The following is a 55,465-nucleotide window of genomic DNA, read 5'->3' on the forward strand; positions in this document are numbered from 1 at the left end:
CCAGGCGGATTGCTCCCTCGACCGTCCTGGTCCGGATGCACTTCTCCGTCGCCGCCGCCGCGGCGACGGAGCCTTTTTCGAAGCGAGAGGATGATGACCCAAGCGCAAGAACAACTCGGCGAACAAATCCGCGAGACGCCGCTCGCAACCATCGACATCCGGCATGAATTCGCCGACCTCGGCATCGGCGACGTGCTCGACCAGCTTGATTCCGAACTGATCGGCCTCAAGCCGGTGAAGACCCGCATCCGCGAGATCGCCTCGCTGCTGCTGGTCGAACGTATCCGGCAGAAGATGGCGTTGGCGACGACGTTTCCGACCCTGCACATGTCGTTCACCGGCAATCCCGGCACCGGCAAGACCACGGTCGCGCTCAGGATGGCCGGCATCCTGCACAAGCTCGGCTTCGTGCGCCGCGGCCACGTCATCAGCGTCACGCGCGACGACCTCGTCGGGCAATATATCGGCCACACCGCGCCGAAGACCAAGGAGATACTGAAGAAGGCGATGGGCGGCGTGCTGTTCATCGACGAGGCCTATTATCTCTACCGCCCCGAAAACGAGCGCGACTACGGCCAGGAGGCGATCGAGATCCTGCTGCAGATCATGGAACAGCAGCGCGAGGATCTGGTGGTGATCCTGGCCGGCTATGGCGACCGCATGGAGAAGTTCTTCCAGAGCAATCCGGGCTTCCGCTCACGTATCGCCCATCACATCGACTTTCCGGATTATTCGGACGGCGAGCTGCTCTGGATCGCCGAATTGATGTTGCAGCAGCAGAATTATCGCTTGTCTCCGGAAGCACGCGAGGCCTTCATCCGCTACATCGCCGTGCGCAAGGAACAGCCGCTGTTCTCCAATGCGCGCTCGATCCGCAACGCGCTCGACCGCATCCGGCTGCGCCAGGCCAACCGGATCGTGGCAAAGCTCGACCGCACGCTGACGGCCGACGACGTGATGTCGATCGAGGCCGGCGACGTGCTTGCCAGCCGCGTGTTCAGCAAAGAAGCCGGTGCAGCGGGCGAGGGACGATGAATCAGGCGCTCGCAGTGATCCGAAGGACCGGGATGCGCGACATCATTGCGGGCGCCCGTGCATTGATCTTCGACGTCGATGGCACGCTGGCCGAAACCGAGGAGGTGCACCGCCGCGCCTTCAACGAGGCGTTTGCCGAGGCAGGCCTCGACTGGTTCTGGGATCAGGTCACCTACGCGCGGCTGCTCCGCGTCGCCGGAGGCAAGGAGCGCATCCGCGCGTTCGACCAACGCAACGCGATGCCGGCGCTGACATTTGCCGATATCGCCGACCTGCACCGGATCAAGACCGCGCGCTACGCCGCGCTGATAGCGGCGGGCGGCTGCCCGCTGCGGCCGGGCGTGAGAGCATTCCTCGGCGGTGCGCGCCGCCGCGGCCAGCGGCTGGCGATTGCGACCACGACCTCGCATGGCAACATCGATGCGCTGCTCTCGGTCGCGCTGGGGCTCGGCTGGACCGGTCTGTTCGAGACGATCGTTGCCGGCGACGACGTTCCGCGCAAGAAGCCGGCGCCCGACGTTTATGTCGAGGCCCTGACCCGGCTTGGACTGGCGCCGGCGGACTGCATCGCCATCGAGGATTCCGGCAACGGCCTCGTTGCCGCGTCGCACGCGGGCATCCCCGTGGTCATCACCCGAAGCGCGTATTTCGCTGATGACGATTTCGCGGAGGCGCTGCTCGTCGTCGACGACCTCTCGGTGATCGACAAGTAGGGTCGGCGCCGTGTCGTTCGGGTCGGTCTGCCCGGTACAGGTCACAAACAATGTGACTAGTCGGCGCATTTCTTCCGTGGAATAGTACCGAAGTACCCCGCAAGAGGGTCGCCCTGCGCTGCCACACCACCTTGAACGCTGGTGGAGGGCGCACACGAATGAGCTTGGGAGACCGCGCCTCATGATGCCTGAATCCACCGTTGCGCCCCCTTCAATTCCTTCTCTCGCAGGCGAGTGAAGCCGGCCGGTGCCGCGTGGACGGGCGATCGGCGCGACGCGAGGGATGGTGGTGCCAGTCATGGGCTGCATCGACTTTTTCCGCAATAAATCACCCTGACGGCGGCGCGGATGCTGCTGCCGAGAGGTGGTATGACATATAACACGCTCGTCATGGTTGATACGCCATTGGCTGCAGCGCGGCACCAATCAAAGAAGGGGAGTGACGCATGTTCAGATTGAAGGTCTCGTTGATCGCGCTGGCGCTGGCAGGTCTCACCGCGGCCGCGCCGGACGCCCGCGCCCAGAGCAAGCCGACCATCGGCATCGCAATGCCGACCAAATCCTCGGCACGCTGGATCGACGACGGCAACAACATGGTCAAGGTGCTGAAGGAACGCGGCTACGGGACCGACCTGCAATATGCCGACGACGACATCCCGAACCAGCTCTCCCAGGTCGAGAACATGGTGACCAAGGGCGCCAAGGTGCTGGTCATCGCGGCGATCGACGGCACCACGCTGTCCGACGTGCTGAAGCAGGCCAAGGCCCAGGGCATCACGGTGATCGCCTATGACCGCCTGATCCGGGACACGCCAAATGTGGACTATTACGCGACCTTCGACAATTTCCAGGTCGGCGTGCTGCAGGCGCAGTCGATCGAGACCGCGCTCGGGCTGAAGGACGGCAAGGGGCCGTTCAACATCGAGCTGTTCGGCGGCTCGCCCGACGACAACAACGCCTACTTCTTCTACGACGGCGCGATGTCGGTGCTGAAGCCCTATATCGACAGCGGCAAGCTTGTGGTTGCGAGCGGCCAGACGGGCATGGGCAAGGTCGCAACCCTGCGCTGGGACGGCGCGACCGCGCAGGCCCGCATGGACAATCTGCTCAGCGCCTTCTACGGCAAGAGGCGCGTCGATGCGGTGCTGTCGCCGTATGACGGCCTGTCGATCGGCATCATCTCCTCGCTGAAGGGCGTCGGCTACGGCAGCAAGGACCAGCCGATGCCGTTCGTCAGCGGCCAGGATGCCGAGGTGCCCTCGATCAAGGCGATGCTGCGCGGCGAGCAATACTCGACCATCTTCAAGGACACCCGCGATCTCGCCAAGGTCACGGCCGACATGGTCGATGCCGTGCTGAGCAAGAAGGAGGTCAGCGTCAACGACACCAAGACCTACAACAACGGGGTCAAGGTGGTTCCGTCCTATCTGCTCAAGCCGGTCGTGGTGGATAAGACCAATTGGGAGAAAGTCCTGATTGACAGCGGCTACTACAAGCGCTCGCAATTCGACTAAGCTTGAGAGGCGGGTGAGCGGCGGCTGATAGCGCCGAGACCGATCGACGCTGCGGGACACGATTTGATGACGGCGATGCTTGAGATGCGAGACGTCAGCAAGAGCTTTGCCGGCGTGCAGGCATTGCGCGACGTCAATTTCACCGTGGAGGCCGGACAGATCCATGCCCTGGTCGGCGAGAATGGGGCCGGCAAGTCGACCCTGATGAAGGTGCTGAGCGGGGTCTATCCCGCCGGCGGCTATGAAGGGTCGATCCTGTTCGACGGCGAGGAGCGCCGGTTCCGCGACATCAACGACTCCGAGGCGCTGGGGATCATCATCATCCACCAGGAGCTAGCGCTGATCCCGCTGATGTCGATCGCCGAGAACATCTTCCTGTCGCGCGCGCCGTCGCGGTTCGGGGTGATCGACCGCGATGCGGTGTACCGGCGGACCGCCGAGCTGCTGACCCAGGTCGGCCTGCGGGAATCGCCTGATACCCTGGTCACCGATCTCGGCGTCGGCAAGCAGCAGCTCGTCGAGATCGCCAAGGCGCTGTCGAAGCAGGTGCGCCTCCTGATCCTGGACGAGCCGACCGCGAGCCTCAACGAGGCCGACAGTGCCGCGCTGCTGGACCGGTTGCTGGCGTTCCGCGAGCAGGGCATCGCCTCGATCCTGATTTCGCACAAGCTGAACGAGGTCGCACACGTCGCCGACCGGATCACGGTGCTGCGCGACGGCCGCACCGTCGACAGCCTCGATTGCCGGATAGAGCAGGTCGACGAGGACCGGATCATCCGCAGCATGGTCAACCGCGATCTCGCGCATCGCTTCCCCGAGCGGAAGGTCGCGATCGGCGATCCCGTGATGACGGTGGAGAACTGGTCGGTGTATCACCCGCTGCACACCGCCAGGCAGGTGATCAAGAACGTCGATTTCAAGGTGCGCCGCGGCGAGGTGGTCGGCATCGCCGGCCTGATGGGCGCTGGCCGCACCGAGTTCGCCATGAGCCTGTTCGGCCGGGCCTGGGGCTACAATATCTCCGGCAGGATCGGCCTCAATGGACGCGATGCCAACCTTGCCAGCGTGCCGGCGGCGATCGATGCCGGGCTCGCCTATGTCACCGAGGACCGCAAGCAGCTCGGGTTGCTTCTCGCCGACGACGTCCGCAAGAACGTGACGTTGGCGAGCCTTCGCCAGGTGTCGGATCGTGGCGTGATCGACGATGTGGTCGAGCTGAAGGCCGCCAGCGACTACCGCAACCGGATGCGGATCCGCTGCTCCGACGTCTATCAGGAGGCCGGGCAGCTCTCCGGCGGCAACCAGCAGAAGGTGGTGCTGTCGAAATGGCTGATGACCGATCCGCAGGTGCTGTTGCTGGACGAGCCGACCCGCGGCATCGACGTCGGGGCAAAATACGAGATTTATTGTATCATCAACGAGCTCGCGGAGGCCGGCAAGGGGGTCGTGGTGATCTCGTCGGAGATGCCGGAATTGCTCGGCATCTGCGACCGGATTTGCGTGATGAACGACGGCGCCTTCGTCGGCGAGTTTGCGAAGGACGACGCGACGCAGGAGAAGATCATGCGCGCCATCATGCGCAATGTCAGGATGTCCGGAACCGGCGCCCATAGAGGCGAGGTCCGGGCGGGAGACGGAGCACAATGACCGACAAGACGGTATCACTTCCCGAGACCCCCAAGCATTCCGGCTTCATCAAGAACAATCTGCGCAACTACGGCATGCTGCTGTCGCTGCTCGCGATCATGCTGTTCTTCGAGATCGTGACCGACGGCACGCTGTTGCAGCCGGTCAACCTCACCAATCTCGTGCTGCAGAACAGCTACATCGTGATCATGGCGCTCGGCATGCTGCTCGTGATCGTCACCGGGCATATCGACCTGTCGGTCGGCTCGGTCGCGGGATTCGTCGGCGCGGTCGCGGCGGTGCTGATGGTGAGCTACCATGTCGATTACCCGACCGCCTTCATCGTCTGTCTGCTGGTCGGGGCCGCGATCGGCGCGGCGCAGGGTTACTGGGTCGCCTATTTCAAGATTCCGTCCTTCATCGTGACGCTGGCGGGCATGCTGGTGTTCAAGGGCCTTGCGCTCGCGGTCCTGCAGGGCCGGTCGGTCGGGCCGTTTCCGCCGACCTTCCAGAAGCTGTCGTCGGGCTTCATCCCCGAGCTGTTTCCGAGCGCCGGCACGCTCTATCCGACCTCGCTTCTGATCGGTGTCGTGCTGGCATTCGCGCTGGTATGGGCGAGCGCCAAGAGCCGGGCGCGCGAGCAGTCGCACGGCATCGAGGTCGAGCCCTACGCGTTCTTCGTGGCCAAGAGCATCGCGCTGGCTGGCGCGGTGCTCTATTTCACCTATCTGATCGCCTCGTATCGCGGCCTGCCGAACGTGCTCGTCATCATCACGGTCCTGATCGCGCTCTACGGTTTTGTGGCGCGGCGGACGGTGATCGGCCGGCAGATCTATGCCGTCGGCGGCAACGCAAAGGCCGCGAAACTCTCGGGCGTCAAGACCGAACGGCTGACCTTCTTCACCTTCGTCAATATGGGCGTGCTGGCGGCGCTGGCAGGGCTGGTGTTCGCAGCCCGGCTCAACACCGCGACGCCCAAGGCCGGGCTCGGCTTCGAGCTGGACGTGATCGCCGCTTGCTTCATCGGCGGCGCCTCGGCCTATGGCGGCGTCGGCCGGGTCGGCGGCGCGGTGGTCGGTGCCATGATCATGGGGGTGATGAACAACGGCATGTCGATCCTCGGTATAGGCATCGATTATCAGCAAGTGATCAAGGGCCTCGTCCTGCTCGGCGCCGTCTGCATCGATGTCTACAACCAGCGCCGGTGACTGCCACGCAGTCATATTTCCACGATAGGATGCTGGCGCAGTGCAGGAGGAAGCCGCGTGAAACTGTCTCATGCCGATGCGCTGAACATCGGAGACATCCTCGCCGAGGTCGGCCGCAGCGAGATCATGCCGCGGTTCCGCCGCGTGCGGGAGATCGAGGTCCGTACCAAGACATCGGCATTCGACGTGGTCACCGAGGCCGATGAACTCGCCGAGCAGGCGATATCGGCGGCGCTGCTCCGGGCCTTCCCGAACGCGGTTGTGATCGGCGAGGAAGCGACGTCGCGCGACCCGGCCGCGCTCGATCAGGTCGGAACCGCGGAGCTCGCCTTCTTCATCGATCCGATCGACGGCACGCGGAACTTCACCTCGAGCCTGCCGCTGTTCTGCACCATGGTGGCTGCGACCATGCGGGGCGAGATCGTGTTCGGTGCGATCCATGATCCCGTCAGCAACGACACGGCATTCGCGCTGCGCGGCGAGGGCGCGTGGCTCGCGATGCCGGATGGCAAGCGGCATGATCTGAAAGTGGCGCCGGCCGTGCCGGTCAAGCAGATGGACGCGGTGGTCGGCGTCAACTTCCTGCCTGAGCCGCTGCGCACGACCGTCGCCGGCAATCTGTCCAGGCTTGGCGCCAGCGCCTGGCTCCGATGCGCCGCGCACGAGTATCGCATGGCGGCGTCCGGCCATTGTCATTTGCTGTTCTACAACAAGCTGATGCCGTGGGATCATGCCGCCGGCTGGCTGTTGCATCGCGAGGCCGGCGGCTACAGCGCGCATTTCGACGGATCGCCGTACAAGCCGGTCAACCTGACGGGCGGCCTGCTCTGCGCGCCCGACGAGGAGAGCTGGCATGCGGCACAGCAGGCGATCCTGACGCCGGCGGGATAGAGGCGGGACGTGCGTTCGGGTGTGCCCATACTCACTGTCGTCCCTGCGGAAGCAGGGACCCATAACCACAGGACTGCATTGTTGAAGAAGGCTGTAGCCCCAGCGCTGCAAGGCAATTGACATTCGTGGTTATGGGTCCCGGGTCGCGCTTCGCTTGCCCGGGACGACGCGGAACGTGTGGCACGGCCAGTGAGTCATACATCCGCATTCTCGCGACATGATTTGTCCGAGCTTCGCGTCTCATTTTGCCGCTCTGAGAACAGAGGGCGCAGGGAAAGCCGGGTGCCGATCGCACCCATGGGCCCTGTGCAACAAAAAAGCACAGGGGTAGGACCACAGGTGTAACCGGAACCATCCCGGCTTTCCCTGCGCGATGGTTTTACGACTTATGCGCGCTCTCCCCGGCGAGACTTGGCTTGTTTGTCACCGCCTTCGCAAGACGCAATTGCGTCTTACAAGGGGACACCGGCCACATCTAGGGCGTCAGGACCACACGACTTCACCGTCCGCTTCGCGTGCTCTCGTCAGCTCCACGCTCGGCGTCCACCGCATCTCACCGCAACACCCGTGACGATGCGCAAGCGCCCCTCGATCGGGTGAGACGGGGAATTCTTACACTGAGTTGGGTCTTCAGATAAACCGAAATACTTTTGCTGCGGGGGCTTGCGCCGTCGGGCAACTCAGTGATTGGCGATTTCGGCCGGGACGTCAAGCAGTGGCCGATGCCTGATGCGTCGCGCGACAAGCGCCATGAGCGCGGCGGCGGCGATCGGCGCCAGTTGCAGGCCGTTGGCGCCCGCAGGCACCATGGCGAAAGGCGTCATGTAAAGCGCGGCGAGCGCGATGCGTTCATACGGCAGCCAGCCGTGCGCGAGCGCCTGCGCAATCAGCCACGCGCCCGGGATCGCCAGGATCACGACCTCGTAGCTGCCCAGAGATGGCACGCACAGGGCGGTCGCCGCGACCATCAGCGCGATCTCGGCGGCGCCGCCGGGCCGCTTCCGCAGCACCAGGATCAGAACTGATATCGCGACCGCGGCCGCGGCCACCTGAACGAGCCAGGCGGTGTTGCTCGATCCGCCGGCCAGCCTGATCGCGGCGTAGGGGCTCGCGAACTTCTCGAAACCGGGCTCGCCGCCGAGGCTCCAGGCGCTTGCCTCCGGCAGCACGGCAATGAATTTGATCCACGGCTCGATCCCGAAGCAGGCGGTGGCCGCCACAACAAGCACGAGCGTTGTTGCGGCCGCCGCTGCGAGCGCGCGCCAGCGCCGCGTCAGGATCAGCACGAGCGGCGCGAGCAGGGCGACCTGCGGCTTGTAGCTGAAGCAGCCGAGCAGCATGCCCGCGATCACCGGATTCCGGTCCAACGTCACCGCCGATCCGCCGAGCAGGGCTGCCGAGAACAGCGAGTTCTGTCCGAACAATGCGCATACCCACACGCCGGGAAAGGCGAGCGCGGGAACGACCGACCCGCCCTTGCGCAAGGCTCTCACCGCGGCTGCATAGGCGGCGCCGGTCGCGACGATCCAGATGACGGCGGCGGTCGCAAAGGAAACCAGCGCGAAGGGCAGCCAGAAGAGCAGTGACGTCGGCGGATAGAAGAACGGTGCGTAGGTCTTCTGACCGAACAGGGCCGCGACCGCGGCGCGGCCTGCGTCGCCATAGGCGTCGCCGGCGCGGCCCTCGAGCGCGAGCTTTGCCGCGGTCCAGAATGCCGCGAAGTCAGGGCCGACATCCATCGTCGGCGCAGCCCACGGGATGATCGCGACGCAGCCGATGAACAGCAGGAGAAAGACGCGGGTGAACGCCATGACGCGATCGGCCGTGAGCCACTCGGCCTCGCGCAGCGCGGAGACCAGCGCGCCCGTGCCGGACATCTGGCTGTCAGTTGCGCGCCGCGTCACAGCGCCCGGACCTGCGGCATCCGAAGGCGTCGCGAGGTGACGCGTCGCATCGTCAGCGAAGGCGAGCCTGTGTCCCTCGAGGTCCGACTTTTGCGACATCGGCCGCTTCATCCCAATCGCGTCATGCACGCCCAACGTTTGGATCAAATCGTCTAAGGTTGCGTAAACCCGGTCGCTGCAATTGGCCGCGGCAGGATCGGAACCCGTCGCGCGACATTGCCCTTGTCCGCGGCCTGTCACGCCGGGCATGGTAAAGGAACCCGCAACGTCGGCGGGTTCCGGGCTGGCGGGCGGACATCTTTGCCTGGCAACGGTAGGATCGCGCCGCCCCACCAGGATTTGGGCGGTTGCCGCCATCGTATGCCCGCGCCGGCTATCGCCGCGATGCGCTCAGGAACAGCGGCCGGAAGATATCGAGAAATCCGGTCGCGGCCGGTGTCAGCGGGCGGTTCTTCAGCCGCAGGATTCCGATCTTGCGGACCAGCGGTGGCGAGACCAGCCGTTTGACCACGACACCGCGCGGGGCGCGCGGCGGCAACGCCGATGCCGGCACGATCGAGATGCCGACATTGGCGCCGACAAAATCATAGAGCGTGCCGAACTGCTCGACGATGGTGCTGTGATTGAGCACGATACCGTTCGTGGTTGCGACGCTGTCGATCTGCTTGCGCAGGCCCGAGCCGGTCGGCAGCGAGACGAAAGCTTCGTTGCGCAGCTCGCGCAGGCTCAGCGTGCTCTTGTGTCGCAGCGGATGGCGTGAAGGCAGGATCGCGAAGCAGGACTCTTCCACCGCGTCATCGCTGACCACCTCCTGGCCCAGCGCGGTGACGTTGCCGACGCCAAAGTCGGCGAGGCCGCTGCGCACATCCTCATAGACCTCGCTGCCGAGGCCTTCGCGCAGGTGGATTTCGACGCCTGGATGCGCCTTCCGGTATTTCAGCACGGCCTCCGGCACCACGTGATGGGTCAGTGACAACAGGCACGAGATGATCAGGCGCCCCTTGATCTGATCGCCGAGCGCGCGGGCGTTGTCGACCTGGGCGCCGAGATCGGCGAGCAAGCGCTGCATCGATGCGGTGAATTCGCGGCCTGGTGCGGTCAGGATGACGTTACGCGTCGAGCGCAGGAACAGCGAGACCCCGAGTTGGCGTTCGAGTTGAAGCACCAGCCGGCTGACCGCCGATTGCGTCATGCCGAGGTCGGCGGCCGCGGCCGTGAAGCTGCCATACACCGCAACCGAGTTGGCGGCGCGCAGATGTTTGAGGCTGACCTCGAACTGGCGTGGGCGACGGTCGCGCATCATTCATTCCATTTTCGCATCAATAATCCAGATCGGAAAATATTTGACCTATATCGCCGCGACGTCAACGATGAACACAACGACAGCGCGGTGAGCGGGAAGGGAATTCCGGATGACGGCGAGCCTGAAAATGACGGCACAAGGCGCGCTCAGGGGTGTCCGCGTTCTCGATCTGACGCGCTTCTATTCGGGTCCGTTCGCCACCTTGATGCTGGCGGGCTTCGGTGCGGAGGTCATTCGCATCGACACCCCGGAGCAGGGCGATCCCGCCATGACGGGGCCGCCGTTCCTCGGCAAGGATGGCGTCGCGCTCGACCGGAAGCACGACAGCGATCTCGGTCTTGCTTATCTAAAGCGCTGCCGCGACAAGAAGTCGATCACGCTGAACATGCGCTCGGCGGAGGGCATGGAGCTGTTCCATGCGCTGCTGCGCAAGGCGGACATCCTGGTTGAGAATTTGCGCCCCGGCGCCGCCGAGCGGCTCGGGATCGACTATGAGGCAAACCGGCAGGTCAACCCCGCGATCGTACATTGCGCGCTGACCGGCTACGGATCGACCGGCGCCGACCGGCGTCTCAAGGCCTATGATTTGATGATCCAGGCGGCGTCCGGCCTGATGTCGATCACGGGTGCGCCGGACAGCGGCCCCAGCAAGGCAGGCACTGCGCTCGCGGATGGCATCACCGGCGCCTTCGCGGTCTCCGGCATCCTCGCCGCGCTGACCGAGCAGCGCATTTCGGGGCAAGGCCAGTTCGTCGACGTCGCGATGGCGGATTGCCTGCTGTCGCTGGTGCTCGACGAGCCCTTGGATTGCTATCCCCGGATGGGCATGGCGCCGCGGCAGGGCAATCGCATCATGCGGTTCTCGCCGTTCAACACCTATGCCACGCGCGATGGTGCGATCGCGCTCGGTGCCGCCACCAACGAGGATTGGCTGGCGCTGCTGGGTGTGATGGACCGGCTCGACCTCGCGCAAGACGACAAGTTCATGAACACCGGCTGGCGCGTTGCCAACAATGCGCTCGTCGACGCGATCGTCAGCGAATGGACGCTGGGCCGCACCACGGCCGAGGCGATCGAGGCGCTCAATCGCGGCGATGTCGCGGCAAGCCCGATCCGCGATATCGACGATATCCTCGCCTGGGAACATCTCGACGCGCGCGACATGCTGCAGGCCGTCGCGCATCCGACCGAGATGCTGGAGCAGCGCGTCATCGGCGCCGGTTTCCCGATCAAGATGGGCCGGACCCATAAGGGATACACCGCGCCGGCTCCGACGCTGGGGCAGAACAATCAGGAGATCTATGGCGGTCTGCTGGGTCTTTCCGGCGAGAGGATCGACGATCTGAAGTCGAGGCGGGTCATCTGAAGCAAAGAGGCCGGCACATGCATGCCGTCCCAAGCGGGGAGCGTCGAGGACAGTGATGGCGAAGACACGATGGATCACAGGTGCGGCAATCGCGTTGCTGGCCGGCAGCGCGGTGCTGACGCCGGTTCGGGCGGAGGATGTGCAGCCGGTCAGGATCGGCGTGCTCACCGACATGTCGGGCATGTATCGCGACATCATGGGGCCGGGATCGGTGCTCGCCGCCAAGATGGCGGTCGAGGAGTTCGGCGGCAGAGTGCTGGGTCGTCCGATCGAAGTGATCTCAGGCGATCACCAGGCGAAGGCCGATGTGGGCGCGGCGATCGCCCGCAACTGGTTCGACAATGGCGGCGCCGACGTCATCGTCGACGTGGCGCAGTCGGCGGTGGCGCTCGCCGTGCAGGAATTGGCGCGGGCGCGCAACAAGATCGTCATCCACGGCGTGACCGGAAGCCCGGTAATCACCCAGCAGGCCTGCGCGGCGACCGCGTTCTCGTGGTCGCTCAATGCCTATGCGATTTCGGCGCCGCTGCCGAAGCCGCTGATCGAGCGCGGGCTCGACAGCTTCTTCTTCCTCTCCGCTGACTATTCCTTCGGCAAGGCGATGGAGGACGCTGCCACCAATGCGATCAAGGCGGCGGGGGGCAAGGTGCTGGGCTCGGTGCGCTTCCCGCAAAACAATCCCGACTTCAGCTCGTTCCTGCTGCAGGCGGTGTCGTCAAAGGCCAAGGTGATCTGGCTGATCTCCGCCGCCGAGGACACCACCAACGCCCTGAAGCAGGCCAAGGAGTTCGGCATCGCCGAGGGCGGTCAGCACATCGTGGTGCCGTTGACCTACATCACCAATGTGCACGCGCTCGGAATTGCCAACGTCCAGGGTCTGACGTTTGCGACGCCATTCTACTGGGACCGCACCGACAAGACCCGCGCCTGGTCGGAGCGCTTCTTCAGACAGCATCATGCGATGCCGACGATGGATCAGGCCGCGGTCTATTCGGGAACGCTGCACTATCTGCAGGCCGTCGCCGCCGCCAGGACGCTCGATGGCCCGAAGGTTGCCGATGAAATCAGGAGGCTGCCGGTCAACGACATGTATGTCGAGAACGGGATTGTGCGCGCCGATGGCTGGCTGATGCATCCGTTCTACATGGCGAGCATCAAGGCCCCCGGCGAGGTCAAGAAGCCCTGGGATTACTACAACATCGAGAAGGTCATTCCGGCATCCGAGGCGGCGCAGCCGCTGTCGGAGAGCCAGTGCCCGCTCGTCGCCCAATCGCAATGACATCGACACAAAGGAGAGACCATGTCGCGCGAAATCCTCAAGATGTATTCGGACTACAAGAGCCCCTATGCCTGGCTGGCGTTTGATCCGGTGTTCGAGCTGGAGAAGAGATACGACATCAAGGTGCAGTGGCGGCCGTTCCAGCTGCGGATCAAGGGCTCCGGCCAGCGCAGCGTCTATTCGGAATACAAGGTCAAGTATTCCTACATGGATGCACGGCGGTCCGCCAACGAGCGTGGCGACAAGAAGATCATCCGCGGCCCGTTGAAGATTTTTGACACCGCGCCGGCGCTGATCGGCGGGCTGTTCGCGGAGAAGCAGGGACGCCTGATCGAATACAGCCGGCTTGTTTATGAGCTGTTCTTCCGCCGCGAGCTCGCTGTCGACGAGGTCGATGCGGTGGAGCGCTTCATCGTCTCGCTCGGCATGTCCGGTGCCGACTATCGCGCCTATCTCGAGGGCGACGGCCGCCGCGAATATGAGGAGGCGCAGCAGGAGAGCCAGGGCGACCATATCTTCGGCGTGCCGATCTGCGTCTTTCGCGGCGAGCAGTTCTGGGGCAATGACCGCGTGCCGATGCTGGAGCGCCGGCTGCAGGAGGTTGGCCTTTCGCTGGCCCGCGAAAAGCAGCCGGCCTGAGCGGCAGGATGGAGGCTCCGATGATCGACCTTCATTTCGCGCCGACACCGAACGGCTGGAAGATATCGATCATGCTCGAGGAATGCGAGCTGCCGTACACTGTCGTGCCCGTCAACATCACGCGCGGCGATCAGTTCCGGAGCGAGTTCCGAGCCCTCAATCCGAATGAGCGGATTCCCGTCATCGTCGACAGGGATCCGCCCAGCGGAGGCGAGCCGCTGACCATCTTCGAGTCGGGTGCGATCCTGCTCTATCTCGCGGAGAAGACCGGCCGCTTCGTTCCGCGCGATCTCCGTGGCCGTTACCGCGTGCAGCAATGGCTGATGTGGCAGATGAGCGCGCTCGGACCGATGCTGGGCCAGAACGGGCACTTCTCGCTCTATGCGCCGAGCAAGATACAATATGCGGTCGAGCGCTACAGCAATGAGGCGCGCCGCCTCTACGGCGTGCTCAACGATCGGCTCGGCGAGAGCATCTATGTCGCAGGCGACGACTATTCGGTCGCCGACATCGCCTGCTTTCCCTGGGTCATGACCCACAAGGCGCAGGGTGTCAGCCTCGACGATTTCCCGCATGTCAGGCGCTGGTTCGCCGCGTTGCGCGCGCGGCCGAAGCTCCAGAAGGGGCTCGCGGTCGGCCGGCGTGGCATTCGCAAGACGCTCGACGCGCAGGCGCGCAGCAATCTGTTTGGCGCGAGACCTGCGGGCGGAGACGCGCCTACCGGAGCGCTTCAATCACAACAAGTGGATAATTGAGATGACCCTGCCTCCGAAAATGCTGACCGGCTATCGCGTGCTCGATATCACCCAGTTCGTCGCGGGCCCGACCTGCACGCGTCTGCTGGCCGAAGCCGGCGCCGACGTGATCAAGATCGAACTCGCGCCGTTTGGCGACCGGTCGCGCTTCCAGGGCCTCAAGCCGCGCGATCCCGCCTACAAGAACACGTCGCAGAGCACCTACTTCTTCCAGCAGAACCATTCGAAGCGCAGCCTCGCGCTCGACTTCAAGCACGAGAAGAGCCGCGAGATCCTGACCCGGCTCGCGGCCAAGGCCGACGTTCTCGTGGAGAATTTCACGCCCGGCGTGATGGAGCGCGCCGGACTTGGCTACGAGACGCTCAAAAAGATCAATCCGCGGCTGATCATGTGCTCGATCTCTTTTGCGGGGCAGAGCGGTCCGCTCAGCGACAAGCCGGGCTTCGACTACATCGCGCAGGCCTTCGCCGGCATTACCGGCGTGATCGGCGACCCCGACGGGAAGCCGGCGCAGGTGCCGGTCGCGATCGGCGACGCGTCGACCGGCGTTGCCGCGGCGATGGCGGTGGGTTTTGCGCTGCTGCATCGCGAGCGTACCGGCGAAGGGCAGTTCATCGAGTCGACGCTGCTCGACACCTATTTCCATATGCACGAGGCCAATGTGCCGAAGGTCTCGCTGCGCGGCGACAGTTTTGTGCCGCAGCGGGAAGGCTCGCTGCATCCGAACGGCGGCCCGGTCGGCGTGTTCGATTGCGGCCGGGACGAGTTTCTCGTGATCTGCGCGCTGGCGCATCAATGGCCGCAAATGGTTCGTGCGCTGGGGAGGCCGGAGCTCGAGAAGGATCCGCGGTTCGAGTCCGCGCGCGCCCGCGCCGACAACAGGGTGCTGGTGGGGGAGATCGTCGAAGCCTGGCTCAAGACGTTTCCGTCGCGCGATGCAGCGATCGCGGCATTGGAAAAAGAGAGAATTCCCTGCGCGCCGGTGCTAACCCTGAATGATGCCATGGCGCAGCCGCATCTGATCGAGCGCGGCACGGTCCGCCATGTCAGCGATCCCCGGATCGGCAAGTTTGCGATTCCCGGCGCGCCGATGCGCTTCTCGGAATGGCCGCAGCGCACCGAGCTGAGGGCCGACCTGCTCGGCGAGCACAATGAAGCGATCCTGGGCGAGCTCGGGCTGTCCGAGCAGGAAATCGACCAGCTCTATGCCGAGAAGGTGCTGGTGCAGGACCGGGAGTTGCGGGCCGGGAAGCGGCTCAGGCAGGCGAGCTGAGTCGCGTCATCATCACGCCGTCAGGCCGAAGTGGGGCGATCGAAATACGCGAACGCCGCACTGGTCAGGCTGCCGAGCAGGGACCAGAACACCAGGCTGGTCAGCGTGACCGCGACCACGAACTGATGCGATAATGACGACGGCACGCTGGTCTCGACATGCTCCAGCTCGGGCGCGCCGATCAAATGCGGCAGCATGATCAGGACCACGCCGGCAATCGCGGCCGGTGCCGAACGCCGGAAAACGATCAGCCCGAGGCCGGCCGAAGTCGCCAGCACCGTCGTCACCCACCAGATCTGACGCGACATCAGTGGTGCGGCGGGGACACCCGGCAGTTCAGGCGGCAGCCCAAGGCCCGGCGCGATCGTGAAGACGGCAAAACCTGCGAGGCCCCACATCAGGCCTTCGTGCCAGGAGATTGGCTCGCCGGTCGCGCCGCTGCGAACCGAGAAGAAGCCGCAGAGCAGAAGCGCAAAGCCGATCCCGGTCAGGATATTGGCGCCCGCGGTATAGAGGTTGCGCTCCAGCCCGTCCCGCGGCTCCCACGCCTCCGCGCCATGATCATGATCCGCATGATCGTGCACGAGGGTCACCTGCGGTGGCGCGGCGGCCTCGTGCTTGTGCTCGGCCGCCTTCTCGTAGACCTCGGCCTTGAGGATCAGGGGGACGGTGCCGAACTGCTGGACCGCCGTGACGATCAGGCCAACGATGAAACCGGCAATGACCGACGAGAAGACGATCGAGCGAAACGTGCTCATGCCAAGGCGGTCAGTGGCAGGGGAACGCGTTGGAGTGGCGCACATCGTGCGCCGCGTTGTGGATCACGTCGATGTGCGAGAAGCCGACCACGCCGACGATGAACAGACCGAGCGTCATCGCCATCAGGGACTGGGCAAGCCGTCCGACCTGTCCGGCGGCGGCCGGCAGATGCGTGACTTGAGCTTGCGTGACCTGGGATTGGCTCATGGTCGTTCTCCACGTTCGATTTGCTCGGCTTCTAGCAGCTTTCGCGCGATGTCGCGACTGGTAAGATGCAAATTTGTTGCAACAGGGATGCGCTTGCGCACAATCTTGGCGCGCGCCGCGGCCCTGAACGCGTCTTCAAACCGTCCGAAATAGCCAAGACAGGCGTCCGGCGTCGGGTCCGTGCCGAGCAACGTCCGAAATGCGCCCTGGTGCACCGCGCAGATCGCGCTGTGCTCCGGGAGGCCAAAGACCAGGGAGGCGATGTCGGCGCGCCAGTGAGCGTCGCAGCTCGGAGCGCCGCTGCCGGCCGGAGCTCCATCAGCGTCGGATGGTGAATGCACCCGGACCTCGCCGCGATTCCCATTTGGCCTGCTCAAGCTCCGGACGGTCACATTCTGCCTGGGGGGTGCCGATGCAGAGGTAGCCGATGAATTTCCAGGCGTCCGGTATTTCCAGAATCTCCTGAATGCGGGTCGGGTTGAGGATCGAGACCCAGCCGAGCCCGATGCCTTCGGCGCGGGCGGCAAGCCACATCGAGCAGATCGCAGCCACCACGGAATACTCAACCGTTTCCGGCATCGTCGCGCGGCCAAGGCCGGAGCCGATGTGCTCGGTCTTGTCGGCGAATACGGCGAGATGGCCGGGCGCCTCTTCCAGGCCCGATAGCTTCAAGGCGGCATATTTCGCGGCACGCTCGCCCGAGTAAGACCGCAGCGCATCGGCGTTGCAGGTCTTGAAGTCTTCGATCACTGCGCGGCGGCGCACCGCATCGTCGACAATGACGAACCGCCAGGGCTGGCTCAGGCCGACCGAGGGCGATAGGCAGGCGACCTCGATCAGCCGCTCGATCGTGCCATCCGGCAGCGGATCGGTTCGGAAGCGCCGCACGTCGCGCCGCCACACGAACAGCTCCTGCAGTTGGCGGCGAAACGCATCATCGAAGGAGACCATCGCGGGGCCTTTGGCTGAATCCATCGCGGACTTCACTTGAGCTTCACCGGCAGGCCCGCAACGACGAACTCGACCTCGTCAGCCACGCCGGCGATGGTCTGGTTCATGATGCCGGCGGCATCGCGGAAGCTGCGCGCCAGTGCATTGTCGGGCACGATGCCGAGGCCAACCTCGTTGGTGACCAGGACGACCGGGCTGTGCTGACGCGGCAGCGCATCCGCCAGGCGCGTCACTTCCTCGGTCCAGTCGCGCTCCGCATGCAGCAGGTTCGAGAGCCAGAGCGTCAGGCAATCGACCAGCCTTGCGCCGCCGCCATCGGTCTCGGACAGCGCGGCGACGAGGTCGAGCGGCACCTCGCGTTCGATCCAGTCGCTGCCGCGCCGCGCGCGATGCTTGGCGATCCGCTCGTCCATTTCCGCATCGAGCGCCTCGGCGGTCGCGATATAGACCGGACGCTCCGGAAAGCTGCGCGCGCGCAGTTCAGCGCGCCGGCTTTTACCGGAGCGAGCTCCACCCGTGATCAGAATGACGGCCATGGGATCTCCTGTCTACGTCCGCTCTAACCACCAATCGCGGTGAAACACAAAGCCGAAATCCGCCACGGAGGGCTTGCACTCGGCCAATGTCTTGCGCATCAGGGGGATCGCGGCGAGGAGAGGGTTAAGTGGGTTTTGCGGGAGCGATGGCGGTGGCGATGGCGGTGGATGCCCTGATCGGCTGGCCATCGCCGCTGTTTGCACGCATCGGCCATCCCGTGACCTGGCTCGGCCGGCTGATCCATCTTGTCGACAGAGCCTGGAACCGGGACACCGATCCGCCGGCGTTGCGTCGCGTCGCGGGTGTCGCGGCTGCTATCCTGGTGATCGCGCTGGTGACGGCTCTCGGTTGGGCGGTTCAGTCCGTGCTCGGATCCGGATGGGTGCGCGTCGTCCTTGTTGGTGTGCTGGCGTGGCCGCTGGTAGCCTTGCGCTCGCTGCATGACCATGTCGCGGCGGTGGCCAATCCGCTGGCGTCCGGCGACATCGCGGCCGCGCGTTCGGCGGTTGCGCAGATTGTCGGACGCGATCCCTTGACGCTCGACGATGCCGGCATCGCGCGCGCGACCATCGAGAGCCTCGCCGAGAATGCATCCGACGGCATCGTCGCGCCAGTGTTCTGGGGCGCGCTGTTCGGCCTGCCGGGAATCCTCGGCTACAAGGCGATCAACACACTGGACTCGATGATCGGCCATCGCACCGAGCGGCACGACGCCTTTGGCTGGGCCGCCGCCCGGATCGACGATCTCGCCAATCTCATTCCGGCGCGGCTGACCGGACTTTTGCTCGTGGTGCTCGCGCCGCGGCCATCGCAGGCGTGGTCATGCATGTTGCGTGACGCGCGCCGCCATCGCTCGCCGAATGCCGGCTGGCCGGAAGCGGCGATGGCCGGTGCGCTCGGCGTGCGGCTCAGCGGTCCCCGCATCTATCACGGCAGCATCGCCGATGAGCCCTGGCTGAACGAGGGCGCGCGCGATCCGGCTGCCGCCGACATCTTCGCCGGGCTGAAACTCTATCGTTACGCCACGATGCTGCTGGCTGCGGCGTTCACAGCCCTGGCGCTGGCGTGAAGGAGCGGGGCATGCGCGAGCACGGCGGAAATCTCGATGTCGCCCAGCAACGCTTCGGCGGCGCTGCGGAGGACTGGATCGACCTGTCGACGGGGATCAATCGGGTGCCTTATCCTGACGTCGATGTGGAGCCGCGGCAATGGAGCGCGTTGCCGTCGCGATCCGAGATCGAATCCCTGCACACCGCCGCGCGGCAGGCTTATGCGACCGACGCGCCGATCTTGGCGATGGGCGGTGCGCAGGCCGCTATTCAGCTGCTGCCCCAGCTGGCGTCCCGGGGGCGGGCGCGTGTCCTGGCGCCGACCTACAATGAGTATGCCGCAGTGTTGTCGGCCGCCGGATGGGACGTCGACGAGGTGTCCGATCTCGCAGCGCTTGCGGGCGCCGGTCTTGCCGTGGTCGTCAACCCGAACAATCCCGATGGGCGGCACCATGAGCGGCGCGAGTTGCTCGCGCTATTGCCGCGCGTCGGCCGGCTCGTGATTGACGAGAGTTTTGCGGACGCCGTGCCGGACCTGTCGCTCACACCGGAAGCCGGACGAGCGGGGCTCGTGATCCTGCGCTCGTTCGGCAAATTCTACGGGCTTGCCGGGCTGCGGCTCGGCTTCGCGATCGGCAGCGAGACGGATATCGCCGCGCTTGCGGCGATGGCGGGCCCATGGCCGGTGTCGGGGGCCGCAATCGCGATCGGGCGGCGGGCGCTGCGCGATCACGACTGGGCAAAGGCGACGGCCGCGCGGCTGGCGGCCGACTGCGTCAGGCTCGATGCAGCGGTGCGATCGCAGGGGTGGACCCTGGTCGGTGGCACGCCGCTGTTCCGTCTCTACGAGACCCGCGATGCGCTGGCCGCACAGGACAAGCTTGCGCGCGGGCTGATCTGGTCGCGCGTCTTCCGGCAGCGGCCGGGATGGCTGCGCCTCGGTTTGCCCGGCAGCGAGGCCGAATGGGCTCGCCTCTCCACGGCATTGTCGCGCTGACCTAGCGCGCCAGCGCGAGCAGGCCTTCGACGTCGAGATGGGTCTCGATGTGTTCGGCGAGCGCATCGAGCGCGCTCTCGACCCGGGCGCCGTATGGCTGGTCGGCCGCGGGAATATCGAGCCTCGCAAGGAACGCCTTGCGAAATTGGTCTGACGTGAACAGGCCGTGCAGATAGCTGCCGTGAACGCGACCATCCGCGGAAACGGCACCTTCTGCTGCGCCGTCAAGCGTCGCAAAAGGCCGCGCGCGATCCGGACCGTCGGTGCGCCCGATGTGGATTTCATAGGCGCTGATCGGCTGAGATGTGGCAGCATGCACCGCGCTGACGCGCGTCAGCGTCTTCTGCTCGGTCATGACAGTTGTGATATCAAGAAGTCCGAGGCCGCGCGTTTCGCCGGCCGGGCCTTCGATCCCGTCGGGATCGGCGACGCTCTCGCCGAGCATCTGATACCCGCCGCAGAGGCCAAGGACATGGCCGCCGCGGCGATGATGCGCCAGGAGATCGATGTCCCAGCCTTGCGCGCGCAGGAAGGCGAGGTCGCCGCGGGTCGATTTCGAGCCGGGCAGGATGACGAGCCGCGCATCACCCGGGATGGCTTCGCCTGGTCGCACCATCACGAGATCGACGCCGGGCTCGAGCTTCAGCGGATCGAGATCGTCGAAATTCGCGATGCGCGACAGCGCAAGGAAGGCGATCTTGCACTGGCCGGGCTTGCGCGCGTCGGCGAGCCCGAGCGCGTCTTCGGCCGGAAGCTCACCGGCGCGGGTAAACCAGGGCAGTACGCCAAAGCCGCGCCACGCCGTGCGGGATTCGATCAAGCGGTAGCCGTCGTCGAACAGCGTCGGATCGCCGCGGAACTTGTTGATGAGAAAACCCTGGATCATCGCGGCATCCTCGGGATCGATCACCGCCTGGATACCGACGAGCTGCGCGATCACGCCGCCGCGGTCGATGTCGCCGACCAGCACCACGGGCACGTCAGCCCGGCGCGCAAAGCCCATATTGGCGATATCGGACTTACGCAGATTGACCTCGGCGGGGCTGCCGGCACCTTCGACCAGCACCAAATCGGCGCGATCCTTCAGCCGCGCAAAGCTCTCCAGCACCGCGCCCATCAGCGACGGTTTCATAGCGGAATATTCGCGCGCGCGTGCGGTCGCGATCCGTTTGCCGTGCACGATGATCTGGGCACCGACATCGCTCTCCGGCTTCAGCAGCACCGGGTTCATGTCGGTGTGCGGCTCGACACCGGCGGCGAGCGCCTGCAGGGCCTGCGCACGTCCGATCTCGCCGCCGTCGATGGTCACGGCCGCGTTGTTGGACATGTTCTGCGGCTTGAAAGGCAAGACGCGCAGGCCGCGTCGTCTGGCAGCGCGCGCCAGGCCCGCGACGATGAGCGACTTGCCCACGTCCGAACCCGCTCCCTGGATCATCAATGCGCGCGCCATGGCGATAACAGTCAGAACTCGACGCCCGGTTGGGCCTTGATGCCGGAGCGGAACGGATGCTTCACCAGCGTCATCTCGGTGACGAGATCGGCGATCTCGATCAATTCATCCTTGGCATTGCGTCCGGTGAGCACGACATGCGTCATCGGCGGCTTCGACGTGGTCAGGAAGTCGACGACATCGGCAATGGCGAGATAATCGTAGCGCAGCGCGATGTTGATCTCGTCGAGCACGACCATGCGCAAGCTCGGGTCTGCGATCAGCTGCTTGGCCTTCTCCCAGCCGGCCTGCGCCGCCGCGATGTCGCGCGCGCGATCCTGGGTCTCCCAGGTAAAACCTTCGCCCATCGCGTGGAATTGACAGAGCTCTCCGAAATGCCCGGTGAGCAGGCGGCGCTCGCCGGTATCCCAGGCGCCCTTGATGAACTGCACCACGGCGCATGGGAAGCCATGCGCCACGCAGCGCACGATCATGCCGAAGGCGGAGGAGGACTTTCCCTTGCCGGCGCCGGTATGAACGATGATCAGACCCTTTTCGCCGCTCTTGGTCGCCATGATCTTGTCGCGGGCGACCTTTTTTTTCGCCATCTTGGTCGCGTGGCGCGCATCCAGCGAAACCTCGCTGCTGACGACCTCGTCTTCGGCGCCGTTTTCTTCAGAAATCATGACGTTCCTTCGGCTTGACAAGTTCGAGCCACGGACGAATGGTGGGCCCGCGTTGGTTCCTGTCCTACGACAGGCGAAGAGGGAATGCGATAGGGCTCAAGGTGGGCCTGAAAAGCAGCCGCCCCCGCGACCGTGACCGGAGAGATGCCCAAAGCCACTGATTCCTTGTCGAGAATCGGGAAGGTGGGCATCGAGGGAGAAATCCTGCTCCGCAAGCCGGGAGACCTGCCAACGCAACGTGTTGTGAGACCGGCGGACGGGGTGTTCCGCGACGGGGAAACGAACCCATTCACAACGGTTCGTGTGCCTCTTCGCCTCCCGCTGTTAATCCAGGATGGGCGATGAGCGTTACACTTCATGTCTGCATCACCTGCCGCGCCGGCCAGACGCTGGCGGAAGGTGAGCTCGCGCCCGGTGCGCGCCTGTATGCCGCGCTTGTTGAGGCCGGCGTGCCCGATGACGTCAATCTTGTTCCCGTCGAATGCCTGTCGGCGTGCAGCCAGGGTTGCTCGGTCGCGCTCAGTGCGCCGGGGCGGTGGTCCTACGTCTACGGCCGCCTGTCCGCTGACAATGCCAGGGATGTGATCGCGGGCGCCACCGCCTATGCCGCGGCGCCTGACGGCATCGTGCCGTGGCGCAGCCGTCCGGAAATCTTTCGCAAGCAATCGCTCGCTCGAATCCCACCCCTTGCCGTCGTGCCGGAGGCCGCAGAATGACTACGCTCGCCAAGGTTCCGGTCACCGTCGTGACCGGTTTTCTCGGGTCCGGCAAGACAACGCTGATCCAGCATCTGATCCGCAACGCCAACGGCAAGAAGCTCGCGGTGCTGGTCAACGAATTCGGCAGCGAAGGCGTCGACGGCGAGATCCTGAAGTCGTGCGCCGACGCCAATTGTCCGGCCGAGAACATCGTCGAGCTCGCCAATGGCTGCATCTGCTGCACCGTCGCCGACGATTTCATCCCGGCCATGGAGCAGTTGCTCGCGCGCCGGGTGAGACCTGATCACATCGTGATCGAGACGTCCGGCCTCGCTTTGCCGAAGCCGCTGCTGAAGGCGTTCGACTGGCCGGAAATCCGCTCGCGGATCACGGTCGACGGCGTGATCGCGCTGGCCGATGCGGAGGCCGTTGCTGCCGGCCGCTTTGCGCCGGATCCGGCCGCAGTCGATGCACAGCGTGCGGCCGACGACAATCTCGACCACGAGACGCCGCTGTCCGAAGTGTTCGAGGACCAGATCGCCTGTGCCGATATCGTGCTGCTGACCAAGGCCGATCTCGCCGGAGCCGAGGGGATCAAGGCGGCCAAAGCGGTGATTGCGGCCGAAATGCCGCGCGAGGTGCCGATGTTGCCGATCGTCGACGGCGTCGTCGACGCGCGGGTCATCCTGGGACTCGAGGCCGCCGCAGAGGATGATCTCGCATCGCGGCCGTCTCACCATGATGGCGAAGCCGAACACGAGCACAATGATTTCAACTCCGTAGTGATCGATCTTCCCGAGGTTTCGGATGTCGAGGCACTGGTGGCTTCGATCAAGGGGCTGGCGCGCGAGCAGAACGTGCTGCGCGCCAAGGGCTACATCGCGGTCGAAGGCAAGCCGATGCGGTTGCTAGTGCAGTCCGTCGGCGAACGGGTACGGCATCAGTTCGACATGCCTTGGGGCACGCGGCCGCGGCAGTCGAAGCTGGTCGTGATCGGCGAACACGGCGATATCGATGAAGCTGCGATCAGGGCGCGACTAGGTGTCTGATGCACGTCGTCTTCCGCGAGAGCCGCGGCCTTGAGGAGACCGCGACGCCAAGGGACCTCGGCCAGGATCCGGCCGATCTCGTGGTGTTGTCGTTTTCCGACAGCGATCTCGCCGCCTTCGCGGCCGGCTGGCGGCGGGGCCGCGCCGCGCTGCCGTCGCTGCGGCTCGCCAATCTCGCGGAGCTGCGCCATCCGCTCTCGGTCGATACCTATATCGAGCGCACACTGTCGCGCGCGCGCGGCATCCTGGTGCGGCTGATCGGCGGCGAACCCTATTGGTCATACGGGCTGGCCGCGGTGCATCGTCTGGCGAAGGAGCGCGACATCGCTTTGGTGGTGTTGCCAGCCGATGGCCGCGACGATCTGCGGCTGGATGAATTTTCGACCTTGCCGGTCTCGACGCTGCGTCGTCTGAAGGTGCTGTGCGACAAGGGCGGGCCTGTCGCCGCGCAGGCCGTGATCGCACAATTGGCGCTGGCGTCAGGGCTGTATGCCGGGCCTGTGGTCGGCGAGATCGATCTTCCCGAGATCGGTCTCTACGACCCGCGGCGCGGTGTTGTCGCGGCGCTGCCGGCATCGGATCGCCGGCCGCGGGCACTGGTGACTTTCTATCGCTCCTATCTCGCGGCGGGCGACACGGCACCGGTCGATGCGTTGATTGAGGCGCTACGCGAGAAGGGCTTTGACGCCTGCGGCGTCTTCGTCGCCTCGTTGAAGGCGGCGGGCGTGGCCGATTGGCTGCGTACTCAATTCGCGCAATGCGCACCCGCCGCCATCGTCAATGCGACCGCCTTTTCCGCGGCCGGCGATGACGGCACCACGCCGTTCGATGCCGCATCGTGTCCGGTGTTCCAGGTCGCTCTGTCCACGGCGCGGCGCGAGGATTGGGCCGAGTCGCTGCGCGGTCTGTCGCCCGGCGATCTCGCGATGCATGTGGTGTTGCCGGAGGTTGACGGCCGCCTGTTTGCTGGCGTGGTCAGCTTCAAGTCGGCGAGCGAGCGCGATCCCGATCTGCAGTTCGCACATCTCGCGCATCGGCCGGATGCCGGACGCGTCGCAGCAATTGCCGTGCGCGTGGCAGCCTGGCGCCATCTTGCGGAAAAGCCCGCGCGGAAGAAGCAACTTGCACTCGTGCTGTCGAACTATCCGGGCCGTCCGCACCAGATCGCGCATGCTGTCGGCCTCGATGCGCTTGCCTCGGTCGAGGTATTGCGGGCCGATCTCGCGGCCGCGGGCTTTGATCTCGAGCCGGTGGCGTCGCTGGGCGATGCGCTCTTGCACCGGAAACTGACATGGGAGGTGGCCGAGTATCGCGCGGCCATCTCCGGCCTTCCGCCACAGCTTCAGGACGACCTCGCGCGTGCATGGGGCGCGCCGGAGGACGATCCCGATTGTCGTGATGGCGAATTTCAATTCGCGGCAATCCAGTGCGGCAAGTCCGTCATCGCCGTTCAGCCGGAGCGCGGCGATGTCGGTCATCGCGATGCCGACTATCACGATCTGTCGCGCACGCCGCGCCATGCCTATGTCGCGTTCCATCTGTGGCTCAGGCAGCAACGCATCGATGCCGTCGTGCACATGGGCGCGCATGGCACGCTGGAATGGCTGCCCGGCAAGTCGGTTGCGCTGTCGTCCGCGTGCTGGCCGGAAGCGCTGATCGGCGATCTGCCCGTCATCTACCCCTTCATCGTCAACGATCCCGGCGAGGCGGCGCAGGCCAAGCGCCGGATCGGCGCCGTGACGATCGGCCACCTGCCGCCGCCGCTGGCGCAGGCGGCGGTGCCGGAAGGCTTGCGCAGGCTCGAGCGCCTGCTCGATGAATATTCGACCGCTGACGGTCTCGATCCGGCACGGCGGCAGCGCCTGATTGCCGATATCCGCGAGGAAGCGCGGCTGGCCGGGCTGGAGGACGATCTCGGTCTCGCTGCGTCGGTCTCCGCTGCCGAGGCGATTCCGCAGATCGACCGCTTTGTCTGCGATCTCAAGGAAAGTCAGTTCGGCGATGGCCTGCACGTGTTCGGGCAGGGCGCCTGCGGTGCGGAGGAGAGAGCGGCGTTACGCGATGCGCTCTCCGGCCGGCGCGTCGCGCCGGGACCGTCGGGGTCGCCCTATCGCGGGCGCCGCGACGTGCTGCCGACCGGACGCAATCTGTTTGCCGTCGATCCCCGCGCGGTGCCGACGCCGTCGGCGCATGCGCAGGGCGTGAAACTCGCCGAAGAGCTGCTGCGCCGCCACCTGCAGGACCACGGTGACTGGCCGAAGGGGCTCGTCGTCGACCTCTGGGGCTCGTCGACGATGCGCACCGCCGGTGAGGATTTTGCGATGGCGCTGCATCTTGCCGGCATCGCGCCGCGTTGGGATCACGGATCGGGCCGTGTGGCCGGCTACGACATCATCGCGCCGGCGGAGCTCGGTCGTCCCCGCATCGACGTCACGCTGCGCGTGTCGGGGCTGTTCCGCGACGTCTTCTCGGCCCTTGCCCAGTTGTTCGAGGCGGCGACGGAGGCGTTGTCTGAACGCAGCGATGAGGGGGATGAAAATCCCTATCGGCAGCGCGCGTCGCGCGTGTTCGGGCCCCGCCCAGGGCACTATGGGGCGGGCATCGCCGCGATACCGGATGTCTTCACCGAGGCGGCGCGCGATGCGGCTGGCGAAGCTTGGCTGTCGGCGTCGTCCTGGGCGTTTGCATCCGATGGCGAGATGCGGCCCGATCGCGCCGGCATCGAGGCTCGGCTCGCGGCCGCCGACAGTTTTGTCCATACCCAGGACTTGCCCGAGACCGACCTGCTGCTGGCGGCGGACTATGCCGCGCATGAGGCCGGCATCGCGGCGGCGGCCCGGCGCATTGGCGCAGAAGTCCCGGCGCTCTATCATCTCGACGCGACGCGGCCGGATCAACCGCATGCGCGCTCGTTGACCGAGGAGATCTCACGGGTGGTGCGTGCGCGCGCCGCCAATCCCGCCTGGATCGCCGGCATGATGCGCCATGGCTTCCGAGGTGCCGCCGAGATATCAGCGACGCTGGAGCATATGGCGGCGTTTGCCCATCTTGCGGGCGCGGTGCCGCCGCATTTGTTCGACCTCTATTACGACGCGACGCTCGGCAATGACGACGTTCGCGGCTTCATGGCGCGCGAGAATCCGGCTGCCTTGGCTGCGATCGAAACCTGCTTCACCCGGTTGCACGAGGCGTCGCTGTGGCAGACGCGGCGCAATTCGATTGCGGCTGCATTGCAGGAGGCCTCATGAGCGCTGTTGCGATCAAGGGCTGGTGTCCCGGCGCACTGCGACCGATGCTATCAGGCGACGGCCTCGTGGTGCGCATTCGTCCGCGCGGCGGACGGCTCGACGCGGCGCAGGCGGCAGGAATCGCTGATCTGGCTGCGCGGCACGGCAATGGCCTGATCGATCTGACCAGCCGCGCCAATCTTCAGATCCGCGGTGTCAGCGATGAAGGTTTCCCGTCTTTGATCGATGGGCTTGCCGAGCTCGAACTGCTGGACACGGATGCGGACACCGAGGCGCAGCGCAACATTCTGGTGACGCCATTCTGGACCGCCGGCGACGATACGCGCGTGCTCGTGGCCGAGTTGGAGCGGGCGCTTGCCGGCGTGTCGCTCGATCTTCCAACCAAGTTCGGTTTCGCAATCGATGACGGTAGCGAGCGGGTGCTGGCTGGCGCGTCTGCGGATATCAGGATCGAGCGCGATCGCAACGGCGGACTGCTGCTGCGCGCCGATGGCGCCGAGCTCGGGCTTTCCGTCACGCGGAGCGAGGCCGTACCGGTCGCGCTGGCGCTGGCCGAATGGTTCATCGCCTCCGGCGGAGCCAAGGGAGGGAGGCGACGGATGGCGGCTCATCTCGCCGGCGGCGCGCGCCTGCCTGGATCCCTTCGCGGTGATGTGGAGCCGGTGGCTCGATCGGCAGACCCCGTTCCCGGACTCTATCCGTCCGGCGCGATGGTCGGCGTCGCGTTCGGGCTCATGCCGCACCAGACGCTCCGGCATCTTGCCGGGAATGCACAGGCTCTCCGCGTGACGCCGTGGCGGATGCTGCTGGTGGAGGGGATGCGCGAGATGCTTGGTGGAGCCGACCTCGTCACCGAGGCCGACGATCCGGCGCTCCGCGCGATCGCCTGCAGCGGTGCACCGCGCTGTGGTGAGGCGCATGCCGATACCCGCGTGTTGGCATCGGCGCTTGTGCGGCATATCCCGGCGGATGCCCGCCTTCACGTCTCCGGTTGCGCCAAGGGATGTGCGCATTCCGGCTCTGCGGATGTCACCCTCGTGGCTACGAACCAAGGCTTCGATCTCATCCGTCGTGGGACGACACGGGATGCGCCGGTCATGCGTGGGTTGACCAGCGCCGGCATCATCGCAAATCCCTCCGTGCTGCTGGGAGGCCGCTGATGCCGCACATCTATGAGACCGACGGCGCGGCGATCTATCGCCAGTCCTTTGCCACCATCCGCTCCGAGGCCGACCTTGGCCGCTTCACGTCGGATGAAGAGCCGGTGGTGGTGCGCATGATCCATGCCGCGGGCATGGTGGGGCTGGAAGCGCATGTCCGCTTCACGCCCGGTATGGCCGCGAGCGCGCGTGCCGCCCTGCAGAACGGCGCGCCGATCCTGTGCGACGCGCGCATGGTGTCGGAGGGGATTACGCGCGCGCGACTGCCGGCCGGCAACGCCGTCATCTGCACGCTCGGTGATGTCAAGGTTCCCGAACTCGCCCAGTCGATGCACAACACGCGCTCCGCCGCCGCGCTCGAACTGTGGCGGCCGCATCTGGCCGGCGCAATCGTCGCGATCGGCAATGCGCCGACCGCGCTGTTCCATCTCCTCAACATGCTGGAGGACCCCGATTGCCCGCGGCCGGCGGCGATCATCGGCTGTCCGGTGGGCTTTGTCGGCGCTGCGGAGTCCAAGGCGGCATTGATGGCCGCGCCGCCCGCGCCGGCGCTGACGGTCGAGGGACGGCTCGGTGGTTCGGCGATCACCGTCGCCGCGGTCAATGCGCTGGCGAGCCGGAGCGAATAGATGGGACGCATCATCTGCTGCGGGCTCGGCCCAGGCGATCCGGACCTGATGAGCGTACGCGCTGATCGCACCGTACGGGCCGCGAAGCACGTCGCCTATTTCCGCAAGAGGGGCCAGCTGGGCCAGGCCCGCCGCATCGTCGAGGGGCTGCTCGCCGCCGACGTCAGCGAATATCCGATGGAATATCCCGTCACCACGGAGATCGCCTTCGACAGTCCGGACTATGCGCAGCTGCTCGGGAGCTTCTATGACGAATGGGCCGAGCGCCTGGCGCGGCTTGCGCGCGCAATCGACGTCGTCGTGCTCTGCGAGGGCGATCCCTATTTCTACGGCTCGTTCATGCATCTGCATTCGCGCCTGCAGGGGCGCGTCGAGATCGAGGTGATCGCCGGCATTCCCGGCATGGCGGGCTGCTGGAATTCGGTCGGCCAGCCGATCGCGCTGGGTGATGATGTGACCACCGTGCTGATGGGCACGTTGCCGGAGGCGGAGCTCGAGCAGAGGATGCGGAGTTCCGACGCGCTCGTCGTCATGAAGACCGGTCGCAATCTGAAGAAGATCCGCCGCGCGCTCGCCTCGGCCGGGCGTCTCGACGATGCGTGGCTGGTCGAACGCGGCACCATGCCGGATCAGCGTGTCGTCCGGCTTGCGGAGATCGGCGAGGCCGACTGTCCGTATTTTGCGATCGTGCTGGTGCACGGGCAGGGGCGGCGCAGGGAGGCGGCCGAATGAAGGGCACGCTGACCATCGCGGGACTGGGACCGGGCGACGAAGCGCTGATAACCCCAGAAGTCACAGCTGCACTTGCGGCTGCGACCGACATCGTCGGCTATGCGCCCTATGTGACGCGCGTGCCGCCGCGCGCCGGGCTCACGCTGCATCCCTCGGACAATCGCGTCGAGTTGCAGCGCGCCGCCGACGCGTTGCGGCTTGCATCCGAGGGGCGCCATGTCGTTGTGGTGTCCTCAGGCGATCCCGGCGTCTTCGCGATGGCATCCGCCGTGTTCGAGGCGCTGGAGGATGCGCCGCAATGGCGCGACCTCTCCATTCGCGTGCTGCCTGGCGTCACCGCTATGCTGGCGGCGGCAGCGAGTGCCGGCGCGCCGCTCGGTCATGATTTTTGCGCGATCAACCTCTCCCACAATCTCAAGCCATGGCCGCTGATCGAGAAGCGCCTGCGGCTCGCGGCCGAAGCCGATTTTGCCATCGCGATGTACAATCCCCGCTCGGCCAGCCGGCCGGAAGGTTTTGGTCGCGCGCTTGAGGTCTTGCGCGAAGCAGGTTGCGGCGACCGCATCGTGATCTTTGCCCGGGCCGTCAGCACGCCCGAGCAGCGGATCGAGATGGTCGAGCTGCGCGACGCGAAGCCGGAAATGGCCGACATGCGGACGCTCGTGATCGTCGGCAATTCGGCGACGCGGCGGGTCGGGCGCTGGGTCTACGCGCCGAGGCAGGTCCGATGACCGAGCCATTGCATCACATCTTCGGCGCTTTCCACAAGCGGCCTGTCGGGCAGCGGTGGCCGGATGATCATGATGACGGGAAGGCCAAGAGCACGGGCGGCGTCGATCTTGGCGCGCGCGCCGGTGCCGCCCGAGTTGCGGGCGACGATCCAGTTAATGCGACGCCCGCGCATCATCTCAAGCTCGCCGTCGAGCGTAAACGGTCCGCGCGAGACGATGACGTCGGCATCGGGCAATGGCAGCGTTCCCTCGGGCGGGTCGACAAATCGCAACGTATAGGCGTGTTGCGGTCGGTTGCCGAAGGGCGCGATGTGCTGGCGGCCGATCGCGAGGAATACGCGCGCGCGCCTGTCCGGCAGTGTCGCGACTGCGGAGACGACGTCCGCGACCTCGATCCAGCGGTCGCCGGCTTCCTTGTCCCATGGCGCGCGTTCAAGCGCGATCAACGGCGTTGCGGTTTGTGCGCAGGCGGCGATCGCGTTGCGGCTCATCTCGGCTGCGAAGGGATGCGTCGCGTCGATGACATGCGTGATGCCTTCACGACGAAGATAGTCGGCAAGACCACTGGCGCCGCCGAAGCCGCCGATCCGGGTCGGCAGCGGCTGGTCGGCCGGCGCACGGGTGCGGCCGCCATAGGAATAGACCGCGTCGATCCCCGCGCGCGCGATTGCAGCGGCGAGCAGATTGGCGTCGGCGGTTCCGCCCAGGATCAGGGCGCGCATCATGAATAATCCCTGGTTGACCATCATCGGCATCGGCGAAGATGGCCTTGCCGGCCTCTCCGACGCAAGCCGAAAGGCGCTTCGCGAAGTCGAGACGGTGTTCGGCGGCGAACGGCACCTCGCGCTGGCCGGCATCACCGACCGCGGCCGTGCCTGGCCGGTGCCGTTCGATGCGGACATTGTGCTTGAATGCCGTGGTCGTCCGACGGCGGTGCTCGCCTCGGGCGATCCGTTCTGGCATGGCGTCGGCGGAGGCCTCGCAGAGAAGCTGCAGCCGGGTGAGTGGGTCGCATACTCCGGACCATCGACATTCTTGCTTGCGGCGGCACGCTTGGGCTGGCGCTTAGAGACCGTCATCTGTCTTGGCCTTCATGCGGCACCGTTCGAGCGCCTGTTGCCGTATCTCGCGCGTGATGCACGGATCATCTGCCTGGTGCGCGACGGCAAGGCGGCTTCCGATCTCGCGCAATGGCTCACGGGCCGCGGCTGGGGGCCGTCATCGATGTGGACGCTTTCCGCGCTTGGCGGACCGCGTGAATCCATCACGCAGCATCGCGCGGATGGTTATGCGGGCGATGCAGGCGACAGCCTGGTCGCGGTTGCGCTGGAGGCGAGGGGAACGCAAGGGATCGCACGCAGTTCGGGTCTTCCCGACGCACTCTTTGTGCATGATGGGCAATTGACAAAACAGCCGATCCGCGCGCTTGCGCTGTCGGCGCTTTCGCCGCGGCCTGGCGAGAGGTTGTGGGACATCGGTGCCGGCTCAGGCTCGATCTCGATCGAATGGGCGCTGTGCGGCGGGACGGCGGTCGCCGTCGAGGCCCGCGGCGAGCGCGCCACGAACATCCGCAGCAACGCGGCGAGCTTCGGCCTGACGCACCGGATCACCGTCATCGAGGGCGAGGCGCCGGGCATCCTGTCGGACCTCGAGGCGCCCGATGCCGTGTTCATCGGTGGCGGCCTCGATGCTGATATGTTCGACGCGATCTGGTCGCGCATCGCGCCGGGAACGCGACTGGTTGCGCATGCTGTGACCCTGGAAACCGACGCGCTGCTTGCCGATCTGCATCAGCGCCATGGCGGTGACCTCATGCGCGTCGAGATCGCCCATGCCGAGCCGTTGGGGCGGTATCGCTCCTGGAAGGCTACGCGGCCGATCGTGCAATGGAGCGCTATCCGATGAAGGTCGCAGGTCTCGGATTCAGGCGCGATGCCAGTGTCGCATCCTTGCGCGACGCGCTTGACGCGGCCGGCGGTTCCGATGGCCTTGCGGCGGTTGCAACGGTGAGTAACAAGGCCGATGCGGTGGCGTTGAAAGTGCTGGCGCGGGAGTTGGATTTGCCGATCCGGGGCATTCCCGCCGAGTTATTGGCTGGGACAAGGACCGTAACGCAATCCGAGTTCATCAAGGCGAGGTTCGAAACGGGCTCGGTTGCCGAAGCCGTGGCAATCGCTGCGGCAGGACGCGGTGCGCGGCTGATTTCGGTCAGGGCGACGTCACAGGATCGGATGGCCACTGCGGCGATCGCGGAAGGAGACGGCGAATGACGGTGCATTTCATCGGCGCAGGGCCAGGCGCTGCCGATCTCCTGACCTTGCGCGGGCGCGATCTCATCGCCTCCTGCCCGGTCTGTCTTTATGCCGGATCGCTCGTGCCGGAAGGTGTCCTGGCGCATTGCCCAAAAGATGCGCGTATCGTCAACACGGCGCCGCTGTCGCTCGACGAAATCGTCGCCGAGATCGCCTGCGCGCATGCGGAGGGCAAGGACGTCGCGCGGCTGCATTCGGGCGATCTCTCGATCTGGTCGGCGATGGGCGAACAGTTGCGCCGGCTGCGCGCGTTGCAGATTCCCTATTCGGTGACACCCGGCGTGCCGGCTTTTTCGGCAGCCGCGGCGGCACTGGAGTCCGAGCTGACGCTGCCGGGCCTTGCGCAATCGGTGGTGCTGACGCGCACGCCGGGCAGGGCGAGCGTGATGCCAGATGGTGAAACGCTCGTGGCCTTTGCCGCGACCGGCGCGGTGCTCGCGATCCATCTCTCGATCCATCTGCTCGACAAGGTCGTTGCTGAGCTCACGCCGCATTACGGAGCCGACTGCCCGGTGGCGATCGTCTGGCGTGCGAGCTGGCCGGACCAGCGCATCGTGCGCGCCACGCTTTCGACCCTCGACGCCGCCGTTGGCCCCGAGCTCGAACGCTCCGCGCTGATCCTGGTCGGCAAGACGCTGGGCGCGGATGAATTCGCCGAAAGCCGCCTCTATGCGGCCGACTACGACCGCCGCTACCGGCCGGTGGGAGCCGAGCCACGCTTTCCGGAACCATCGCGATGAGCGCGGGGCTTGTGATCTCTGCGCCGGCATCCGGCGTCGGCAAGACGACGCTGACCTTGGCGCTGGCCCGCGCCTATCGCAATCGTGGGCTGAAGGTGCAATGCCTGAAGAGCGGGCCTGACTACATCGACCCCGCCTTTCATGCGGTCGCTACCGGACGCGCGTCGGTCAATCTCGATAGCTGGGCGATGGAGCGCGACGCGATTGCGCATCTGGCTGGCCGCGGCGCGGACGCCGACCTCGTGCTGGCCGAGGGCTCGATGGGGCTGTTTGACGGCGTCGCCGCACGCGGCGTGTCCGGCACCGGCGCCACCGCTGATATCGCCGAGATGATGGGGTGGCCGGTGTTGCTGGTGATCGATCCTTCCGGCCAGGCACAAACCGCGGCGGCGATCGCGGCAGGATTGCGCGATTTCCGCGCCGGCGTGCGGTTGGCCGGCGTCGTTCTCAACCGCGTTGCAAGCAAGCGGCATGAGGATCTGGTGCGCGGCGCCATGGCAGGCGCGGGCATTGCTGTGTTGGGTGCGCTGCCTCGCCATGCCGAGATCGCCTTGCCGAAGCGGCATCTTGGCCTGGTGCAGGCCGAAGAGCAGGCCGAGATCGACGGCCTGATCGAGGAAGCCGCGCGCTTCGTCGCCGAGCATGTCGACCTCGACGCCGCGCTGCGATCGGCCCGCGTCTCGCCGGTGCAATCGTCGACGCGCCGCTTCGCCGTCACGCCGCCCGGCCAGCGCATCGCGCTCGCCCGCGACGCCGCATTCTCCTTCGTCTATCCGCACATGCTCGAAGCGTGGCGCGCGGCGGGCGCAGAAATCGCGACGTTCTCGCCGCTCGCCGACGAAGGCCCCGACGCCGACGCCGACGTGTGCTGGCTGCCCGGTGGCTATCCTGAACTGCATGCCGGCCGGCTCGCCGCCAACCGGCGATTTCTCGGGCAGTTGCGTAGCTTCGCCGAGACGAGGCCGGTGCATGGCGAATGCGGGGGCTACATGGTGCTGGGCAGCGCGCTGACCGACGCCGACGATGTGCGCCACGAGATGGCGGGCTTGCTCGGCCTCGAGACGAGCTATGCCAAACGCCGCATGCATCTGGGCTACCGGCTTGCCGAGCTCGTTGCACCGATGCCCGGGCACGAGCCGGGCGCACGCCTGCGCGGCCACGAGTTTCACTACTCGACGATCATCGCGCAGCCGGATACGCCGCTCGCGGTGGTGCGCGATGCGACCGGCGCGATCGTGGCCGAAACCGGATCGCGGCGCGGCCGTGCAACGGGGACCTTCTTCCATCTGATTGCGGAGGACCGGTGAGCGGATTCGTCTCCTTCGTCTCGGCCGGCCCCGGTGATCCCGAGCTCCTGACAGTGAAAGGGGCGGCGCGGCTGCGCGAGGCCGACGTGGTGCTCTACGATGACCTTGCCTCGGGCGCGATCCTTGATCTCGCGCGCACCGGTGCCAATCTTGTCGCCGTCGGCAAGCGCGCCGGCCGGCTGTCGGCCAGGCAGCATCATGTCAGCCGGCTGCTGGTCGATTATGCCGCGACCGGCGTGCGCGTGGTTCGCCTGAAATCGGGCGACGCCGGCATCTTCGGACGGCTCGAGGAGGAGATCGAGGCGCTGCGCGCGGCCGGCATCGGCTACGAGATCGTTCCCGGCGTGACCTCGGCCTCGGTCGCCGCCGCACAGGCCGGCATTCCGCTGACCCGACGGCTGACATCGCGCCGGGTGCAGTTCGTGACCGGCGCCGACGTCACCGGTGAATTGCCGGCGGACCTGAATTGGGCGGCGCTGGCCGATCCGGAAGCGACCACCGTCGTCTACATGGGGCGGCGGACTTTCCCCGCGCTGGCGGCAAGGCTGATCGCGCAGGGACTTGCGCCCGAGACGCCGGCGTTGCTGGCGGAATCGCTCGGCCATGCCGATGAGCGGATTGTTCGCACCACGATCGAGGACCTTGCCGAACAGCTCGCGCATGCGGGTGCCGCAACGGCGGCCGCGATTATTCTGTTCGGTGCCCTGGCGCCGAACCAAGGGTGACGCGGACATGCTGACGCTTTCCCTCATCGGCATCGGTTGCGGCGATCCCCGGCAACTCACACTCGCTGCGATCGCCGCGATCAATGCCGCCGATCTAATCCTGATCCCGCGCAAGGGGACCGCGAAGTCGGATCTCGCCGAATTGCGGCGAACGATTTGCGCAGAGGCGTTGAGCAACGACCGGACACGCATTGCCGAGTTCGACCTGCCGGTGCGCGATGCCGGCGAGGAGGACTATCGCAGGGGCGTGGACGATTGGCATGATGCGGTCGCCGCGGCCTGGTCGCAGGAAATCGCGCGCCATCTCGGCGGCGAGGGACGTGTCGCCCTGCTGATCTGGGGCGATCCGTCGCTCTATGATTCAAGCCTGCGGATTGCGCGACGGCTCGATCCGCTGCCATCAATCGAAGTCATCCCCGGCATCACGTCGATCCAGGCGCTGTGCGCGGCGCATTCGTTGCCACTCAACGAGATCGGCGAGCCGTTCCTGGTCACCACCGGCCGGCGGCTGCGCGAGGGCGGATGGCCGTCCGGCACTGACACCGTGGTCGTGATGCTCGATGGCGGCGCGGCCTTCCAGGCGCTGGATCCGGCGCGGCTGCGGATCTGGTGGGGCGCCTATCTCGGCATGGCGGATCAGATCATCATGGCCGGTGAGTTGGCCGAGGTGGGTCCTCGCATCGTCGTCACGCGGCGTGAGGCGCGCGAGCGCCATGGCTGGATCATGGACTGCTACATCCTCAAGCGGCAATCATGATTAGGGGCTGTGCCGACGTATCGGCATTCCAGAGCCGCTAATCCTTGAACCCGCGTATCGACGGCTGGATCGTCAGGCGGTAGGCGACGAGCCTGTCGCCATCGAACTGCTCAAGTGTCGTCTCACAGACCGGGCAGCGATACTCGCCCTTGTTTCCTGAGCCGGACGTCAACTCGAGGCGTCGGAATCCAGCCCCGCAGCGCGGGCACGTGACGTCGTCCTTCTTCATCGGCTTACCCCAGAACAACACCGGCGGTATTTTGTAACCCAGACCGCGCGGCGGAACTATGGTCACGGCCGGAGAGCAGCGGACCATTCGTGCATGGCAACGCCGACACGACCTGGATCGAGCAACCGAGCCGGCAGTTCGATCTCGCACGGGAAACGGATCGGCAATTTCAACGTATTCCGCAAATTCAGCAACGAGTTATGGCGTGACATCGAAGCACGTTCTGAACCTTACCTGCACCGCAACAATCGCTGCCGCGTCGCGATGCCCGTCGGTTCCCCACTGCCTGTCCTCGTCAACGCGCGATCGCCGGCGAACGCTGGGTTCGCCGGCGATCCATCGCCATCAGCGGCTGCCACCTATTGCCGCGTCAGGCGAACCACGTCCTGTCTCAGCAGGTAGAGCGAGACGGCGAGCAGGACGACATCCTTCATCAGGAAGGGCACGTTGCCGGTCATCGCAGGGAAACCTCCGGCCGCAACGTCCCAGCCTTCCGGCATGAACGGGATGATCGTGACCGTCGCGATGAACGTGCCGGTCGAGCCGAGCGCGCCGAGAACGCCGAGCCGCTTGTCCCAGAAGCCCGCGAGCAGCAGGGATCCGAAGGTCCATTCCGAGGCGCCGAGGAAATAGCTGGCGCCGGCATGACCGAAGACGGGATACAGCCACCAGATCAACGGCCCGTTGCTGATGAACGGGACCAGCCGTTCGAATTCGTACGGAAACCACTTCTGGTAACCGAAGAACAGGAACATGATCACCATCGAGGCCCGGACGATATGGTAGTCGAGATCCTCCGCGAGCAGGCCGGACCGATACAGCGCGCGAACAAGCGGATTTTGCGTGGTGTTGGCAAGCGTGGTGTTGGAAAGCGTGGTCATGGTCGTGATCCTTTGACGTGACATCGCGCGGTCGCTTCATGCGACGGCGGGGAAGTCGATGTCGGTGTCGTTGATGCGGTTGAAGACGTTGGTGAAGACGGTGGTCGCGAACGCCAGGCTGATCTCGACCAGTTGCGCGTCGCTGTAACCGGCCGCCCGGATTGCCGCGAAGTCCTCGGCGCTGACGGTGCCGCTCGACTGCGCGAGCTTGCGAACGAAATTCACCAGCGCATCGCGCTTGGCGTCGCCGCTCGGCTCGCCGTCGCGGATCTGCTTCAGCGCGTCGGCCTTCACGCCGGCGAGTCTCGCGAGGTGCGAATGCGCGGCGACACAATAATCGCAGCCGCCGGCGGCGCTGATCACGAGCTTGATGACCTCCTGATCGCGCTTGGGTAGGCTGCTGCCGGCCAGCACGGCATCGGCGGCGAGGATCGACTTGAGCGCGGCCGGACCGTGGGCGGCGATTGCCGCGTAGGTGTTCGGGACGCTGCCGATCGCCTTCTTGATCTGGGCGTAGATCTGGCCCGACGGGCCGGTGTCGGTTTCGAGATTGGGGACTGAGAGACGGGACATGGTGGCACTCCTTGTTGGGGTGGCTGAACGATTGCGGAGTGACAATAGGATCGCGATATGAGACATTGAATGTCGCAATAGCTCACATATATGCTCCATAGTCTCAATCTGGCTGCTTCGGGAGATCGCCCATGGATTGGCTCAGCCGGCTGTTCGAGATGATGCCGGTGCGCGGCCGGCTCGACCTGCGCTGCAGCTATGGCGTGCCCTGGCGCATCGACCAGGGACCGGGCGTGAGCAACGAGATCCCCTATCATGCGGTGCTTGCCGGCTCGGCGATCCTCGACGATCCCGCGGGCGGGCGGCCGTTGCAGCTGAAGGCCCGGCGACATTCTTCTGCTTCCCGGCAACCCGCGGCACGTAATGCATGACGGCAGCGGGACGCCACCGCTGCCGGAGCGCAACCGGGCGGCGCAGAATTTCACGATCAGCGAGAACCTGGGTTCGGACGAGCGGCTCGACCTGCTGTGCGGACACTTCGCGATCGCCCCTCCGCACGACCGCTTGTTGCGCACCCATCTCCCGCCGCGTCTTGTCGTGCATGCCGGACCAAGTGTGGGAGAGGGAACGGCCGCACAGCTCGCCGGACTTGTGTCGCTGATGCGCAGCGAAACGACGGACGATCGTCTGGGCGGCCGCGCCATGCTGAACGCGCTGTCCACGGCGATGTTTGCGCTTGTGCTGCGGCTTGCGAGCGAGACCGACGCAGAGTCACGCGGCCTGCTTGCGCTGGCCGGCGATCCTCGCCTTGCACTGGCGGTGGCCGCCATGTTCAACGAGCCTGAGCGCGCATGGTCGCTGCCGGAGCTTGCGCGGTTGTGCAACATGTCGCGCGCCACGCTGGCACGGCAGTTCCAGGACAAGCTCGGGCGATCGGCCAGCGATCTGCTCACCGATATCAGGATGACGCTGGCGGCGAACGAGTTGAGGCGATCGTCGCTCTCGACCGGCGGCGTTGCGGAGATGGTCGGCTATCAGTCGGAGGCCGCATTTCAGCGCGCCTTCAAGAGCCACATGGGCGTCACGCCGGCGCAGTGGCGAAAAGTGCAGCATTCCGGACAGGACGTGCTGGCGGACCGTGTCGCATCGGCCGATTTGAAGGCGATGTCCGCGGCTGTTGATCGATAGTTTGCGAGGGAGAGGCGGCCGGTGGGCGATCGCCACCGGCCGCTTCGCGGGCCATCACGCCCGCACGGCGGCGGCCTGCTGCAGAACCGGGATCATGTCTTCCGGCTCCGGGCGGCTTGTGTAATCCGGGTTGACCTCGGAGTAGAGGATCACGCCGTTCTGTCCGATCACGTAGCGCCCCGGCATCGGCAGCGTCCAGCTCGGATCGTCGTTGAATGTCGGCAGATCGTTCTTCAGCTGCTTGTAAAGGGCGACCAGATAGTCGGGCAGATGGAAGCGCAGTCCGAAGGCCTCGGCGACCTCGCCCTTCGCGTCGGACAGGATCGGGAAGGAGAGCTTGTTCTGGCGCACCGATTTGCGGCTGTTCGGCGCGGTCTGCGGCGAGATCGCAACCAGCGAGGCGCCGTATTTGTCGAACTCCGCTTTGGCGGCTTCGAGCGCCTGCAGTTCCATGTTGCAATACGGGCACCAGACGCCGCGGTAGAAGCTGAGCACCAGCGGGCCGCGCTGGAACAGATCGGCCGAATTGACGACCTTGCCGTCGGGGTCCCTGAGCGAGAAGGTGGGGGCGACGTCGCCGGCCCGCTTGGCGCGTTGCGCGGCGCCGGACGCGATCAGCTCCGCGGTGGCGCGGTGCATGATCTCGATGACCGGCCGGGGAACGCTGTAGGGCGGCTTTCCGGCTTCGAAATCGGCTTTGAAAGCATCGAGTTTGGCTTGAAGCGACATGACGGTTCTCCTTGGCTGCTGCGTGGTGGACGGCGGCGCCGTCCGTGTTTGTTGAACTCACACGCAGCAAGCTAAAGGAGACCGCCGTGCCGGGTAGCGCTGCCGTCCGACTAGTCCTTATTCCCGTTGGGAATAAATCGAGCGGTCAGCAGCCGCGGCAGATGACCAGCTTGCGGTCGACGTCCTGGTCGAACTGCTGTTGCTGCCGCTCCCATGCCGACACGGTCTCGGGTTTGGGAGCGTCGGCGCGCTGCGGCTGCCGGTGGCCGACCGGTGCTAGCCAGGGCCGGCGCGAGGTCAGCGCAGCCGCATTGACGTTGGTATGATCCGCCGTCGCGCTGATCTGCAAATCGGGAAACACGCGGATCGTGTCGGACTGGCTGGCGTTCGCAGGTGAAAGCAGGCTGGCGAAGACGAAGGCCGCGGCGGCGGTATGGGCAGCGCGCTTCACGATCGAGATGCGGGACATGGCGACACTCCTTGGCGGGAGGCTCGGGATGAGCAACTCCATTGCCGCCACCCTACGCACCGGTGCGCCGCGCTGAATGCCATCGGGGATCGAAGACATGCTCGTTCGTCTCACCGGCTGCCGACGCGGGCCGGGGGACGTCGTCATTCGTTGAAGGTGCGCTCAAAGAAGGTCACGAACGTCCGCGCCTTGGCGGTCGCGGCGCGCCCGCCCGGAAGCACGGCCCAGAGATCGAGCGCGGGCAGACCCCATTCCGGCAACACCGCCCGCACGGCGCCCGACCGGAGTTCGGGGCTGAACATCCATTCCGATGCGACGGCGATGCCCGCATCGGCAAGCACTGCGGCCCTGACGCCCTCGGCGGCGGTCACCCGCAGCCGGCTCTGCACGGTGACGGCGAGCTCTGTGCTGTCGCGCCGGAACGACCACACGCTGCCCTCGCGGAGATAGACGACGGCCTGATGCCGGCTCAGCTCACTCGGCGTGGACGGCGTGCCGGCGCGCTTGAAATAAGCCGGCGTGCCCAGCACCAGGCGCCTGCATCTTGCAACACGGCGTGCGGTCAGCGTCGAGTCCGTCATCTTGCCCATTCGCAGCGCCACGTCGATGCCCTCCTGCACGAGGTCGATCTGACGATCGTCGAGCACGACCTCGAGTTCGAGCTCCGGGTTCTGCGCCAGAAACTTCGGCAGCATCGGAATGAGATGAATGCGGGCGAAGGTGACGGCGGCGCAGACGCGCAACCGGCCCTTGAGGCCCGCGCCGGCGCCACGCGCGGCGAGCTCTGCCTCGGCGGCCTCTTCCAGCGCGCGCCTGGCACGCTCGAGATAGCCCAATCCTGCTTCCGTCGGGGTGAGGCCACGGGTCGAACGGGTGAGCAGTTTGACCCCGAGAAATTCCTCGAGCTGCGCGACGGACTTCGAGACCGCCGGCTGGCCGATCCGAAGTTGCCGCGCGGCGCCGGAGAAGGATCCGGTTTCGATCACCCGAACGAAGGTCTCCATTGCCGCCAGGCGGTCCATGATATTCTCCGCAGGAATGAGCCGGTCCGCCCTTTCTGCCATGCCCTGCGAAGGTTGACCATCACGCGCGCCGGTGCGAGCCGGCGGCCGCTCGATGGTGTCGCTACCGGTCGAGCAGGGTTGGCTTGAACACGGAGAGCGGCGCGGGATCGCGGCTCGGCGGCGGCGGGACCTTCCCGTCGATATCGGTGAAGCCGTATTCGGCCGCCAATTCCGAGGCGAGCAGTATCTGGCCGCTCTTGGCCATCACGTCGGGATCGGCGGCAAGTGCGGCGACCGCGCGGCCGGCGAACACCGGCGTCTCGCCGCGTTCGGCAATCAGCCTGGCGAGCGCCGGCGGCACGCGGTCGGGCTGCGCCGCAAGCTTCTCGCTCTTGATGTAGCCGGGCCAGATCGAGACCGCGGCGACGCCGAAAGGCTGCAGCTCATGCGCCATGTCGCGCGCCATCCGATCGACGCCTGATTTCTGAACGCCGAACGGGACATTGAAGGTGTATCTGACGCCGCCACCCGACGAGGTGTTGACGATCAGGCCGCGCGCTTGCCGCAGCATCAGCGGGACGGCGAGCTGGCTCGCGACGAAATGCGAGCGCAGGCCGACGCGATGCAGGGTGTCCCACAGCGAGGTCGGCACCTGCCAGAACGGGACATTGACCGGCATCACGTTCGGCGCCGCAAACACATTGTTGACGAGCACGTCGAGGCGGCCATGGTCGCGCCGGATCAGGTCGAAGATCTCCTGCACCGAACCGTCGTCCGAATGATCGCACAGCAGGCCGATGCCCCGGCCGCCGGCCTCATCGATCGCAGCGATGGTCTCATCCAGCGATCCCGGCCACTCCGATCCTCCGCTCTTGCGTGTGCGCGCCGTGACGATGACGGTGGCGCCGGCTTCGGCGAGGCCGATCGCGACGCCCTTTCCGACGCCGCGGCTTCCTCCCGTCACCAGCGCGATACGATCCTTGAGGCGTCCCTTGGTCATGCGATCTCCCGATATGGCTTCTTTGGAAGATAACTTGACAATAATCTTCCTAGGAAGATATTAGGCTCAGAATGTCGAAGGCGTCAACCAGGGAGGTTTCGCGATGGTCACGAGGGAAGAGAATGAATTGCTGTGCCGCGTCACGGGTGACGCGCCGATGGGACGGATGCTGCGGCAGCATTACTGGCTGCCGGCCGTTCTCTCGGTGCGCGTGCGCAAGGGAGAGGCACCGGTCCGGGTCAAGTTGTTCGGCCGCAACTTCGTGGCGTTCAGAGGCAAGGACGGCACCGTCGGATTCCTCGACGAGGCCTGTCCGCATCGCGGCGCCTCGCTTGCGCTAGCGCGGGTCGATGATTGCTCGCTGACCTGCCTGTTTCACGGCTGGAAGATCAACGCCAGCGGCGAGGTGCTGGACGTTCCCAATGAGCCGAACAACCCCAGGGAATTCGCCAAGACCGTCAAGGCGAAATCCTATCCGGTGCGGGAAGGCGCCGGGCTGATCTGGGTTTGGCTCGGGGAGGGCACGGCGCCGCCCGCGCCGGACTTCGAATGGATGGATCTGCCGCCGGATCAGGTTTACGCGGCCGGCATCGAGCTCAATGCCAACTGGCTGCAGGGCGTCGAGGCCACCATCGATTCCTCGCATGTCGCGCTGCTGCATCAGAGCTGGACCGCGACATCGTCGAGCGATTTCGGTGCGACCCGCGTCAACACCGAAGTCGGCTACGAATTCGAGAAGAAGTCCTACGGCTTCCGCGCCGCGGCGCTGCGTACCGCGCCGGACGGATCGTGCCTTGCCCGCGTCACCGAGTTCGTGATGCCCTACTATGGCCTGATCGCGCCGATCTTCTCCGGACCGCAGCAGGATCGCACTGCGATCATCGCGGTGCCAATCGACGACGAGAACCTGATCCAGTGGTACATTTTCTACAATCCCGAGAAGCCGGTGGATTCCTGGCGCAAGGTGCAGCGCGCCAACCAGTGGCCGATGGCCGGCGGCCTGCCGGGTGACCAAACCAACAATTGGGGACAGAACCGCCAGATCATGGATGCCGGCAACAGCACCGGTTTCCACGAGATCGTCATCGAGGATTTCGTGGTGATGGTCAGTATGGGGCCGATCGTCGACCGTTCGCAGGAATATCTCTGCTCGGCGGACCAGGCGATTGTCAGGGTGCGTCGCCAACTGCTCGACGAGGTGCGCGGCTTCATGGACGGCAAGGCGCCGAAGAGCGGCCAGAGCGAAACCACGTCCTACAAGGACATTCGCGCGGTCGGTGGCCGGCTCGCCTCCGCCTCGGAGGATTGGCGGCAGATACCCCGTTGATCGGATCGGAAGCCCCCCGGGCGCGGACGGTGTGTCCGCGCCCATGTCCCGGTCTTGGCCCAGGAGACGCCATCTCATGACATTGCAAAAATCGACCTGGCATCATCTATGTGCCGCCGCGAAACTGTCGGAAGGCGAGCCGCTCGGCTTCAAGGTGGGCGACCGGCGTGTCGCGCTCTACAAGGTCGACGACGACATCTTCGCAACGGACGATGTCTGCTCGCACGCGTTTGCGCTGTTGTCGACGGGGTTTCTCGAAGGACACGTGATCGAATGCCCGCTGCATGGCGCGATGTTCGATGTCCGTAACGGCAAATGCCGGTCCAGCGCCTACAAGGATATCGAGGTGTTCAAGGTCGAGATCCGCGACGGCGAGGTCTATGTACAGCTCGACGGCGGTGCTGCGCTCGAAACTGCTCGTGAGGGCGGCGTGGACGTCAAGCCGTGAGCGGCCTTGTCGTCATCGGCGCATCCTATGCCGGCATTCAGGCGGCGCTTGCGGCGCGTGACGCCGGCTATGCCGAGCCGATGACCGTGATCGCCGATGAGCGCGCGCTGCCGTATCAACGGCCGCCGCTTTCCAAGGACTTCCTGCTCGGCGAGATCGGCGCCCATGAGCTCCTCATGCACGACGAGGCCATTTTCGCTGGCAAGCGAATCGAGCTGCTCCTGGGCCATCGCGTTGTCGAGATCGATCGCAGTGCCGGCCGGGTCGCGCTGGCCGGCGGCGCGGTGCTCGCCTTCGACAGCCTCGTCATCGCGACCGGCTCGCGCGCGCGGAGGATCGCTATCAGCGGCGCCGAACTCGACGGCGTCTGCTATCTGCGATCGGTCGCTGATGCCCTTGATCTCAAGGCGCGGCTCGGCCGGGCCAGCGAGATCGTGATCGTGGGTGGCGGCTTCATCGGGCTCGAGGTGGCGTCCTCGGCGGCCAGGTTCGGCAAGCGGGTGACGATGATCGAGGCCGCGTCCCGATTGCTCGAACGGGCGGTGTCTCCGGTGGTGTCGCGCTTCCTGCTTGATCGTCACGTCCGCGCGGGCGTTGCGGTGAAGTTCGGCACGGCTGTTTCGGCCATGATCGGAGAGGGCGGACGGGTCGTGGCGGTCGAACTGAACGGCGGCGTCCGTCTCGGCGCCGACCTTGTCGTCGTCGGCATTGGCGGCATCGCCAATGATGAGCTCGCCATTGCCGCGGGGCTCGAATGCGCCAATGGCATCGTGGTGGATGAGCATGGCCGGACCGCATGCCCGGGCATCTACGCCGCCGGCGACTGCGCCAATCACTACAGCCGGTTCGCGGAGGGCTGGATCAGGCTGGAGTCGGTTCAGCATGCGCAGGATCAGGGAGCGGCCGCAGGGCTTGCGATCGCGGATCGCCACGAGCCGTACGACAGTGTGCCGCGGTTCTGGTCGGATCAGCACGATCTCAAGCTTCAGACCGTTGGCCTCGCCGCGCGCAGCGACCGGATCGCTATCCGCGGCGCGATCGAAGCCGGCCGGTTCTCCGTGTTCAGCTACCGGCAGGGCAAGCTGGTCGCGGTCGACAGCATCAACAATCCGGGCGATCAGATGGTGGCGCGGCGCCTGATCGCTGCCGGCATTTCGCCGACACCGGACCAGGCCGAAGACAACTCATGCGATCTCAAATCGCTGCTGAAGACGGGCAACAAGGCTGTTGCGTAGTGTGTCGGCGGAGGCAGTCAATCGGCTGCGGCGAGCCGGCCGGACTTCTTCGGCGCCTTCACGGTTCGGACGGCGAGCAGCTTGCGCAGGCAGCGGTCGAGCATGGCGAGCTCCGCCTTGGTGAGCCCGCTCGCCTCGGTCACGCTCGCAACGACTCTCGCAACCTCGGCAATGCCGCGGTCGGCGGTCGCGAGACCCTTGGCGGTGAGGCGGACCAGCTCCGAGCGGCCGTCGTCGCTGGCCGAGACGCGGAGAACGAAGCCGCCTTCCTGCAGCCGGGCCACGCGCTTGGTCATGGCGCCCGATGTGACGAGGAGGGCGCGGAACAGGTCGGTCGGACGCAACTCGTACGGCTTTCCCGAGCGCCTGAGCGCCAGCAGGACATAGAGCTCACCGGTCTGCAGGCCGACGGCCTTCGCGATGTCCTGCAGGCGCATCTCATGCAGTTGGTTGACGCGCTCCAGCCGCAACAAGGTGCAGGCGGCGGCGAGGTCGAGGTCGGGGCGCTGTTCGAGCCAGGCGGCCTCGATGTCGTCGTAAAGGGTGCTGTCGGGTGCAGGCGGCTGCTTGATCGCAGGTTCGGCGCGGCGTGACACGCTGCTCTTCTTCATTCCCTTCCAGTCCCCTTCGTCCCGCGCCAGCGGCGCGGCATCATCCGTACAATAATCTAACACTGTCGAATTGATGTGTCGCCCCGCAAGTTCCTTGGTCTCGCTCGAGGTCCCGCGATCGCGCCGCGGAGCGGCCATTTGCCGCTTGAAGTTTGGGTTGACAACTATCTTCCTAGGAAGAATATTCCGGGTAAGAAAACAGAGGGAGGAGCGCATGCGCGGACTTCGCGCGAGATTCTGGTTCGCAGCCTTGCTGGCTGCTTGCGGTCCGGCCGGGGCGGCCGAGACCGAGTTGATCCTCGGCCAGACCATGCCCTATAGCGGGCCGGCGTCGGCGCTGAGTGCCGTCGGCAAGGTGCAGACCCGCTATTTCCAGATGATCAACGACCGCGGCGGCATCAACGGCCACAAGGTCAACCTGATCTCGCTCGACGATGGCTATAGCCCGCCGAAGGCCGTCGAGCAGACGCGCCGATTGATCGAGAATGACGAGGCAGTCGCGATCTTCGGCAGCATGGGAACCGCGCAGAATGCGGCGGTCCAGAAATATCTCAATGCCAAGAAGATCCCTCAGCTGTTCGTGTTCGCGGCCAGCGAGCGCTTCGCCGATCCGAAGACGAGCCCTTACACGATCTCGGGGATGACGCTGTTCAGCACCGAGGCTGCGATCTATGCGCGGCTGGTCGCCGAGCACACTCCCGCCTCGCGCGTCGCCGTGTTGTACCAGAACGACGACTACGGCCGCGAATATCTCCGCAGCTTCAGGGCCGAACTGGCCCGGCTCGATCCCAAGGCCGAGATTGTCGCAGCGTCGCCTTACGAGGTCACGTCGCCCACGGTCGATTCGCAGGTCGTCTCGCTGGCCAGCACCAACGCCAACGTGTTTCTCAATGCGTCGACCGGCAAGTTTACCTCGCAGGCGATCCGCAAGGCAGGCGAGCTCGGCTGGCGTGCGCAGCAGTTCCTGCCGATCGGCAGCAACTTCGTGCCGACGATCCTCAGGCCGGCCGGGCTCGACAACGCCAAGGGGGCGATCTCGGCGACGCCGACCAAGTCGGTCGGCGATCCGGAATGGGCCAACGATCCCGCTTATCTCGAGTGGCTGGCCTTCATGAAAAAGTACTATCCCGAGGGCGACATCGAGGATCAGCTCAACTTCACCGGATGGAATGTCGCTGTCCTCATGACCAAGGTTATCGAGGCTTGCGGCGACGATCTGTCCCGGCAGAACCTCATGAAGCACGCCACCGCGCTGAAGAACGTTGCGCTTCCGGGCTTGATCCCGGGAATCACCGTCAACACCAGCCCGGACGATTATCGTTTGATCACGTCGCTGCGGCCGCAGCGTTTCGATGGCGAACGCTGGGTTCCGATGTCCGGGGCCATGGCCGCGCAGTGAGGTGTGCGTCGGTGATTCGCCGCTAACGGCCGCGCCTCAACTCCTCGGTGGCGCGGCGGAGCACCTCGTGAAGCCATTCATGTGACGGTTCGTTCTCGACCCGTTCGTGCCAGAGCAGCCGAACCTCGACGGGCGTCGTAGTGTAAGGCAGCTCATGGGTCGTGATCGCATGCGCCTGCTCGAGCGCACGCGCCAGCGGCCGCGGAACGATCGCCGCCAGTTCGGACTCGACCAGCAGCGCGGGGAGGGCCAGGAAATGTGGCAGCGAGACCGCGATCCGTGGCGGGTGGTCGCTGTCAGACAGTGCCCGTTCAAGCGCGGGGCGGTCATACATCTCGGAACGCCTGGCAAGCCCGCGCTCGGAGATGTAGCCGCCGATCGCGCCCTCCTGTTCGCCGCCAAAGGACACGACGACCAGCGGCAGGGTCGCGAGCTTCGCCTTGTCGAGTCGGCCAAGCTTGCGTTTTTTGCCGACGATCAGCACGTCGTCATATTCGAACAGCAGGGCGGTGCGGAAGCGGCTCGGCGGCGACGAGAACACGCCGATCGCGACATCGATGCGGCCAAGGTCGATCTGCTCGGCAAGATCGATCCGCGTCACCGGCTTGATCGTGAGGTCGACCGCGGGAGCCTCCCGGCTCAAGATCTTCAAGAGCGGCGGCGCCAGCACCATCGTCGTGAAGTCGTTGGCGGCGAGCGTGAACGGCTTGGTCGAGACCGCCGGAACGAAGGTCGGCAGCTCGACCGCGGCCTCCAGCGACCGCAGCGCCTGGCGCACCTGCGGGGCCATCGTCAACGCGCGGGCTGTCGGCTGCATGCCGGTCGCCGTGCGCACGAACAGGTCGTCATCGAGCATCTCGCGCAGCCGCGCCAGCGAGTGGCTGACGGCGGACTGGCTCAGCGCGACCTTCTGGCTGGCGCGCAGCACGCTGCGCTCCTCCATGACGGCGTCGAACACCTTGAGCAGGTTCAGGTCCAGTGTCTTGAAGGAAACGGACACGATGGCAGTCCCGTCTGTAGCGGATCGCTCGCTCCGGCAAATCGTTACGATCATTTGCAGTTAAGGCCAGGCGTACGGTGGATGCAACCGACCGGATCGTCCGGGAGCGCATCGCAGTATCGCTGCCATTGGCGATCTGAAGCCGGTTCAGGATCAATCTGCAAGACTTTCACTTCCGCAACGCGACGTTCTGGCCAACATTGGCGTCACCGGGTTGGGAGGAGAAAAACGATGAAGCCCTGGGTGAGATCGGCCCGAAGTGGTGTGCGCAAATCAGTTGGACTGGCGCTGACGCTCCTGGCTGTAGCGCCGTCCGCGGTTGCACAGAACGGGCCGGTCAGGCTCGGCGTGCTGACCGACATGTCGTCGCTCTACGCAGATAATGGCGGCCAGGGCTCGGTCGTCGCGGCGCAGATGGCGGTGGACGACTTCAAGGGCAAGGTGCTCGGGCGGCCGATCGAGATCGTCGCGGGGGATCACCAGAACAAGGCGGATATCGGCTCGGTGATTACCCGGCGCTGGCTGGAAAACGAGAATGTTGAGGCGATCCTCGATGTTCCGAATTCCGCGGTCGCGCTGGCGGTGCAAGGCATCACGCGCGACAAGAAGAAGCTCTTCCTTGCCACCGGCGCGGCCACGTCCCGGCTGACCGGCGACGAGTGCTCGCCGACCGGTATCCACTGGACCTACGACACCTATGCGCTGTCGCAGGGGACGACGCGCGCGATCTCGCGTCTCGGCGCCAGGTCCTGGTTCTTCCTGTCGGCCGACTATTCGCTCGGCGCGCAGCTCGAGGCCGACAGCCGCAAGGTGATCGACGCCACCGGCGGCAAGGTGGTCGGCGCGGTGAAGCACCCGATCAACACGCCCGATTTCTCGTCCTTCCTGCTCCAGGCGCAGGCCTCCAGGGCCGACGTGATCGCACTCGCCGACGCCGGCGGCGATTTCATCAACGCCGTGAAGCAGGCGGGCGAGTTCGGCGTGACGCGCGGGCAAAAGCTTGCCGGCCTGATCGTCTTCATCGCCGACATCCACAGCCTCGGCCTGCAAAGCGCGCAAGGCCTGATGCTCAGCTCAGCCTTCTACTGGGACCTCAACGATGAGACGCGGGCGTGGTCGAAGCGCTTCATCGAGAAGACGAAGAAAGTGCCCACCATGATCCATGCCGGCACCTATGGCGCTGTCATGCACTACCTCAAGGCGGTCGAAGCCGCAGGCAGGCTCGACGGACCCGCTGTCGCCGCCAAGATGCGCGAATTGCCGGTGAACGATTTCATGACCCGTAACGGCAAGATCCGGCCGGACGGAAGGCTGGTCCGCGACATGTATCTGTTCCGCGTCAAGGCTCCGGAAGAGTCGAAGTACCAGTTCGATTACTACCAGCTATTGGCGACGATCCCGGGGGACGAAGCTTTCAGACCGATGGAGGGCGGCGGATGTCCGTTCGTGAAGAAGTCGTGATTGATGCGAACGGGGTGTGCGGAGTTGCGCGCAATCCAATCGACGACGTGATCGCTAGCCGCCTTTCGTGCCGTCAGTTCTCCGACAGTCCGGTCGCGCGGTCGACCATTGAGCAAATCCTGCGTGTGGCGCGGTTTGCGCCGAGTGGCGCAAACATTCAGCCCTGGCACGTCTACGTGCTCGCGGGTGCTGCCAAGACCGAGGTGTCGGCGGCCCTTCTGCACGCCTATGAGCGGGAGCCGGGCGAGCACGTCTCCGAGTATCAATACTACGCCACCGAGTTCCCCGAGCCGTATCTCAGCCGTCGCCAGGAGTTCGGACGATTGTTCTATGGCTCGCTCGGAATAGAGCAGAGCGACGCCGCGGCGCGGAGCAGGCAGACCGCAAGAAATTTCGCGTTCTTCGGCGCGCCGGTCGGACTGATCGTGACCATCGATCGTCGGCTCGCCATGGGAAGCTGGCTCGATCTCGGCATGTTCATCCAGACCGTGATGCTGGCGGCAGTCGGACGCGGACTGCAATCCTGCCCGCAGGAAACGCTCGCCAAGTACCACCGGATCTTGCGTCCGATGCTGTCGATCCCTGCAGAGCAGATGGTGGCATGCGGGATCTCGATGGGTCACCCGAGGGAGCAGGCGAGGGCGCGGCTGATGCCGCGCGCGGATTTGGAGGCGTTCGCCTCCTTCAAGGGTTTTGAGAACTAGAACAGGAGTAAGTCATGGGAAGCCGGGAACAGCTTATCGAACGCAGCATTCCGTTTCTGCGCGAAGTCAAGGACATGACGCCGAGCGCGGCGATGGAGCGATGGCTCAACGAGACCTACGGCGAGACGAGCGCGCTTTACCACGATCTCGCACGCCTCATCAAAATGGGCGTCGAGGAGGGCTGGGCGGCGAACCAGGAGGTGGAGGGTCCGAACTATCGGCGCAGCCGCATCCTTGAGCCGGTCCCCGAGACGTTCCAGTTCAGCATCACCGCGGTCTACATGAACAGCGCCGATCCGCGCCGCTTCAAGGACGACGACGATCATGACGTGCTGCGCGGCCAGTATCACGGCCATCCCTATGGCGAGCTCAACCTCGTCGTTCCCCTCGACAGGGGCGCGCAGTTGAAGGGCTTGCAGGGCTGGCAGGGGCCGGGCTGGACCGCGCCGGATCCGGGCAGCCGACACTATCCCGAGGTCAGGGGCGGCGCAGTGATCGCGCTGTTTTATCTGCCTGCCGGGCGCATCTCCTACGATTTCAAGGCACCGGCCTGACGTCCGGCGTCCGTGGCCACGCAGCAATCAGGTCTGGAGCAAGCTCATGACGTTGATCTATCCGGTCGATTCGAACGGCGTTCACCCCCTGCGTCTGTCTCCCGCGTACCGAAGCGCGATCAAACGTTCGCCGCGAAAGCCGCTGATCCCGATGCGGCACACGCTCTCGGAGCTGACCGGGCCGGTCTACGGTCACGAGACCGTGCGCGCGCACGACAATGATCTCACCATCCAGGCGAAGGGCGAGCCACTCGGCGAGCGCATCATCGTGCATGGTCACGTGCTCGACGAGGACGGCCGCGGCGTGCCGAACACACTGGTCGAGTTGTGGCAGGCCAATGCCTGCGGCCGCTACATCCATGTCGTCGATCAGCATCCGGCGCCGCTCGATCCCCACTTCACCGGCGCCGGGCGGACGCAGTCCGATGCAGCCGGCTACTACAAGTTCATCACCATCAAGCCCGGCGCCTATCCCTGGGGCAATCACCACAATGCCTGGCGGCCGGCGCATATCCACTTCTCGGTGTTCGGCCATTCCTTCGTCTCGCGTCTGGTGACGCAGATGTATTTCCCCGGCGATCCCTTGTTTCCGTTCGATCCGATCTTCAACTCGGTGACCGATGTAAAGGCGCGGGCGCGGATGATCTCGTCGTTCGATCTCGACAACACCAAGCCGGAATGGGCGCTGTGCTACCGCTTCGATATCGTGCTGCGCGGCCGCAATGCCACGCCGATGGAGACCAAGTAAGTGTCGAACCAGCGTCTTGATGGAATCACGCCCTCGCAGACCGTCGGTCCTTACTTCAAGTATGGCCTGACGCCGAACGGCGAATATGAATGGAACGACGCCTTCACCAGCAATCTCTTGACACCTGATGTCTCGGGCGAGCGCATCCGGGTCGAGGGCAAGGTCTATGACGGCGACGGCGCCGTGATCCCGGATTGCATGCTGGAGATCTGGCAGGCAGATAGCCAGGGCCGCTTCTCCGATCCGCAGGATGCGCGCGCGCTGCCGAACTCCTCGTTCAAGGGTTTTGGCCGCTGCGGCACCGACAAGAGCGGCGGCTATTCGTTCGACACCATCAGGCCCGGCGTAGTGCCGGATGCCGACGGCAAGCCGCAGGCGCCGCATATCGCGCTCGCGGTGTTCGCGCGCGGCATGCTGTTGCATCTCTACACGCGGATCTATTTTGACGACGAGGCCGGCAACGCCGGTGATTCCGTGCTCGCGCTCGTGCCGGCCGATCGCCGCGCCACCTTGATCGCCAAGCGCAAGGCCGGTGCGGGCCATACCTACACGTTCGACGTCCATCTGCAGGGCGACAACGAAACGGTGTTCTTCGACGTCTAGCCGGCCGGGACGAGGCGCGCAGCTCAAGCGGGGGATGCCTCAGGACTTGCGGTGCCTCGCGTTGACCGCGATCGCGGCCGCGGCGGTCCGGTTTTCGACCCCAAGCTTGGCGTAAATCTGCTCGAGATGCTTGTCGACAGTGCGCGGGCTCAAGCCAAGGATCTGCGCAATGTCGCGGTTGGTCTTGCCCTTGGAGAGCCAGGACAGCACCTCGCCCTCTCGGGTGGTCAGGCCGAGCTCGCTGGAGAATTCGGCCGGCATGTCGCCGCTGGTGTCCTTGGCCAGCCGCAGCAGGAACTCGTTGGGCCCGAGCTTGCCCATATATTGCAGCCGAAGCTGCTCGTTGCCGGGGAATGACGCCACGGTCGCGGTCTTCTTTCCGGCAACACCTTTCTGCGCCTGATCGAGCCATTGCGGCATCGGCTCCGGCAGCACGAAATTGTCGGCAGCGTCGGCGAGCGTGTCCGACAGCAATTTCTGTGCCTGCGGCGTCGCCCACAGCAGCGCGCCTGACCTGTTGACCGCGAGCAGATAGCGGCCGGAGACGTCGAGCGCCGCGCGGGCGCTTTGCGTCATTCGCGCATTGGCGAGATGGACCCGGATGCGGGCTAGCATCTCCTCGACCACGATCGGCTTGGTGACATAGTCGACGCCGCCGGCCTCGAGCCCGCGCACGATGTGCTCGGTTTCGGCCAGCCCCGTCATGAAGATGATCGGGACGCCGTCGAGCCCGGCGTCGCGCTTCAGCCGCCTGCAGGTCTCGAAGCCGTCCATGCCGGGCATCACGGCATCGAGCAGCACGATATCCGGCGTGATCTGCTCGACGATGCGCATCGCGGAGGCCCCGTCGAGCGCCACCATCACGGTCATGCCGGCGCCGTCGAGCGCGTCGGTGAGGAGGCGCAACGTCTCCGGCGAGTCATCGACGACGAGCGCGACGTCGCGCTTTCTTTGTTCAATGGTCATAGCTGTGCAATATCTTCAATGTCGCCATATACTGATCGAGATCGAACCGGTCGATCAGCGTGCGCATCTGGCCGACGAAATCGGCGTGTTCGGGATGTTCGTTGCCGATTTCATCGAGCTTGAGCTGGATCGCCCTGATATAGCCGAGCTGGCCGAGGCTGATCAGCTCTTCGACATATTTCACGGGCGGACGAGAGCCACTGTCGGGTTTCCATTGCGGGAGCGGAGCCTGCTCGGCCTCATACTGCCACTCGATCTTGAGCAGCAGGCGGATGGTCTCTAACAGCCGCGGGATGTCGATCGGCTTCATAAGGTAGCCGTCGTGGAAAGGTTGCGCCAGCGGCGCGCCATGGGCCTCCAGCGCACTGGCCGAGATCATCAGGATACGGGCCTGGTGATGGCCTTCAGCGCGCAAGGTTTCGGCGACCGTCCAGCCGTCCATGCCCGCCATCGAGATATCGAGCAGGAACATGTCCGGCCGACAATGCTGCGCCAGCGCGAGGCAGCCCGGTCCGTCCGGTGCGCTGAGCAGGATGAAGCCGAGCGGCGCCAGGATCTCGCGCAAGAGGTCGCGGTGGGTCGGATCGTCGTCGGTGATCAGGATCGTCTTGCGCGGGCCGTGATAGCCATAGATGGGGGCCTCGACTGGCGCTTCGCGGCGCGGATTGGTGACCTCGGAGAGCAGCAGCTTGACCCGGAACGTGCTGCCGGCGCCGACGCTGGATGTCACCTTGATGTCGCCGCCCATCACGCCGGCGAGCAGGCGGCTGATGGTCAGGCCAAGCCCGGTGCCGGTCTGCGGCTGCGAAACGCCGAGCGCGCCGCGCTCGAAGGGCGCGAAGATGCGTTCGAGGTCGTCAGGCTGGATGCCCGGGCCGGTGTCGGTGACCTCGAACTCGGCGACCGGGCTGCGGTAGTGGACGATGAATTGTACGCGCCCGGCCTGCGTGAACTTGATCGCGTTGGAGAGCAAATTGATCAGGATCTGCCGCAGCCGCTTCTCGTCGGCATAGACCACGACCGGCAGCACCGCCGGCCGCTTGAACACGAAGTCAATGCCTTTTGCTGCGGCCTGGAGGCGGAACATGCCGACCAGCTGATCGAGGAAATCGGTCAGGCGCACCTCGTCGCGCGAGAGGTAAAGGCGACCCGCCTCGATCTTGGAAATGTCGAGAATGCCGTCGATCAGGCCCGACAGATGGTCGGCGCTGCGGCGGACCACGCGCACCTGGTCGCGCGGCCGCGTCTGCAGGCTGTTGTCCTGCTCCAGCAGCTGCGCATAACCGGAGATCGCGTTCAGCGGCGAGCGAAGCTCGTGGCTCAGGCCGACGACGTACCGGCTCTTGGCGAGATTGGCGGATTCCGCAACTTCCTTGGCGCGTTGCAGTTCGGCATCGGTGCGCTTGTGAGCATCGATTTCCTGGATCAGCAGCGTGGTCTGGCGCCGCGTTTCTTCTTCCGCGGCGCGTCGGCTCTGCTGCGCCAGCACGAACAGCCAGGCGACAACGCCGATGATGAGGGTCAGCGCAAAGAACACCTTCCACAGCACGTCGGCCAGCAATTCGTTGGCATGCACGGCCGCCGTGGTCTGCAGGTAGATCAGGCCGAGCACCAGCGCCACCAGACCGGCCGAGACCGCGAACACGCCGAGGTAATGTCCGAGCTGCGAGTTGAGGCGCGCATAGATCGGCTGCGGCATCACCTTGCTCAATGCGTCCGACACCTGCGCGCCGATCCGCGCATGCGGCTTGCAGAGATCGTGGCAGCGGGCGTCGAGCGAGCAGCACAATGAGCAGATCGGGCCGGCATAGGCCGGGCAGGCGGCCATGTCCTCGGGCTCGAACGCATGCTCGCAGATACAGCACTGGATCGATTCAAGGTTCTGCCAGCTTCGTTTCGGTTTGCGTGCGATGTAGTATTTGCCGTCGGTCGCCCAGGCAATCAGGGGGGCCGCGATGAACGCGACGGCCAGCGCAACGAATGCGGACAGCGCCTTCGCCGTCGGGCCGAACAGGCCGTAGAACGCGCTGATCGAGACGACGGTCGCAATCGTCATCGCGCCGACGCCGACCGGATTGATGTCGCAGAGATGGGCGCGCTTGAACTCGATATGCTGCGGCCGCAAGCCGAGCGGCTTGTTGATGACAAGATCGGCCACCAGCGCGCCGACCCAGGCGATCGCGACAT

At 65.6% G+C, this 55,465-nt stretch carries 55 protein-coding genes, 1 pseudogene and 1 riboswitch (1 of these 57 cut by a window edge); of the genes and pseudogenes, 36 read left to right on the forward strand and 20 right to left on the reverse strand.

The window, feature by feature from the left end; translation table 11 throughout:
- The first annotated feature begins 93 nt into the window (after positions 1 to 93).
- The 6 genes from cbbX (at position 94) to G6P99_RS17505 (ending at position 6,987) form a co-directional block, all read left to right on the forward strand.
- Positions 94 to 1,035, forward strand: a complete 942-nt coding sequence (gene cbbX, locus G6P99_RS17480) for a CbbX protein (protein ID WP_156928553.1) — start codon at positions 94 to 96, stop codon at positions 1,033 to 1,035.
- 32 nt (positions 1,036 to 1,067) lie between these two features.
- The gene (locus tag G6P99_RS17485) at positions 1,068 to 1,748 is read left to right on the forward strand and encodes an HAD family hydrolase (protein WP_371261166.1); all 681 of its coding nucleotides are present in this window, start codon (positions 1,068 to 1,070) and stop codon (positions 1,746 to 1,748) included.
- 446 nt (positions 1,749 to 2,194) lie between these two features.
- Complete coding sequence (chvE, locus tag G6P99_RS17490; protein WP_029080705.1) at positions 2,195 to 3,262, forward strand: multiple monosaccharide ABC transporter substrate-binding protein; 1,068 nt, start codon at positions 2,195 to 2,197, stop codon at positions 3,260 to 3,262.
- A 66-nt stretch (positions 3,263 to 3,328) separates the two neighbouring features.
- Positions 3,329 to 4,909, forward strand: coding sequence for a multiple monosaccharide ABC transporter ATP-binding protein (mmsA, locus tag G6P99_RS17495; protein ID WP_165128805.1), 1,581 nt, complete (start codon positions 3,329 to 3,331; stop codon positions 4,907 to 4,909).
- Entirely contained in the window at positions 4,906 to 6,096 is a 1,191-nt protein-coding gene (mmsB, locus tag G6P99_RS17500; RefSeq protein ID WP_029080703.1) for a multiple monosaccharide ABC transporter permease, read from the forward strand. Before mmsA ends, mmsB begins: the two co-directional genes overlap by 4 nt.
- A 57-nt stretch (positions 6,097 to 6,153) precedes the next feature.
- Entirely contained in the window at positions 6,154 to 6,987 is an 834-nt protein-coding gene (locus G6P99_RS17505) for an inositol monophosphatase (RefSeq protein WP_334262056.1), read from the forward strand.
- A gap of 680 nt (positions 6,988 to 7,667) precedes the next feature.
- On the opposite strand, the gene G6P99_RS17510 is transcribed toward G6P99_RS17505, so the two are convergent.
- Entirely contained in the window at positions 7,668 to 8,990 is a 1,323-nt protein-coding gene (locus tag G6P99_RS17510) for a glycosyltransferase family 87 protein (protein ID WP_165128807.1), read from the reverse strand.
- A 274-nt stretch (positions 8,991 to 9,264) separates the two neighbouring features.
- On the reverse strand, positions 9,265 to 10,191 hold the full coding sequence (locus tag G6P99_RS17515; protein WP_198031156.1) for a LysR family transcriptional regulator: 927 nt from the start codon (positions 10,189 to 10,191) through the stop codon (positions 9,265 to 9,267).
- Positions 10,192 to 10,321: 130 nt separating this feature from the next.
- Here G6P99_RS17515 and G6P99_RS17520 point away from each other — a divergent pair, with 130 nt between their 5' ends.
- From G6P99_RS17520 to G6P99_RS17540, 5 genes are read left to right on the forward strand one after another with little or no spacing between them, the layout of a single operon-like run.
- On the forward strand, positions 10,322 to 11,560 hold the full coding sequence (locus tag G6P99_RS17520) for a CaiB/BaiF CoA transferase family protein (RefSeq protein ID WP_165128809.1): 1,239 nt from the start codon (positions 10,322 to 10,324) through the stop codon (positions 11,558 to 11,560).
- A gap of 55 nt (positions 11,561 to 11,615) precedes the next feature.
- Entirely contained in the window at positions 11,616 to 12,839 is a 1,224-nt protein-coding gene (locus G6P99_RS17525) for an ABC transporter substrate-binding protein (RefSeq protein ID WP_029080698.1), read from the forward strand.
- Positions 12,840 to 12,860: 21 nt separating this feature from the next.
- Positions 12,861 to 13,478 carry a DsbA family protein gene (locus G6P99_RS17530; protein ID WP_051346196.1) on the forward strand — a complete coding sequence of 206 codons (618 nt, stop codon included), beginning with the start codon at positions 12,861 to 12,863 and terminating at the stop codon, positions 13,476 to 13,478.
- Between the two features lie 20 nt (positions 13,479 to 13,498).
- A complete protein-coding gene (locus G6P99_RS17535) occupies positions 13,499 to 14,233 on the forward strand; it encodes a glutathione binding-like protein (RefSeq protein ID WP_029080697.1) in 735 nt (244 codons plus the stop codon).
- A 1-nt stretch (position 14,234) separates the two neighbouring features.
- Positions 14,235 to 15,506 (forward strand): CaiB/BaiF CoA transferase family protein, encoded by a 1,272-nt coding sequence (locus G6P99_RS17540; RefSeq protein ID WP_165128811.1) that lies wholly within the window; start codon positions 14,235 to 14,237, stop codon positions 15,504 to 15,506.
- A 20-nt stretch (positions 15,507 to 15,526) separates the two neighbouring features.
- Here G6P99_RS17540 and G6P99_RS17545 read toward each other — a convergent pair whose 3' ends face one another.
- From G6P99_RS17545 to cobU, 4 genes are all read right to left on the reverse strand, one after another.
- On the reverse strand, positions 15,527 to 16,264 hold the full coding sequence (locus G6P99_RS17545; protein WP_029080696.1) for a CbtA family protein: 738 nt from the start codon (positions 16,262 to 16,264) through the stop codon (positions 15,527 to 15,529).
- Between the two features lie 10 nt (positions 16,265 to 16,274).
- Positions 16,275 to 16,472 (reverse strand): CbtB domain-containing protein, encoded by a 198-nt coding sequence (locus G6P99_RS17550; RefSeq protein ID WP_029080695.1) that lies wholly within the window; start codon positions 16,470 to 16,472, stop codon positions 16,275 to 16,277.
- Positions 16,473 to 16,790: 318 nt separating this feature from the next.
- Positions 16,791 to 17,423 (reverse strand): 5,6-dimethylbenzimidazole synthase, encoded by a 633-nt coding sequence (bluB, locus tag G6P99_RS17555; protein WP_029080693.1) that lies wholly within the window; start codon positions 17,421 to 17,423, stop codon positions 16,791 to 16,793.
- A 32-nt stretch (positions 17,424 to 17,455) separates the two neighbouring features.
- On the reverse strand, positions 17,456 to 17,959 hold the full coding sequence (gene cobU, locus G6P99_RS17560; protein ID WP_029080692.1) for a bifunctional adenosylcobinamide kinase/adenosylcobinamide-phosphate guanylyltransferase: 504 nt from the start codon (positions 17,957 to 17,959) through the stop codon (positions 17,456 to 17,458).
- A 128-nt stretch (positions 17,960 to 18,087) separates the two neighbouring features.
- On the opposite strand from cobU, the gene cbiB reads away from it, so the two are divergent.
- A complete protein-coding gene (gene cbiB, locus G6P99_RS17565; RefSeq protein ID WP_029080691.1) occupies positions 18,088 to 19,029 on the forward strand; it encodes an adenosylcobinamide-phosphate synthase CbiB in 942 nt (313 codons plus the stop codon).
- An 11-nt stretch (positions 19,030 to 19,040) separates the two neighbouring features.
- Complete coding sequence (cobD, locus tag G6P99_RS17570; protein WP_029080690.1) at positions 19,041 to 20,006, forward strand: threonine-phosphate decarboxylase CobD; 966 nt, start codon at positions 19,041 to 19,043, stop codon at positions 20,004 to 20,006.
- 1 nt (position 20,007) lies between these two features.
- Here the strand turns inward: cobD and G6P99_RS17575 are convergent, their stop codons facing one another.
- Entirely contained in the window at positions 20,008 to 21,456 is a 1,449-nt protein-coding gene (locus G6P99_RS17575) for a cobyric acid synthase (protein WP_029080689.1), read from the reverse strand.
- An 11-nt stretch (positions 21,457 to 21,467) separates the two neighbouring features.
- A complete protein-coding gene (cobO, locus tag G6P99_RS17580) occupies positions 21,468 to 22,121 on the reverse strand; it encodes a cob(I)yrinic acid a,c-diamide adenosyltransferase (protein WP_029080688.1) in 654 nt (217 codons plus the stop codon).
- 36 nt (positions 22,122 to 22,157) lie between these two features.
- Positions 22,158 to 22,368, forward strand: a riboswitch (cobalamin riboswitch).
- Positions 22,369 to 22,462: 94 nt separating this feature from the next.
- Here cobO and G6P99_RS17585 point away from each other — a divergent pair.
- Genes G6P99_RS17585 through cobJ form a run of 7 tightly spaced genes read left to right on the forward strand, consistent with a single transcriptional unit; the run spans position 22,463 to position 30,368 of the window.
- A complete protein-coding gene (locus G6P99_RS17585; RefSeq protein ID WP_029080687.1) occupies positions 22,463 to 22,837 on the forward strand; it encodes a DUF1636 family protein in 375 nt (124 codons plus the stop codon).
- A complete protein-coding gene (gene cobW / locus G6P99_RS17590; RefSeq protein WP_165128813.1) occupies positions 22,834 to 23,868 on the forward strand; it encodes a cobalamin biosynthesis protein CobW in 1,035 nt (344 codons plus the stop codon). The genes G6P99_RS17585 and cobW overlap by 4 nt, the downstream gene beginning before the upstream one ends.
- Complete coding sequence (gene cobN / locus G6P99_RS17595) at positions 23,868 to 27,116, forward strand: cobaltochelatase subunit CobN (RefSeq protein WP_165128815.1); 3,249 nt, start codon at positions 23,868 to 23,870, stop codon at positions 27,114 to 27,116. Before cobW ends, cobN begins: the two co-directional genes overlap by 1 nt.
- Complete coding sequence (cobG, locus tag G6P99_RS17600) at positions 27,113 to 28,276, forward strand: precorrin-3B synthase (RefSeq protein ID WP_029080684.1); 1,164 nt, start codon at positions 27,113 to 27,115, stop codon at positions 28,274 to 28,276. The genes cobN and cobG overlap by 4 nt, the downstream gene beginning before the upstream one ends.
- Positions 28,276 to 28,905 (forward strand): precorrin-8X methylmutase, encoded by a 630-nt coding sequence (locus G6P99_RS17605; RefSeq protein WP_165128817.1) that lies wholly within the window; start codon positions 28,276 to 28,278, stop codon positions 28,903 to 28,905. The genes cobG and G6P99_RS17605 overlap by 1 nt, the downstream gene beginning before the upstream one ends.
- Entirely contained in the window at positions 28,906 to 29,637 is a 732-nt protein-coding gene (locus G6P99_RS17610; RefSeq protein ID WP_029080682.1) for a precorrin-2 C(20)-methyltransferase, read from the forward strand.
- The gene (gene cobJ, locus G6P99_RS17615) at positions 29,634 to 30,368 is read left to right on the forward strand and encodes a precorrin-3B C(17)-methyltransferase (RefSeq protein ID WP_029080681.1); all 735 of its coding nucleotides are present in this window, start codon (positions 29,634 to 29,636) and stop codon (positions 30,366 to 30,368) included. The genes G6P99_RS17610 and cobJ overlap by 4 nt, the downstream gene beginning before the upstream one ends.
- Here the strand turns inward: cobJ and G6P99_RS17620 are convergent.
- On the reverse strand, positions 30,344 to 31,093 hold the full coding sequence (locus G6P99_RS17620) for a cobalt-precorrin-6A reductase (protein ID WP_029080680.1): 750 nt from the start codon (positions 31,091 to 31,093) through the stop codon (positions 30,344 to 30,346). The genes cobJ and G6P99_RS17620 overlap by 25 nt on opposite strands.
- Here G6P99_RS17620 and G6P99_RS17625 point away from each other — a divergent pair.
- Genes G6P99_RS17625 through cobF form a run of 6 tightly spaced genes read left to right on the forward strand, consistent with a single transcriptional unit; the run spans position 31,092 to position 36,209 of the window.
- On the forward strand, positions 31,092 to 32,273 hold the full coding sequence (locus G6P99_RS17625; RefSeq protein ID WP_029080679.1) for a bifunctional cobalt-precorrin-7 (C(5))-methyltransferase/cobalt-precorrin-6B (C(15))-methyltransferase: 1,182 nt from the start codon (positions 31,092 to 31,094) through the stop codon (positions 32,271 to 32,273). The two genes, G6P99_RS17620 and G6P99_RS17625, sit on opposite strands and share 2 nt — an antisense overlap.
- Complete coding sequence (locus tag G6P99_RS17630) at positions 32,270 to 32,638, forward strand: cobalamin biosynthesis protein (RefSeq protein WP_029080678.1); 369 nt, start codon at positions 32,270 to 32,272, stop codon at positions 32,636 to 32,638. The genes G6P99_RS17625 and G6P99_RS17630 overlap by 4 nt, the downstream gene beginning before the upstream one ends.
- The gene (gene cobM / locus G6P99_RS17635; protein ID WP_029080677.1) at positions 32,635 to 33,420 is read left to right on the forward strand and encodes a precorrin-4 C(11)-methyltransferase; all 786 of its coding nucleotides are present in this window, start codon (positions 32,635 to 32,637) and stop codon (positions 33,418 to 33,420) included. The genes G6P99_RS17630 and cobM overlap by 4 nt, the downstream gene beginning before the upstream one ends.
- A complete protein-coding gene (locus G6P99_RS17640) occupies positions 33,417 to 34,727 on the forward strand; it encodes a cobyrinate a,c-diamide synthase (protein WP_029080676.1) in 1,311 nt (436 codons plus the stop codon). Before cobM ends, G6P99_RS17640 begins: the two co-directional genes overlap by 4 nt.
- The gene (cobA, locus tag G6P99_RS17645) at positions 34,724 to 35,452 is read left to right on the forward strand and encodes a uroporphyrinogen-III C-methyltransferase (RefSeq protein ID WP_029080675.1); all 729 of its coding nucleotides are present in this window, start codon (positions 34,724 to 34,726) and stop codon (positions 35,450 to 35,452) included. The genes G6P99_RS17640 and cobA overlap by 4 nt, the downstream gene beginning before the upstream one ends.
- A gap of 7 nt (positions 35,453 to 35,459) precedes the next feature.
- Positions 35,460 to 36,209, forward strand: a complete 750-nt coding sequence (gene cobF, locus G6P99_RS17650; RefSeq protein WP_029080674.1) for a precorrin-6A synthase (deacetylating) — start codon at positions 35,460 to 35,462, stop codon at positions 36,207 to 36,209.
- 37 nt (positions 36,210 to 36,246) lie between these two features.
- On the opposite strand, the gene G6P99_RS17655 is transcribed toward cobF, so the two are convergent.
- The 3 genes from G6P99_RS17655 to G6P99_RS17665 form a co-directional block, all read right to left on the reverse strand.
- Positions 36,247 to 36,438, reverse strand: a complete 192-nt coding sequence (locus G6P99_RS17655) for a hypothetical protein (protein ID WP_029080673.1) — start codon at positions 36,436 to 36,438, stop codon at positions 36,247 to 36,249.
- 359 nt (positions 36,439 to 36,797) lie between these two features.
- A complete protein-coding gene (locus tag G6P99_RS17660; RefSeq protein WP_035976744.1) occupies positions 36,798 to 37,319 on the reverse strand; it encodes a YkgB family protein in 522 nt (173 codons plus the stop codon).
- A gap of 36 nt (positions 37,320 to 37,355) precedes the next feature.
- Positions 37,356 to 37,892, reverse strand: a complete 537-nt coding sequence (locus G6P99_RS17665; protein WP_029080671.1) for a carboxymuconolactone decarboxylase family protein — start codon at positions 37,890 to 37,892, stop codon at positions 37,356 to 37,358.
- 131 nt (positions 37,893 to 38,023) lie between these two features.
- Between G6P99_RS17665 and G6P99_RS17670 the strand changes: the two are divergent.
- Positions 38,024 to 39,020: pseudogene (locus G6P99_RS17670) on the forward strand (AraC family transcriptional regulator).
- 54 nt (positions 39,021 to 39,074) lie between these two features.
- On the opposite strand, the gene G6P99_RS17675 reads toward G6P99_RS17670, so the two are convergent.
- From G6P99_RS17675 to G6P99_RS17690, 4 genes are all read right to left on the reverse strand, one after another.
- On the reverse strand, positions 39,075 to 39,749 hold the full coding sequence (locus tag G6P99_RS17675) for a peroxiredoxin-like family protein (protein WP_029080670.1): 675 nt from the start codon (positions 39,747 to 39,749) through the stop codon (positions 39,075 to 39,077).
- 145 nt (positions 39,750 to 39,894) lie between these two features.
- Complete coding sequence (locus G6P99_RS17680) at positions 39,895 to 40,218, reverse strand: hypothetical protein (RefSeq protein WP_245284654.1); 324 nt, start codon at positions 40,216 to 40,218, stop codon at positions 39,895 to 39,897.
- A gap of 143 nt (positions 40,219 to 40,361) precedes the next feature.
- Positions 40,362 to 41,240, reverse strand: a complete 879-nt coding sequence (locus G6P99_RS17685) for a LysR family transcriptional regulator (RefSeq protein ID WP_029080668.1) — start codon at positions 41,238 to 41,240, stop codon at positions 40,362 to 40,364.
- A gap of 103 nt (positions 41,241 to 41,343) precedes the next feature.
- Positions 41,344 to 42,222: an SDR family NAD(P)-dependent oxidoreductase gene (locus tag G6P99_RS17690; protein WP_029080667.1), complete on the reverse strand. Its 879-nt coding sequence runs from the start codon at positions 42,220 to 42,222 to the stop codon at positions 41,344 to 41,346.
- A 103-nt stretch (positions 42,223 to 42,325) separates the two neighbouring features.
- On the opposite strand from G6P99_RS17690, the gene G6P99_RS17695 reads away from it, so the two are divergent.
- The 3 genes from G6P99_RS17695 to G6P99_RS17705 all read left to right on the forward strand — a co-directional run bounded on the left by G6P99_RS17695 (position 42,326) and on the right by G6P99_RS17705 (position 45,232).
- Positions 42,326 to 43,549, forward strand: a complete 1,224-nt coding sequence (locus G6P99_RS17695; protein WP_029080666.1) for a Rieske 2Fe-2S domain-containing protein — start codon at positions 42,326 to 42,328, stop codon at positions 43,547 to 43,549.
- 76 nt (positions 43,550 to 43,625) lie between these two features.
- Positions 43,626 to 43,997, forward strand: a complete 372-nt coding sequence (locus G6P99_RS17700) for a non-heme iron oxygenase ferredoxin subunit (protein WP_051346193.1) — start codon at positions 43,626 to 43,628, stop codon at positions 43,995 to 43,997.
- The gene (locus G6P99_RS17705; RefSeq protein WP_029080665.1) at positions 43,994 to 45,232 is read left to right on the forward strand and encodes an NAD(P)/FAD-dependent oxidoreductase; all 1,239 of its coding nucleotides are present in this window, start codon (positions 43,994 to 43,996) and stop codon (positions 45,230 to 45,232) included. Before G6P99_RS17700 ends, G6P99_RS17705 begins: the two co-directional genes overlap by 4 nt.
- Before the next feature lie 17 nt (positions 45,233 to 45,249).
- On the opposite strand, the gene G6P99_RS17710 is transcribed toward G6P99_RS17705, so the two are convergent.
- The gene (locus G6P99_RS17710; protein ID WP_165128819.1) at positions 45,250 to 45,843 is read right to left on the reverse strand and encodes a MarR family winged helix-turn-helix transcriptional regulator; all 594 of its coding nucleotides are present in this window, start codon (positions 45,841 to 45,843) and stop codon (positions 45,250 to 45,252) included.
- Between the two features lie 214 nt (positions 45,844 to 46,057).
- Here G6P99_RS17710 and G6P99_RS17715 point away from each other — a divergent pair, with 214 nt between their 5' ends.
- Complete coding sequence (locus G6P99_RS17715; protein WP_035976743.1) at positions 46,058 to 47,242, forward strand: ABC transporter substrate-binding protein; 1,185 nt, start codon at positions 46,058 to 46,060, stop codon at positions 47,240 to 47,242.
- Positions 47,243 to 47,264: 22 nt separating this feature from the next.
- On the opposite strand, the gene G6P99_RS17720 is transcribed toward G6P99_RS17715, so the two are convergent.
- Positions 47,265 to 48,242 carry a LysR family transcriptional regulator gene (locus tag G6P99_RS17720; protein WP_029080664.1) on the reverse strand — a complete coding sequence of 326 codons (978 nt, stop codon included), beginning with the start codon at positions 48,240 to 48,242 and terminating at the stop codon, positions 47,265 to 47,267.
- A 231-nt stretch (positions 48,243 to 48,473) separates the two neighbouring features.
- Here G6P99_RS17720 and G6P99_RS17725 point away from each other — a divergent pair, with 231 nt between their 5' ends.
- The 5 genes from G6P99_RS17725 to pcaG are packed head-to-tail and all read left to right on the forward strand — an operon-like array spanning position 48,474 to position 52,312.
- Positions 48,474 to 49,703, forward strand: coding sequence for an ABC transporter substrate-binding protein (locus tag G6P99_RS17725; RefSeq protein WP_035976742.1), 1,230 nt, complete (start codon positions 48,474 to 48,476; stop codon positions 49,701 to 49,703).
- Positions 49,679 to 50,407, forward strand: a complete 729-nt coding sequence (locus tag G6P99_RS17730) for a nitroreductase (RefSeq protein WP_051346191.1) — start codon at positions 49,679 to 49,681, stop codon at positions 50,405 to 50,407. The genes G6P99_RS17725 and G6P99_RS17730 overlap by 25 nt, the downstream gene beginning before the upstream one ends.
- A 14-nt stretch (positions 50,408 to 50,421) precedes the next feature.
- The gene (locus G6P99_RS17735) at positions 50,422 to 50,961 is read left to right on the forward strand and encodes a DUF4863 family protein (protein ID WP_029080661.1); all 540 of its coding nucleotides are present in this window, start codon (positions 50,422 to 50,424) and stop codon (positions 50,959 to 50,961) included.
- Positions 50,962 to 51,007: 46 nt separating this feature from the next.
- Complete coding sequence (gene pcaH / locus G6P99_RS17740; RefSeq protein ID WP_029080660.1) at positions 51,008 to 51,709, forward strand: protocatechuate 3,4-dioxygenase subunit beta; 702 nt, start codon at positions 51,008 to 51,010, stop codon at positions 51,707 to 51,709.
- On the forward strand, positions 51,710 to 52,312 hold the full coding sequence (gene pcaG / locus G6P99_RS17745; RefSeq protein WP_029080659.1) for a protocatechuate 3,4-dioxygenase subunit alpha: 603 nt from the start codon (positions 51,710 to 51,712) through the stop codon (positions 52,310 to 52,312).
- A 39-nt stretch (positions 52,313 to 52,351) separates the two neighbouring features.
- Here pcaG and G6P99_RS17750 read toward each other — a convergent pair whose 3' ends face one another.
- Positions 52,352 to 53,278 (reverse strand): response regulator, encoded by a 927-nt coding sequence (locus G6P99_RS17750; RefSeq protein WP_029080658.1) that lies wholly within the window; start codon positions 53,276 to 53,278, stop codon positions 52,352 to 52,354.
- Positions 53,268 to 55,465: the 3' portion of a hybrid sensor histidine kinase/response regulator gene (locus G6P99_RS17755; protein ID WP_029080657.1), read on the reverse strand. 1,171 nt of this gene lie beyond the right edge of the window; the window shows 2,198 of its 3,369 coding nt (coding positions 1,172-3,369); the start codon falls outside the window, past its right edge — the gene reads right to left on this strand; its stop codon occupies positions 53,268 to 53,270. Before G6P99_RS17755 ends, G6P99_RS17750 begins: the two co-directional genes overlap by 11 nt.

The organism is Bradyrhizobium sp. 6(2017) (genome assembly GCF_011058295.2).
GTDB classification, from domain to species: domain Bacteria; phylum Pseudomonadota; class Alphaproteobacteria; order Rhizobiales; family Xanthobacteraceae; genus Bradyrhizobium; species Bradyrhizobium septentrionale.

Excerpts from the sequence above, each read along its gene's own strand:
- G6P99_RS17655 (WP_029080673.1), bottom strand. The coding sequence starts at position 36,438 with ATGAAGAAGGACGACGTCACGTGCCCGCGCTGCGGGGCTGGATTCCGA.
- G6P99_RS17675 (WP_029080670.1), bottom strand. The coding sequence starts at position 39,749 with ATGTCGCTTCAAGCCAAACTCGATGCTTTCAAAGCCGATTTCGAAGCC.
- G6P99_RS17665 (WP_029080671.1), bottom strand. The coding sequence starts at position 37,892 with ATGTCCCGTCTCTCAGTCCCCAATCTCGAAACCGACACCGGCCCGTCG.
- G6P99_RS17725 (WP_035976742.1), top strand. The coding sequence starts at position 48,474 with ATGAAGCCCTGGGTGAGATCGGCCCGAAGTGGTGTGCGCAAATCAGTT.
- G6P99_RS17750 (WP_029080658.1), bottom strand. The coding sequence starts at position 53,278 with ATGACCATTGAACAAAGAAAGCGCGACGTCGCGCTCGTCGTCGATGAC.
- G6P99_RS17680 (WP_245284654.1), bottom strand. The coding sequence starts at position 40,218 with ATGTCCCGCATCTCGATCGTGAAGCGCGCTGCCCATACCGCCGCCGCG.
- G6P99_RS17660 (WP_035976744.1), bottom strand. The coding sequence starts at position 37,319 with ATGACCACGCTTTCCAACACCACGCTTGCCAACACCACGCAAAATCCG.
- G6P99_RS17520 (WP_165128809.1), top strand. The coding sequence starts at position 10,322 with ATGACGGCACAAGGCGCGCTCAGGGGTGTCCGCGTTCTCGATCTGACG.
- G6P99_RS17610 (WP_029080682.1), top strand. The coding sequence starts at position 28,906 with ATGGGACGCATCATCTGCTGCGGGCTCGGCCCAGGCGATCCGGACCTG.
- G6P99_RS17575 (WP_029080689.1), bottom strand. The coding sequence starts at position 21,456 with ATGGCGCGCGCATTGATGATCCAGGGAGCGGGTTCGGACGTGGGCAAG.
- G6P99_RS17715 (WP_035976743.1), top strand. The coding sequence starts at position 46,058 with ATGCGCGGACTTCGCGCGAGATTCTGGTTCGCAGCCTTGCTGGCTGCT.
- mmsA (WP_165128805.1), top strand. The coding sequence starts at position 3,329 with ATGACGGCGATGCTTGAGATGCGAGACGTCAGCAAGAGCTTTGCCGGC.
- cobF (WP_029080674.1), top strand. The coding sequence starts at position 35,460 with ATGCTGACGCTTTCCCTCATCGGCATCGGTTGCGGCGATCCCCGGCAA.
- G6P99_RS17685 (WP_029080668.1), bottom strand. The coding sequence starts at position 41,240 with ATGGACCGCCTGGCGGCAATGGAGACCTTCGTTCGGGTGATCGAAACC.
- G6P99_RS17515 (WP_198031156.1), bottom strand. The coding sequence starts at position 10,191 with ATGCGCGACCGTCGCCCACGCCAGTTCGAGGTCAGCCTCAAACATCTG.
- G6P99_RS17585 (WP_029080687.1), top strand. The coding sequence starts at position 22,463 with ATGAGCGTTACACTTCATGTCTGCATCACCTGCCGCGCCGGCCAGACG.
- cobW (WP_165128813.1), top strand. The coding sequence starts at position 22,834 with ATGACTACGCTCGCCAAGGTTCCGGTCACCGTCGTGACCGGTTTTCTC.
- G6P99_RS17535 (WP_029080697.1), top strand. The coding sequence starts at position 13,499 with ATGATCGACCTTCATTTCGCGCCGACACCGAACGGCTGGAAGATATCG.
- G6P99_RS17540 (WP_165128811.1), top strand. The coding sequence starts at position 14,235 with ATGACCCTGCCTCCGAAAATGCTGACCGGCTATCGCGTGCTCGATATC.
- G6P99_RS17550 (WP_029080695.1), bottom strand. The coding sequence starts at position 16,472 with ATGAGCCAATCCCAGGTCACGCAAGCTCAAGTCACGCATCTGCCGGCC.
- chvE (WP_029080705.1), top strand. The coding sequence starts at position 2,195 with ATGTTCAGATTGAAGGTCTCGTTGATCGCGCTGGCGCTGGCAGGTCTC.
- G6P99_RS17730 (WP_051346191.1), top strand. The coding sequence starts at position 49,679 with ATGTCCGTTCGTGAAGAAGTCGTGATTGATGCGAACGGGGTGTGCGGA.
- G6P99_RS17530 (WP_051346196.1), top strand. The coding sequence starts at position 12,861 with ATGTCGCGCGAAATCCTCAAGATGTATTCGGACTACAAGAGCCCCTAT.
- G6P99_RS17525 (WP_029080698.1), top strand. The coding sequence starts at position 11,616 with ATGGCGAAGACACGATGGATCACAGGTGCGGCAATCGCGTTGCTGGCC.
- G6P99_RS17620 (WP_029080680.1), bottom strand. The coding sequence starts at position 31,093 with ATGATGCGCGCCCTGATCCTGGGCGGAACCGCCGACGCCAATCTGCTC.
- G6P99_RS17695 (WP_029080666.1), top strand. The coding sequence starts at position 42,326 with ATGGTCACGAGGGAAGAGAATGAATTGCTGTGCCGCGTCACGGGTGAC.
- G6P99_RS17690 (WP_029080667.1), bottom strand. The coding sequence starts at position 42,222 with ATGACCAAGGGACGCCTCAAGGATCGTATCGCGCTGGTGACGGGAGGA.
- cobG (WP_029080684.1), top strand. The coding sequence starts at position 27,113 with ATGAGCGCTGTTGCGATCAAGGGCTGGTGTCCCGGCGCACTGCGACCG.
- G6P99_RS17630 (WP_029080678.1), top strand. The coding sequence starts at position 32,270 with ATGAAGGTCGCAGGTCTCGGATTCAGGCGCGATGCCAGTGTCGCATCC.
- G6P99_RS17485 (WP_371261166.1), top strand. The coding sequence starts at position 1,068 with ATGCGCGACATCATTGCGGGCGCCCGTGCATTGATCTTCGACGTCGAT.
- cbbX (WP_156928553.1), top strand. The coding sequence starts at position 94 with ATGACCCAAGCGCAAGAACAACTCGGCGAACAAATCCGCGAGACGCCG.
- G6P99_RS17700 (WP_051346193.1), top strand. The coding sequence starts at position 43,626 with ATGACATTGCAAAAATCGACCTGGCATCATCTATGTGCCGCCGCGAAA.
- mmsB (WP_029080703.1), top strand. The coding sequence starts at position 4,906 with ATGACCGACAAGACGGTATCACTTCCCGAGACCCCCAAGCATTCCGGC.
- G6P99_RS17625 (WP_029080679.1), top strand. The coding sequence starts at position 31,092 with ATGAATAATCCCTGGTTGACCATCATCGGCATCGGCGAAGATGGCCTT.
- cobD (WP_029080690.1), top strand. The coding sequence starts at position 19,041 with ATGCGCGAGCACGGCGGAAATCTCGATGTCGCCCAGCAACGCTTCGGC.
- cobO (WP_029080688.1), bottom strand. The coding sequence starts at position 22,121 with ATGATTTCTGAAGAAAACGGCGCCGAAGACGAGGTCGTCAGCAGCGAG.
- G6P99_RS17735 (WP_029080661.1), top strand. The coding sequence starts at position 50,422 with ATGGGAAGCCGGGAACAGCTTATCGAACGCAGCATTCCGTTTCTGCGC.
- cobU (WP_029080692.1), bottom strand. The coding sequence starts at position 17,959 with ATGGCCGTCATTCTGATCACGGGTGGAGCTCGCTCCGGTAAAAGCCGG.
- G6P99_RS17545 (WP_029080696.1), bottom strand. The coding sequence starts at position 16,264 with ATGAGCACGTTTCGCTCGATCGTCTTCTCGTCGGTCATTGCCGGTTTC.
- G6P99_RS17510 (WP_165128807.1), bottom strand. The coding sequence starts at position 8,990 with ATGTCGCAAAAGTCGGACCTCGAGGGACACAGGCTCGCCTTCGCTGAC.
- cobJ (WP_029080681.1), top strand. The coding sequence starts at position 29,634 with ATGAAGGGCACGCTGACCATCGCGGGACTGGGACCGGGCGACGAAGCG.
- pcaH (WP_029080660.1), top strand. The coding sequence starts at position 51,008 with ATGACGTTGATCTATCCGGTCGATTCGAACGGCGTTCACCCCCTGCGT.
- G6P99_RS17710 (WP_165128819.1), bottom strand. The coding sequence starts at position 45,843 with ATGAAGAAGAGCAGCGTGTCACGCCGCGCCGAACCTGCGATCAAGCAG.
- G6P99_RS17640 (WP_029080676.1), top strand. The coding sequence starts at position 33,417 with ATGAGCGCGGGGCTTGTGATCTCTGCGCCGGCATCCGGCGTCGGCAAG.
- G6P99_RS17605 (WP_165128817.1), top strand. The coding sequence starts at position 28,276 with ATGCCGCACATCTATGAGACCGACGGCGCGGCGATCTATCGCCAGTCC.
- cobM (WP_029080677.1), top strand. The coding sequence starts at position 32,635 with ATGACGGTGCATTTCATCGGCGCAGGGCCAGGCGCTGCCGATCTCCTG.
- cobN (WP_165128815.1), top strand. The coding sequence starts at position 23,868 with ATGCACGTCGTCTTCCGCGAGAGCCGCGGCCTTGAGGAGACCGCGACG.
- bluB (WP_029080693.1), bottom strand. The coding sequence starts at position 17,423 with ATGGTCTCCTTCGATGATGCGTTTCGCCGCCAACTGCAGGAGCTGTTC.